Annotated in this window: 43 protein-coding genes, 1 tRNA gene, 1 rRNA gene and 1 pseudogene (1 of these 46 cut by a window edge); 29 read left to right on the top strand and 17 right to left on the bottom strand. The window is 70.6% G+C overall.

From position 1 onward, the window contains the following. From rrf to NW895_RS21550, 3 genes are all read left to right on the top strand, one after another. A 5S ribosomal RNA gene (gene rrf / locus NW895_RS21560) occupies nucleotides 1-90 on the top strand; the annotation flags it as partial. Between the two features lie 115 nt (nucleotides 91-205). Next, nucleotides 206-868, top strand: coding sequence for a DegT/DnrJ/EryC1/StrS family aminotransferase (locus tag NW895_RS21555; RefSeq protein WP_289937405.1), 663 nt, complete (start codon nucleotides 206-208; stop codon nucleotides 866-868). Nucleotides 869-943: 75 nt separating this feature from the next. Then, nucleotides 944-1019 (top strand) — tRNA-Thr (locus NW895_RS21550). A gap of 43 nt (nucleotides 1020-1062) precedes the next feature. Here the strand turns inward: NW895_RS21550 and NW895_RS21545 are convergent. Beyond that, on the bottom strand, nucleotides 1063-3813 hold the full coding sequence (locus NW895_RS21545) for a SpoIIE family protein phosphatase (protein WP_289937388.1): 2751 nt from the start codon (nucleotides 3811-3813) through the stop codon (nucleotides 1063-1065). Nucleotides 3814-4203: 390 nt separating this feature from the next. On the opposite strand from NW895_RS21545, the gene NW895_RS21540 reads away from it, so the two are divergent. The 10 genes from NW895_RS21540 (at nucleotide 4204) to NW895_RS21495 (ending at nucleotide 19422) form a co-directional block, all read left to right on the top strand. After that, complete coding sequence (locus tag NW895_RS21540) at nucleotides 4204-9669, top strand: HAMP domain-containing protein (protein WP_289937387.1); 5466 nt, start codon at nucleotides 4204-4206, stop codon at nucleotides 9667-9669. 310 nt (nucleotides 9670-9979) lie between these two features. Continuing rightward, nucleotides 9980-10660 (top strand): response regulator, encoded by a 681-nt coding sequence (locus tag NW895_RS21535; protein ID WP_289937386.1) that lies wholly within the window; start codon nucleotides 9980-9982, stop codon nucleotides 10658-10660. Nucleotides 10661-10815: 155 nt separating this feature from the next. After that, the gene (locus NW895_RS21530) at nucleotides 10816-13575 is read left to right on the top strand and encodes a DNA translocase FtsK (protein ID WP_289937385.1); all 2760 of its coding nucleotides are present in this window, start codon (nucleotides 10816-10818) and stop codon (nucleotides 13573-13575) included. A 263-nt stretch (nucleotides 13576-13838) separates the two neighbouring features. Continuing rightward, the gene (locus tag NW895_RS21525; protein ID WP_289937384.1) at nucleotides 13839-14690 is read left to right on the top strand and encodes a helix-turn-helix domain-containing protein; all 852 of its coding nucleotides are present in this window, start codon (nucleotides 13839-13841) and stop codon (nucleotides 14688-14690) included. Nucleotides 14691-14854: 164 nt separating this feature from the next. Further along, entirely contained in the window at nucleotides 14855-16327 is a 1473-nt protein-coding gene (rimO, locus tag NW895_RS21520) for a 30S ribosomal protein S12 methylthiotransferase RimO (RefSeq protein ID WP_289937383.1), read from the top strand. Then, nucleotides 16324-17193, top strand: a complete 870-nt coding sequence (gene pgsA / locus NW895_RS21515) for a CDP-diacylglycerol--glycerol-3-phosphate 3-phosphatidyltransferase (RefSeq protein WP_289937382.1) — start codon at nucleotides 16324-16326, stop codon at nucleotides 17191-17193. Before rimO ends, pgsA begins: the two co-directional genes overlap by 4 nt. Further along, nucleotides 17190-17735: a CinA family protein gene (locus tag NW895_RS21510; protein ID WP_289937381.1), complete on the top strand. Its 546-nt coding sequence runs from the start codon at nucleotides 17190-17192 to the stop codon at nucleotides 17733-17735. Before pgsA ends, NW895_RS21510 begins: the two co-directional genes overlap by 4 nt. Before the next feature lie 109 nt (nucleotides 17736-17844). After that, nucleotides 17845-18225 carry a helix-turn-helix transcriptional regulator gene (locus tag NW895_RS21505; RefSeq protein WP_289937380.1) on the top strand — a complete coding sequence of 127 codons (381 nt, stop codon included), beginning with the start codon at nucleotides 17845-17847 and terminating at the stop codon, nucleotides 18223-18225. 214 nt (nucleotides 18226-18439) lie between these two features. Continuing rightward, nucleotides 18440-18910: a DNA starvation/stationary phase protection protein gene (locus NW895_RS21500; protein ID WP_289937404.1), complete on the top strand. Its 471-nt coding sequence runs from the start codon at nucleotides 18440-18442 to the stop codon at nucleotides 18908-18910. Nucleotides 18911-19137: 227 nt separating this feature from the next. Then, on the top strand, nucleotides 19138-19422 hold the full coding sequence (locus NW895_RS21495; protein WP_289937379.1) for a hypothetical protein: 285 nt from the start codon (nucleotides 19138-19140) through the stop codon (nucleotides 19420-19422). A gap of 111 nt (nucleotides 19423-19533) precedes the next feature. Here NW895_RS21495 and NW895_RS21490 read toward each other — a convergent pair whose 3' ends face one another. Continuing rightward, nucleotides 19534-20313, bottom strand: a complete 780-nt coding sequence (locus NW895_RS21490) for an MBL fold metallo-hydrolase (protein ID WP_289937378.1) — start codon at nucleotides 20311-20313, stop codon at nucleotides 19534-19536. Nucleotides 20314-20446: 133 nt separating this feature from the next. Here NW895_RS21490 and NW895_RS21485 point away from each other — a divergent pair, with 133 nt between their 5' ends. From NW895_RS21485 to NW895_RS21475, 3 genes are read left to right on the top strand one after another with little or no spacing between them, the layout of a single operon-like run. Next, complete coding sequence (locus NW895_RS21485; RefSeq protein ID WP_289937377.1) at nucleotides 20447-20878, top strand: helix-turn-helix domain-containing protein; 432 nt, start codon at nucleotides 20447-20449, stop codon at nucleotides 20876-20878. Between the two features lie 59 nt (nucleotides 20879-20937). Then, complete coding sequence (locus NW895_RS21480; protein ID WP_289937376.1) at nucleotides 20938-21150, top strand: hypothetical protein; 213 nt, start codon at nucleotides 20938-20940, stop codon at nucleotides 21148-21150. A 45-nt stretch (nucleotides 21151-21195) separates the two neighbouring features. Next, nucleotides 21196-21930, top strand: coding sequence for an alpha/beta hydrolase (locus tag NW895_RS21475; protein ID WP_289937375.1), 735 nt, complete (start codon nucleotides 21196-21198; stop codon nucleotides 21928-21930). Nucleotides 21931-22035: 105 nt separating this feature from the next. On the opposite strand, the gene NW895_RS21470 is transcribed toward NW895_RS21475, so the two are convergent. From NW895_RS21470 to NW895_RS21460, 3 genes are read right to left on the bottom strand one after another with little or no spacing between them, the layout of a single operon-like run. Beyond that, on the bottom strand, nucleotides 22036-22800 hold the full coding sequence (locus NW895_RS21470; protein WP_289937374.1) for an SDR family NAD(P)-dependent oxidoreductase: 765 nt from the start codon (nucleotides 22798-22800) through the stop codon (nucleotides 22036-22038). Between the two features lie 32 nt (nucleotides 22801-22832). After that, nucleotides 22833-23687, bottom strand: coding sequence for a DNA-formamidopyrimidine glycosylase family protein (locus NW895_RS21465; protein ID WP_289937373.1), 855 nt, complete (start codon nucleotides 23685-23687; stop codon nucleotides 22833-22835). Between the two features lie 53 nt (nucleotides 23688-23740). Next, a complete protein-coding gene (locus tag NW895_RS21460) occupies nucleotides 23741-28747 on the bottom strand; it encodes an ATP-dependent helicase (RefSeq protein WP_289937372.1) in 5007 nt (1668 codons plus the stop codon). A gap of 348 nt (nucleotides 28748-29095) precedes the next feature. Between NW895_RS21460 and NW895_RS21455 the strand changes: the two are divergent. The 3 genes and pseudogenes from NW895_RS21455 to NW895_RS21445 all read left to right on the top strand — a co-directional run bounded on the left by NW895_RS21455 (nucleotide 29096) and on the right by NW895_RS21445 (nucleotide 30998). Beyond that, nucleotides 29096-30058: pseudogene (locus NW895_RS21455) on the top strand (AraC family transcriptional regulator). Next, the gene (locus tag NW895_RS21450; RefSeq protein WP_354670100.1) at nucleotides 29986-30693 is read left to right on the top strand and encodes an AzlC family ABC transporter permease; all 708 of its coding nucleotides are present in this window, start codon (nucleotides 29986-29988) and stop codon (nucleotides 30691-30693) included. The pseudogene NW895_RS21455 and the gene NW895_RS21450 overlap by 73 nt, the downstream one beginning before the upstream one ends. Continuing rightward, nucleotides 30690-30998, top strand: coding sequence for an AzlD domain-containing protein (locus tag NW895_RS21445; protein ID WP_289937369.1), 309 nt, complete (start codon nucleotides 30690-30692; stop codon nucleotides 30996-30998). Before NW895_RS21450 ends, NW895_RS21445 begins: the two co-directional genes overlap by 4 nt. A gap of 9 nt (nucleotides 30999-31007) precedes the next feature. Here NW895_RS21445 and NW895_RS21440 read toward each other — a convergent pair whose 3' ends face one another. Beyond that, complete coding sequence (locus tag NW895_RS21440) at nucleotides 31008-31982, bottom strand: hypothetical protein (RefSeq protein ID WP_289937368.1); 975 nt, start codon at nucleotides 31980-31982, stop codon at nucleotides 31008-31010. 80 nt (nucleotides 31983-32062) lie between these two features. Between NW895_RS21440 and NW895_RS21435 the strand changes: the two genes are divergently transcribed. The 4 genes from NW895_RS21435 (at nucleotide 32063) to recX (ending at nucleotide 35897) form a co-directional block, all read left to right on the top strand. After that, nucleotides 32063-32257, top strand: coding sequence for a DUF3046 domain-containing protein (locus NW895_RS21435; protein WP_289937367.1), 195 nt, complete (start codon nucleotides 32063-32065; stop codon nucleotides 32255-32257). Between the two features lie 59 nt (nucleotides 32258-32316). Further along, nucleotides 32317-33585 (top strand): AI-2E family transporter, encoded by a 1269-nt coding sequence (locus tag NW895_RS21430; protein WP_289937366.1) that lies wholly within the window; start codon nucleotides 32317-32319, stop codon nucleotides 33583-33585. A gap of 236 nt (nucleotides 33586-33821) precedes the next feature. Further along, nucleotides 33822-34946, top strand: a complete 1125-nt coding sequence (gene recA / locus NW895_RS21425) for a recombinase RecA (protein ID WP_354670099.1) — start codon at nucleotides 33822-33824, stop codon at nucleotides 34944-34946. A 3-nt stretch (nucleotides 34947-34949) separates the two neighbouring features. Further along, entirely contained in the window at nucleotides 34950-35897 is a 948-nt protein-coding gene (recX, locus tag NW895_RS21420; RefSeq protein ID WP_289937365.1) for a recombination regulator RecX, read from the top strand. Nucleotides 35898-35969: 72 nt separating this feature from the next. Here the strand turns inward: recX and NW895_RS21415 are convergent, their stop codons facing one another. The 8 genes from NW895_RS21415 to NW895_RS21385 all read right to left on the bottom strand — a co-directional run bounded on the left by NW895_RS21415 (nucleotide 35970) and on the right by NW895_RS21385 (nucleotide 42319). After that, the gene (locus NW895_RS21415) at nucleotides 35970-36401 is read right to left on the bottom strand and encodes a rhodanese-like domain-containing protein (RefSeq protein ID WP_289937364.1); all 432 of its coding nucleotides are present in this window, start codon (nucleotides 36399-36401) and stop codon (nucleotides 35970-35972) included. Next, nucleotides 36398-36931, bottom strand: coding sequence for a cysteine dioxygenase (locus NW895_RS21410; RefSeq protein WP_289937363.1), 534 nt, complete (start codon nucleotides 36929-36931; stop codon nucleotides 36398-36400). The genes NW895_RS21415 and NW895_RS21410 overlap by 4 nt, the downstream gene beginning before the upstream one ends. A 124-nt stretch (nucleotides 36932-37055) precedes the next feature. After that, nucleotides 37056-37127 (bottom strand): putative leader peptide, encoded by a 72-nt coding sequence (locus tag NW895_RS41230; RefSeq protein WP_310851512.1) that lies wholly within the window; start codon nucleotides 37125-37127, stop codon nucleotides 37056-37058. Between the two features lie 97 nt (nucleotides 37128-37224). Beyond that, nucleotides 37225-38826 (bottom strand): FAD-dependent monooxygenase, encoded by a 1602-nt coding sequence (locus NW895_RS21405; protein ID WP_289937403.1) that lies wholly within the window; start codon nucleotides 38824-38826, stop codon nucleotides 37225-37227. Between the two features lie 177 nt (nucleotides 38827-39003). Beyond that, nucleotides 39004-39897, bottom strand: a complete 894-nt coding sequence (locus tag NW895_RS21400; protein ID WP_289937362.1) for an amino acid ABC transporter permease — start codon at nucleotides 39895-39897, stop codon at nucleotides 39004-39006. Further along, nucleotides 39894-40559, bottom strand: coding sequence for an amino acid ABC transporter permease (locus tag NW895_RS21395; protein WP_289937361.1), 666 nt, complete (start codon nucleotides 40557-40559; stop codon nucleotides 39894-39896). The genes NW895_RS21400 and NW895_RS21395 overlap by 4 nt, the downstream gene beginning before the upstream one ends. Nucleotides 40560-40635: 76 nt before the next feature. Beyond that, nucleotides 40636-41481, bottom strand: a complete 846-nt coding sequence (locus NW895_RS21390) for a glutamate ABC transporter substrate-binding protein (RefSeq protein ID WP_289937360.1) — start codon at nucleotides 41479-41481, stop codon at nucleotides 40636-40638. Nucleotides 41482-41542: 61 nt separating this feature from the next. Continuing rightward, a complete protein-coding gene (locus tag NW895_RS21385) occupies nucleotides 41543-42319 on the bottom strand; it encodes an amino acid ABC transporter ATP-binding protein (RefSeq protein WP_289937359.1) in 777 nt (258 codons plus the stop codon). A gap of 288 nt (nucleotides 42320-42607) precedes the next feature. On the opposite strand from NW895_RS21385, the gene NW895_RS21380 reads away from it, so the two are divergent. Then, nucleotides 42608-43294 carry a response regulator transcription factor gene (locus NW895_RS21380; RefSeq protein WP_289937358.1) on the top strand — a complete coding sequence of 229 codons (687 nt, stop codon included), beginning with the start codon at nucleotides 42608-42610 and terminating at the stop codon, nucleotides 43292-43294. Between the two features lie 9 nt (nucleotides 43295-43303). After that, nucleotides 43304-44695 carry a HAMP domain-containing sensor histidine kinase gene (locus NW895_RS21375; RefSeq protein WP_289937357.1) on the top strand — a complete coding sequence of 464 codons (1392 nt, stop codon included), beginning with the start codon at nucleotides 43304-43306 and terminating at the stop codon, nucleotides 44693-44695. An 18-nt stretch (nucleotides 44696-44713) separates the two neighbouring features. Here NW895_RS21375 and NW895_RS21370 read toward each other — a convergent pair whose 3' ends face one another. After that, nucleotides 44714-45709: a TAXI family TRAP transporter solute-binding subunit gene (locus tag NW895_RS21370; protein ID WP_289937356.1), complete on the bottom strand. Its 996-nt coding sequence runs from the start codon at nucleotides 45707-45709 to the stop codon at nucleotides 44714-44716. A gap of 85 nt (nucleotides 45710-45794) precedes the next feature. Between NW895_RS21370 and NW895_RS21365 the strand changes: the two genes are divergently transcribed. Continuing rightward, a complete protein-coding gene (locus NW895_RS21365) occupies nucleotides 45795-46202 on the top strand; it encodes a MazG nucleotide pyrophosphohydrolase domain-containing protein (RefSeq protein WP_289937355.1) in 408 nt (135 codons plus the stop codon). Between the two features lie 267 nt (nucleotides 46203-46469). On the opposite strand, the gene NW895_RS21360 is transcribed toward NW895_RS21365, so the two are convergent. Then, nucleotides 46470-47708: a cation:proton antiporter gene (locus NW895_RS21360; protein ID WP_289937354.1), complete on the bottom strand. Its 1239-nt coding sequence runs from the start codon at nucleotides 47706-47708 to the stop codon at nucleotides 46470-46472. Nucleotides 47709-47712: 4 nt separating this feature from the next. Then, a complete protein-coding gene (locus NW895_RS21355; RefSeq protein ID WP_289937353.1) occupies nucleotides 47713-48198 on the bottom strand; it encodes a TrkA C-terminal domain-containing protein in 486 nt (161 codons plus the stop codon). A 180-nt stretch (nucleotides 48199-48378) separates the two neighbouring features. Between NW895_RS21355 and NW895_RS21350 the strand changes: the two genes are divergently transcribed. The 3 genes from NW895_RS21350 to NW895_RS21340 all read left to right on the top strand — a co-directional run. Then, the gene (locus NW895_RS21350; RefSeq protein WP_289937352.1) at nucleotides 48379-49419 is read left to right on the top strand and encodes a sensor histidine kinase; all 1041 of its coding nucleotides are present in this window, start codon (nucleotides 48379-48381) and stop codon (nucleotides 49417-49419) included. After that, nucleotides 49416-50069, top strand: a complete 654-nt coding sequence (locus NW895_RS21345; RefSeq protein ID WP_289937351.1) for a response regulator transcription factor — start codon at nucleotides 49416-49418, stop codon at nucleotides 50067-50069. Before NW895_RS21350 ends, NW895_RS21345 begins: the two co-directional genes overlap by 4 nt. 260 nt (nucleotides 50070-50329) lie before the next feature. After that, nucleotides 50330-50603 carry the 5' end (the start) of an MFS transporter gene (locus NW895_RS21340; RefSeq protein WP_354670101.1) on the top strand. It continues 470 nt past the right edge of the window, so 274 of the gene's 744 nt are visible here — the first part of the coding sequence; it begins with the start codon at nucleotides 50330-50332; its stop codon lies off the right edge, out of view.

Genomic DNA, 50603 nt, shown 5'->3' with positions numbered 1-50603 from the left:
CCCGGTTACATTCCGAACCCGGAAGCTAAGCCTTACAGCGCCGATGGTACTGCAGGGGGGACCCTGTGGGAGAGTAGGACGCCGCCGAACAATTCTTCAAAAGGGTTGGACCCTGAACTTCGGTTCAGGGTCCAACCCTTTTTTGTTGCATGTCACTTGAAGTTCACGTTGCGCAACCACCATCCCCGACATGGGTACTGCTGCAATGCTCAGGGCCGCCGGTGTCGGAGTCGGTGACGAGGTCATCGTCCCGGCCTTCGGGAACGTGGAAGTCGCCGAGGCCGTGACCCTGGCCGGCGCGCTGCCGGTGTTCGCCGACATAGATCCCGTGACGTACTGCCTGGACGCGTTCGCTGTGGAAGCGGCCGTAACTCCGCGGACGGCGGCCGTCGTTGCCGTACACCGCTTCGGACGCGTCGCTGACATCGGGCGGTTGCGGGAGGCCGGGCAGCGGCATGGGCTGCTCGTGCTGGAGCAGGGGGAGTCCGAGGCGCCGTATGACGAGATCGCGCAACGGAGGCAGCGGGCTGCCTATCTCGACGCCAAGTTGAGGGGTGTGCGGACGCCTGATGGGGGTGACGGGCACACCTATCAGCAGTATGTGGTGCGGGTGCCGGGGAACGGGCGGCCGGACCGGGACGCTTTTGCCCGTGCCGTGCAGGCCAGGGGCGTTGAGTGCCGGGTGCCGGTCAAGACGCCTGTGCATCGGTTGCCCGCGTTCCGGCGGTGTGTCTCCCTTCCGGAGACCGAGCAGGCCGCCGCCGAGACGCTCGCGCTGCCCGTGCACGCCTCCCTGACCAAGCGGGACATGCAGCGGATCGTGTCCGCGTGCAACGCGCTCGGAGGGCTTTTGCAGCCCGCCTTCTGACGTGGTTGGGAGCACGGGTCTGTTCGGGGTATGATCTATTCCGTTGCCGCGGGGGAGACCTCGGAAAAGCAACAGGCCCCTATAGCTCAGTCGGCAGAGCGTCTCCATGGTAAGGAGAAGGTCAACGGTTCGATTCCGTTTGGGGGCTCCAGCAGAAAAGGCCCCACCCTTCCGGGTGGGGCCTTTCGCATGTCCTAGTCCTTGTGGAGGCCCGGCACCCGCATGGCCAGGATCGCCATGTCGTCGGACGGGGCGTCCGACGCGAAGCGTTCCACCGCGCGCATGATGCGGGCGGCGACCGCGCCGGCGGTGAGGCCCGTGCAGGTGGTGAGGACATCGGCGAGGCCGTCGTCGCCCAGCATGCGGCTGCCCTCGCGGCGTTCCGTCACGCCGTCCGTGACGCAGAGGAGGACGTCGCCCGGGTCGAGGGTGACCGTCTGCTCGTACAGCTCCAGGTCGTCGATGACGCCGAGGAGCGGCTGGGGTTCGGCGGCCGGTTCGACCGTGCCGTCCTGGCGGAGCCGGAGCGGCAGGGGGTGGCCGGCGCAGACCACCTTCAGTTCCGCGCTGCCGTCCTCCTGCGGGCGCAGCTCGCCGTACAGGAGGGTGAGGAAGCGGCTGCGGGCGCCCTCGTCGAGGATCGCCGAGTTCAGGCGCTCCAGGACCGCCGGGCCGCTCAGGCCCTCCCGGGCGAGCAGACGGAGCGCGTGCCGGGCGAGGCCCGTGACCGCCGCCGCGTTCGGGCCCGTACCGCAGACGTCGCCGATGGCGAAACCGTAGGCGCCGTCGCGGATGGGGAAGACGTCGTAGAAGTCGCCGCCGACCTCGTTGCCCTCGCCGGCCGCGCGGTAGATGACCTCGACCTCGACACCCTCGATCGTGGGGAGTTCCGGGGGGAGGAGGCTGCGCTGGAGGGACTGGCTGATGGCCGTGCGCTCCGAGTACAGGCGGGCGTTGTCCAGGGCCAGGGCGGCCCTGCGGGACAGGTCCTCGGCCAGTTCCAGGATCTCCTGGCGGAAGTGTTCGTCGGTGGGCTTGCCGAGCGTCAGCATGCCGATGACGCGGTTGCGGGCGACCAGGGGCAGGACGACCGTCTCGCCGCCGACGGCGGAGGCCGTGGCGAGGGTCGGGCCGATGCCCGGCGTGACCTGGTGGGTCGGGCCGCCGCTCAGGCCCAGACTGCGCATCGAGCTGCGCAGGGCCGCCTTGTGGGCCACCTCTGCGGGGGCCGTCCAGACGCGGGCGCCCGGTGTCGGGACCGGGTCGGGCGGGGAGATCTTCGACAGCAGGGACTTGATGCCGTCGATGAGCTCCTCGTCCTCATGGAGGACGTACGACAGATACGGTTCCGAGGCCTGGTCGGCGATCGTGTAGACCGCGCACCAGGTGGCCAGCGTCGGGACCGTCATCTGGGCCATGAGAGCCAGCGTCTGGTCGCGGTCCAGGGTGCCGGCCAGGAGGTCGGAGGCCTCGACGAGGAAGCTCAGCGAGCCGCGGCGCAGGCGCTCCAGCTCGCCCAGGCGGGCCGACTCCACGGCGAGCGCGATGCGGTCGGCGGCGAACTGCAGGCGCAGCGCCTCCTCGTTTGAGTATCTGCCGGGGGCCTCGGCGGCGACGCCGAGGGAGCCGGTGAGGCGGCCCTCGACCTTGAGGGGGACCGTGACGACCGAGCGCATGCCGGTGCTGTTGAGCAGGGGAACGGCGCCGGGGACGGCCGTGAGGTCGTCATGGACGGCGGGCATGCGGGCCGAGCCGTAGCGGCCGGGGCCCGCTTCGACGGGGACGCGGGCGAAGCGCTGGCGGGCCGAGGGCAGGCCCGTGGACGCGCGGACCTCCAACTCCGTCTCGTCGTCGGTCGCGAGAAGGAGGAAGGCGGCGTCGCCGTCGAGCATGTCGCGGGCGCGTTCGACGGTGCGCTGCAGGAGGCCGTCGAGGTCGTCCGGGGCGGGGGAGCCGATGAACACCTCGAAGGGGTCGGTGCTCTGGCCCTCGGCGGAGGCCGTGTCGGAGGCCGGGACGCGCAACGGGGTCTGCAGGACGGCCCGTTCGTGGTTGCGTACGAGAAGACAGACCGTGGAGGGCTCGCCGCCCGTGTCGCGGACGCGGAGATGGGAGGCGTACACGGGGGTGACGCGGCCGTTCGCGCCGCGGATGCCGTAACTGCCCTCCCAGCGGGAGAGTCGGAGTGCCTCCGCGATGCCGGTGCTGGTGCCCGGGGTGTGCGGCCAGGCCGCGAGGTCGGTCAGGGGCTTGCCGGTGACCTGCTCGGCGGCGTAGCCGAAGAGTTCCTCGGCGTCCTCGTTCCAGGCGGTGATGGCGCCGGTGCGGTCGATCTGGACGACGGCGACGCGGACCCGGCCGTCGGCGAGGGGCAGGAGGTCGGCGGGGAGGGACGGGCCGGCGGTGCGGGTGCCGACCGGGCGTTCCGGGAGGTCGAGCTGGAACCAGACGTTCTTGTGCGTGGGCGTGTACTCGACGCCCCAGTGGCCGGCCAGGGCCGCGCACAGCTGGAGGCCACGGCCGCCCTCGCGGTCGGGGCTGCCCATGTTGACGGCCGAGGCCTGGAGGGGGATCTCGCGCTCCGGGTAGCGGTCGGCCACCTCGATCCGTACGCCGTCGTCGCTGCGCAGGCATACGACGTCCGCGGAGGTGCCGGCGTGCACCACGGCGTTGGTCACCAGTTCGCTGGTGAGAACGACGGCGTCGTCGACGATGTCGGCGAAGCCCCAGCCCTGGAGGGTGTCACGGACGAAGGAGCGGGCGCTCGCGACCGATCGCCCGACGGGCTCGAAGCTGGCGGCCGCGCGCGCGGTGATCACAGAAGTCCTCGACCCTTTCTCGACGTGCGGGGCTGCGTGGCCGACCGGATCCAGCCGCTGCTGCGGCAGGTCACCCGTCGGCCGGGGGTCCGGGGGGTGTCCCCCAGGGATCAGTCCGGTGGTCATGCGGCCGCCCCTCCGATGCCCGCTCGTTCTCGTGCCACCGCCCAGGCCGGACGGACCGGCGCGGCTGGACAGCCGCATGCAAGGTTACTTACCTTCGCGGTCCATGCGGATGCCGGTCTGCAGTGTTTACGCCCGGAGGGTGTGCGGACGATGTGCGAAGCTGCCGAACTGTTATGGCCTGGTTCGGCCAGGGTGAAACACTGGGCAAGCTTCTTGTGAAGGTCCAGGCAGGCTGAGTGTCTTGTGCGTATGAGGGGCAGCAGCCCTGGCAGCGGCCTGGTATGCAGGCGGGAACGCGCAGCAGTACAGGAAAATCGCGGCAGTAACCGGTACGCCGAGCGGCGGTACCCGAGCACAGCAGTAACGGTCGACCCCTGCGGGAGGGACACAGTGGAGTCTGGCGCAGCGACGCGTGGCACGAAGACGCGCGCGAAGGGCGGACAGTCCCCGAGTAACCAGGGCAAAACGCGCAACGGGACCACTACTGTGGACACGGCCGCGCTGAACCGGCTGATGGCGGCTCTGGTGTCGATGCGGGACGGCAATTTCCGCAAGCGGCTCACGGTGTCCGGTGATGGCGTGATGTCCGAGATTGCGGCGGTTTTCAATGAGGTCGCCGACCGCAATATGCATCTGACGGGCGAGCTGGCGCGGGTGCGCCGCATGGTGGGGCGTGAGGGAAAGCTCACCGAGCGACTGGAGACCGGGGCCTGCGAGGGGTCGTGGGCTGCCGCGATCGACAACTCGAACGCGCTCGTGGACGACCTCGTACGGCCTGTCTCCGAGGTCAGCCGGGTGCTGTCCGCGGTGGCGGAGGGTGACCTGTCGCCGCGTATGGAGCTGCGGACGCAGGCGCCCGACGGGGCGGGGCATCCGCTGCGGGGTGAGTTCCTGAAGGTCGCGCGGACCGTGAACAACCTGGTCGACCAGTTGTCGACGTTCACGGACGAGGTCACGCGCGTGGCCAGTGAGGTGGGCACCGAGGGCAAGCTGGGCGGACAGGCCCGGGTGCGCGGTATGTCCGGTTCATGGAAGGACCTGACGGACTCCGTCAACACGATGGCGTACCGGCTGACGGCCCAGGTGCGGGACATCGCGCTGGTGACGACGGCGGTGGCCAAGGGCGATCTGTCCCGTAAGGTCACGGTTCATGTCGCCGGTGAGATGCTGGAGCTGAAGAACACCGTCAACACGATGGTGGACCAGCTCTCCGCCTTCTCCTCCGAGGTGACGCGGGTCGCGCGCGAGGTGGGCACCGAGGGTGCGCTGGGCGGGCAGGCCCAGGTGCCGGGGGTGGCCGGCGTGTGGAAGGAGCTCACCGACTCCGTCAACACGATGGCCGGGAACCTCACCGCCCAGGTGCGGGGGATCGCCGAGGTGACGACGGCGGTCGCCAACGGTGACCTGTCGCGGAAGGTGACCGTGCCGGCGCGCGGTGAGGTCGCGCAGCTCGCCGACACCATCAACCAGATGACCGAGACGCTGCGGATCTTCGCGGACGAGGTCACGCGCGTGGCCAACGAGGTCGGCGCCGAGGGACGGCTGGGCGGCCAGGCGAACGTGCCGGGCGCGGCGGGGACGTGGAAGGACCTGACGGACTCCGTCAACACCGTCTTCCGGAACCTGACCACTCAGGTGCGGGACATCGCCGCGGTGACGACGGCGGTGGCGAACGGTGATCTGTCGCAGAAGGTCACCGTGGATGTGGCCGGCGAGATGCTGGAGCTGAAGAACACCGTCAACACGATGGTGGACCAGCTGTCGGCCTTCGGTGCCGAAGTGACTCGTGTGGCCCGGGAGATCGGTGTCGAGGGCGAGCTGGGCGGTCAGGCGCAGGTGCCGGGTGTGGCCGGGACGTGGAAGGACCTGACGGACTCCGTCAACACGGCGTTCCGGAACCTCACCGGACAGGTGCGGAACATCGCCCAGGTGACGACGGCCGTGGCCAACGGCGACCTCTCGCAGAAGGTCACGGTCGACGTCTCCGGCGAGATGCTCAAGATGAAGAACACCGTCAACACGATGGTGGACCAGCTGTCGTCCTTCGCCGACCAGGTGACCCGGATGGCCCGGGACGTGGGCACGGAGGGCCGTCTCGGCGGCCAGGCCCGCGTGGACGGGGTGTCGGGTACCTGGAAGGAGCTCACCGACTCCGTCAACTCGATGGCCGGGAACCTGACCTCGCAGGTGCGGAACATCGCGCAGGTGACGACGGCGGTGGCCCGGGGTGACCTCTCCCAGAAGATCGACGTCGACGCGCGCGGGGAGATCCTGGAGCTGAAGAACACCATCAACACGATGGTCGACCAGCTCTCCGCCTTCGCCGACCAGGTGACCCGGGTGGCCCGCGAGGTGGGTACGGAGGGCCGGCTGGGCGGTCAGGCCCGGGTGGACGGCGTCGCCGGTGTGTGGCGTGACCTGACGGACTCCGTGAACGGCATGGCGGGCAACCTGACCGCACAGGTGCGCAACATCGCGCAGGTCGCCACCGCCGTGGCCCGCGGTGACCTCTCCCAGAAGATCACCGTGGACGCGCGCGGCGAGATCCTGGAGCTGAAGAACACGCTGAACACGATGGTGGACCAGCTGTCGTCGTTCGCCCAGGAGGTCACGCGTGTGGCCCGTGAGGTGGGCACGGAGGGCATCCTGGGCGGCCAGGCCGAGGTGCAGGGTGTCTCCGGCACCTGGAAGGACCTCACCCAGTCCGTGAACGGCATGGCGAACAACCTGACCATCCAGGTGCGCAACATCGCCGAGGTCACGACCGCGGTCGCCCGGGGCGATCTGTCGAAGAAGATCACTGTCGACGCCAAGGGCGAGATCCTTGAGCTCGTCACGACCGTCAACACGATGGTCGACCAGCTGTCGTCGTTCGCCGAGCAGGTGACCCGGGTGGCCCGTGAGGTGGGCACCGAGGGCATCCTGGGCGGCCAGGCGCATGTGCCGGGTGTCACGGGCATCTGGAAGGACCTGAGCGACAACGTCAACCTGATGGCCAAGAACCTCACCACTCAGGTGCGGAACATCTCCCAGGTCTCGGCGGCGGTCGCCAACGGTGACCTGACGCGGCAGGTCACCATCGAGGCGCGCGGTGAGGTCGCGCAGCTCGCCGACACGATCAACACGATGGTGAAGACGCTGAGTTCGTTCGCCGAGCAGGTCACCAAGGTGGCCCGTGAGGTGGGCACGGACGGCATCCTCGGCGGGCAGGCGCACGTACCGGGTGTGGCCGGTACGTGGAAGGACCTCACCGAGTCCGTGAACCAGATGGCGTCCAACCTGACCGGCCAGGTGCGCAACATCGCCATGGTGACCACGGCCATCGCCAAGGGTGACCTGACGAAGAAGATCGACATCGACGCGCGCGGTGAGATCCTGGAGCTGAAGACGACCATCAACACGATGGTGGATCAGCTGTCCTCCTTCGCCGAGGAGGTCACCCGCGTCGCCCGCGAGGTGGGCACGGAGGGCCAGCTCGGCGGCCAGGCACGCGTGCGTGACGTCGACGGCACCTGGCGGGACCTGACCGAGTCCGTGAACGAGATGGCCGGGAACCTGACCCGGCAGGTTCGTGCCATCGCGCGCGTGGCGACCGCCGTGACCCGCGGCGACCTGAACCTGAAGATCGACGTCGACGCCTCCGGCGAGATCCAGGAACTGCAGGACTACATCAACAAGATGATCGCCAACCTGCGCGACACCACGATCGCCAACAAGGAGCAGGACTGGCTCAAGGGCAACCTCGCCCGTATCTCCGCGCTGATGCAGGGCCGCCGCGACCTGGAGGACGTGGCTTCGCTGATCATGAGCGAGCTGACCCCGGTGGTCTCCGCACAGCACGGCGCGTTCTTCGTCGCGATGCCGACGGTGGACGACAAGGACCTGGGCGCCACCAACGACGACGAGTACGAGCTGCGGATGCTCGGCTCGTACGGCTACTCGATGGGCTCCATGCCGACCTCGTTCCGGCCGGGTGAGGCGCTGGTCGGGACGGCCGCCGAGGAGAAGCGCACGATCCTCGTCGAGAACGCGCCGAGCGGCTATCTGAAGATCTCCTCGGGGCTCGGCGAGGCACCGCCCGCCCAGGTGATCGTCCTGCCGGTGCTGTTCGAGGGGCAGGTGCTCGGCGTCATCGAGCTGGCGTCCTTCACGCCGTTCACGCAGATCCAGAAGGACTTCCTCAACCAGATCGCCGAGATGATCGCGACGAGCGTCAACACCATCTCGGTCAACACCAAGACGGAGCAGCTGCTGAAGCAGTCGCAGGAGCTGACCGAGCAACTGAGGGAGCGGTCGGCCGAGTTGGAGCAGCGGCAGAAGGCGCTTCAGGCGTCCAACGCCGAACTGGAGGAGAAGGCCGAGCTGCTGGCCCAGCAGAACCGCGACATCGAGGTGAAGAACACCGAGATCGAGGAGGCGCGGCAGGTCCTGGAGGAGCGCGCCGAGCAGCTCGCGGTCTCGATGCGCTACAAGAGCGAGTTCCTCGCCAACATGTCGCACGAGCTGCGTACGCCGCTGAACTCGCTGCTGATCCTGGCCAAGTTGCTCGCCGACAACGCGGAGGGGAACCTGTCTCCGAAGCAGGTGGAGTTCGCCGAGACCATCCATGGTGCCGGCTCCGACCTGTTGCAGCTCATCAACGACATCCTCGACCTGTCGAAGGTCGAGGCGGGCAAGATGGACGTCTCCCCGACGCGGATCGCGCTCGTCCAGCTCGTCGACTATGTGGAGGCCACGTTCCGGCCGCTGACCGCGGAGAAGGGCCTCGACCTGTCCGTACGGGTGTCGCCGGAGTTGCCCGCCACGCTGCACACCGACGAGCAGCGGCTGCTGCAGGTGCTGCGCAACCTGCTGTCCAACGCGGTGAAGTTCACCGACTCCGGCTCGGTCGAGCTGGTCATCCGGCCCGCGCGTGACGACGTGCCGCAGCAGATCCGGGAGCAGCTGCTGGAGGCCGGTTCGATGACCGATCCGGACGGGGATCTGATCGCGTTCTCCGTGACCGACACCGGCATCGGCATCGCGGCCAGCAAGATGCGGGTCATCTTCGAGGCGTTCAAGCAGGCCGACGGCACCACCAGCCGCAAGTACGGCGGCACCGGCCTCGGGCTGTCCATCTCGCGGGAGATCGCGCAGCTGCTGGGCGGTGAGATCCACGCGCAGAGCGAGCCGGGGCGTGGCTCGACGTTCACGCTCTACCTCCCGCTCTACCCGACCGAACTGCCGCCGCAGGGCTACCAGCAGCCCATGCCCGCCCTGGAGGCCGGCGAGCTGGTGGCGTCGGCGTCCGAGCTGTCCGACGTGGAGGTCGAGACGCCGGCCGAGGTGAAGTCGTATCAGGAGACGCAGAACGGCCCCGCCGCGCTCTTCAGGCGCCGCCGCAGGCACGTCCCGGAGATCGAGCAGCGTCCCGCGCAGCAGGAGCAGTGGTCGGCGCCCGAGCAGGAGGCGGCGCCGCAACCGCACCGTGGCCTTCTGTTCGGCGGCCACAAGGTGCTGATCGTCGACGACGACATCCGCAACGTCTTCGCCCTCACCAGCGTTCTGGAGCAGCACGGTCTGTCCGTGCTGTACGCCGAGAACGGCCGTGAGGGCATCGAGGTGCTGGAGCAGCACGACGACGTGGCGGTCGTCCTGATGGACATCATGATGCCCGAGATGGACGGGTACGCCACGACCACGGCGATCCGCAGGATGCCGCAGTTCGCCGGACTTCCGATCATCGCACTGACCGCCAAGGCGATGAAGGGCGACCGGGAGAAGGCGATCGAGTCGGGCGCCTCCGACTATGTGACGAAGCCGGTCGACCCCGATCATCTGCTGGCGGTGATGGGGCAGTGGATGCGAGGGGAGTGAGGGGAACGTTCAGAGGTCGTGCGGACGCCGTGGGGAGCTTCGGTGTGCACACGGAGTCGCTGACTCGGTGTGCCCGAAGTCGTGTAGAAGTACGGGATTCGGGGAACCTTCTGGTCTCCCGCTGCGTTTCTGCTACGTGCACAGTGACATCACGGTGACAGGGTGTGGCGACAGGCGGGGTGCGGCTACGATGACCGGCACAAGGACGGGCGGCGCAAGGGAGTCGTCGGCCCCTGGGGCGGCACCCGCCGGTGCTTCCCCAAGTCCTGCGGACCGGGGAGGCCCCAAGCCGGGGCGAGGAGGGCGGGCCATGGTGCAGAAGGCCAAGATCCTCCTGGTCGATGACCGGCCGGAGAATCTGCTGGCGCTGGAGGCGATCCTCTCTGCGCTCGATCAGACGCTGGTGCGGGCATCGTCCGGGGAGGAAGCGCTCAAAGCACTGCTCACGGACGACTTCGCGGTCATTCTGCTGGATGTCCAGATGCCGGGCATGGACGGCTTCGAGACCGCGGCACACATCAAGCGGCGGGAACGGACCCGGGACATCCCGATCATCTTCCTCACCGCGATCAACCACGGCCCGCATCACACCTTCCGTGGGTATGCGGCGGGCGCGGTGGACTACATCTCCAAGCCGTTCGACCCGTGGGTGCTGCGCGCGAAGGTCTCCGTCTTCGTCGAGCTGTACATGAAGAACTGCCAGCTGAGGGAGCAGGCGGCGCTGCTGCGGCTCCAGTTGGAGGGCGGTGGCAAGGCCGCGGGCGGCGAGGCGAAGGAGTCCGCGGGGCTGCTCGCCGAGCTCTCGGCGCGGCTGGCGGCGGTCGAGGAGCAGGCCGAGGCGCTCTCCAAGCAGCTCAACGACGAGTCGACGGACGCGGCGGCGGTGGCCACGGCGGCCCATCTGGAGCGCAAGCTCACGGGCCTGCGGCGGGCGCTGGACGCGCTGGAACCGGGAACCGGCGGGTCGGCTTCGGTGCCGTCCCAGAACTGACCGCGGGGCGGGGCACCTTGACGGGATGCCCGGTGTCCCACTGCGGGGGCGTCACATGAGCTCGCGTCAGCTCAGCGCCTCCCCACAGGCGACACGAACGGGTGAAGCCCTGGGCACACGTGTCCCCTGCCGTCTCCACCGGTAATCTCACACCTATGGCCTCACGTCCCTCCGCAGCCAAGAAGCAGCCCGCGAAGAAGGCTGCCGCCGCGAAGGCACCGGCGAAGAAGGCCGCTGCGAAAAAGGCGCCCGCGAAGAAGGCCGCTGCCAAGAAGGCGCCCGCCAGGAAGGCCGCGGCGAAGAAGGTCGCGCCCAAACCGGCGCCCAGCCCCACCGGAGGCATCTACCGGCTCGTACGCGCCCTGTGGCTCGGCCTGGCGCATGCCGTCGGTGCGGTGTTCCGCGGCATAGGGCAGGGCGCGAAGAACCTCGACCCGGCGCACCGGAAGGACGGCATCGCGCTGTTGCTGCTCGCCATCGCCCTGATCGTCGCCGCCGGCACCTGGGCCGACCTGAAGGGCCCGGTCGGCGATCTGGTCGAGATCCTGGTGACCGGGGCCTTCGGCCGGCTCGACCTGCTCGTGCCGATCCTGCTCGCCGCCATCGCCCTGCGCTTCATGCGGCACCCGGAGAAACCCGAGGCCAACGGCCGAATCGTCATCGGCCTGTCCGCGCTCGTCATCGGTGTGCTCGGCCAGGTCCACATCGCCTGCGGCGCACCCGCCCGCAGCGACGGCATGCAGGCCATACGGGACGCCGGCGGCCTCATCGGCTGGGCCGCGGCGACCCCGCTGACGTACACCATGACCGATGTGCTGGCCGTGCCGCTGCTGGTGCTGCTCACGGTGTTCGGGCTGCTGGTCGTCACGGCCACCCCGGTCAACGCCATTCCGCAGCGGCTGCGGCAGCTGGGGGTGCGGCTCGGCATCGTCCACGAGCACGAGGCGGAGATCCTCACCGAGGACGAGGCGCGATACGACGAGCAGTGGCGTGAGGCGCTTCCCGCGCGCTCCCGTCGGCGCCGAAACACCCCCGAGGCACCCGACGCGTACGACCCCGACAGCGCGGAGCAGGAGGCCCTCTCCCGGCGCCGCGGCCGTCCCCGGCGGTCGGCCGTGCCGCAGCCCGACTCCGACCGGCCCATGGACGCCGTGGACGTCGCCGCGGCCGCCGCTGCCGCGCTCGACGGTGCCGTCCTGCACGGGATGCCGCCGTCGCCGCTGGTCGCCGACCTCACCCAGGGCGTGCGGACCGGGGACCGCGAGCCGACAACGCCGACCCCGACGCCCGTTCCGGCCGCGCGCCCCAAGCAGGAGAAGCTCCCGAAGGAGAAGCCCCCGCAGGAGAAGTCCAAGGCGGAGGTCCCCGACCTCACCAAGACCCCGCCCCCCACCCCACGCGACATGCCCGCGCGGGCCGAGCAGCTCCAGCTGTCCGGCGACATCACGTACTCCCTGCCGTCACTGGACCTCCTCACGCGCGGGGGCCCCGGCAAGGCGCGCAGCGCCGCCAACGACGCCATCGTCGAGTCGCTCACCACCGTCTTCACCGAGTTCAAGGTCGACGCGCGCGTCACCGGCTTCACGCGCGGGCCGACGGTCACGCGCTACGAGGTCGAGCTCGGCCCGGCCGTGAAGGTCGAGCGGATCACCGCGCTGACGAAGAACATCGCGTACGCCGTCGCCAGCCCGGACGTGCGGATCATCAGCCCGATCCCCGGCAAGTCCGCGGTCGGCATCGAGATCCCGAACACCGACCGGGAGATGGTCAACCTCGGCGACGTACTGCGTCTGGCGGAGTCCGCGGAGGACGACGACCCGATGCTGGTCGCCTTCGGCAAGGACGTCGAGGGCGGCTACGTCATGCACTCGCTGGCGAAGATGCCGCACATGCTGGTCGCCGGCGCCACCGGCTCCGGCAAGTCGTCCTGCATCAACTGCCTGATCACCTCGGTCATGATGCGGGCGACCCCCGAGGACGTCCGGATGATCCTGGTCGACCCCAAGCGGGTGGAGCTGACCGCCTACGAGGGCATCCCGCACCTGATCACGCCGATCATCACCAACCCCAAGCGGGCCGCCGAAGCGCTGCAGTGGGTCGTGCGGGAGATGGACCTCCGGTACGACGACCTCGCGGCGTACGGCTACCGGCACATCGACGACTTCAACCGGGCCGTGCGTGAGGGCAAGGTCAAGGCACCCGAGGGCAGCGAGCGGGAACTCCAGCCGTACCCGTACCTGCTGGTCATCGTCGACGAGCTCGCCGACCTGATGATGGTCGCGCCGCGCGACGTCGAGGACGCCATCGTGCGCATCACGCAGCTTGCGCGGGCGGCCGGGATCCACCTGGTGCTCGCCACGCAGCGGCCGTCCGTCGACGTCGTCACCGGTCTGATCAAGGCGAACGTGCCGTCGCGGCTCGCCTTCGCCACCTCCTCGCTCGCCGACTCGCGGGTCATCCTCGACCAGCCGGGGGCCGAGAAGCTGATCGGCAAGGGCGACGGGCTGTTCCTGCCGATGGGTGCGAACAAGCCCACCCGTATGCAGGGCGCGTTCGTGACCGAGGAGGAGATCTCGGCCGTCGTACGGCACTGCAAGGACCAGATGGCGCCGGTCTTCCGGGACGACGTCGTGGTGGGCACCAAGCAGAAGAAGGAGATCGACGAGGACATCGGCGACGACCTCGACCTGCTGTGCCAGGCGGCCGAGCTGGTGGTCTCCACGCAGTTCGGGTCGACGTCCATGCTCCAGCGCAAGCTGCGCGTCGGCTTCGCCAAGGCCGGGCGGCTGATGGACCTCATGGAGTCGCGGAACATCGTCGGCCCTAGCGAGGGGTCCAAGGCTCGTGACGTTCTTGTGAAGCCTGACGAGCTGGATGGCGTGCTGGCGATGATCCGTGGGGAGTCTGAAGGGTAGGGAAACGGGAGGCAGTGGTCGTTTCGCGGGGACGCGGTACGACATCCGGGTGGTCGATCGTGACCCACCCGTAAGGATCACTGAGCAACCGTTTCCCTTCGGCGTACGTCAAGTTGAGGGAAGGGGAAATCACCTCCCCGCCATCGGGTTGTCGGGCCATTCCGATGGCGTACAAAGTCCTACCGCCCGGTTGCCCCACCCTTTTGCACCCCCCCTAGACTGAACGTCCAGCACAGGCGGCTACACGCTCGAAAGGCGCCCCCGTGTCCATCGGCAACTCCCCTGAAGACGAGCGTCCGTTCGAAGACGATCGCGTCGAAGAAGACCGCGAGGAAGTCCGCCCCTCCATCGGTCGTGCCCTGCGGCAAGCGCGCATCACCGCCGGGCTGACCGTCGACGACATCAGTACCGCCACCCGGGTCCGCATGAACATCGTGCACGCCATCGAGGCGGACGACTTCGCCGCCTGTGGTGGTGACGTCTACGCCCGCGGGCACATCCGGACCCTGGCCAAGGCCGTCCATCTCGATCCCGCCCCGCTGCTCGCCCAGTACGACGCCGACCGGGGAGGGCGCCCGGCGCCGACCCCGGCCGCACCGCTGTTCGAGGCGGAACGCATTCGTCCCGAACGGCGTGGGCCCAACTGGACCGCGGCCATGGTCGCCGCGATCGTCGCCGTGGTCGGTTTCGTGGCGTTCACCGCCTTCGAGGGCGACAGTGGCAGCGGCACCGAACAGATCGCCGACGGGGCGGCGCCCACGCCCAGCAAGTCGTCCTCACCCACGCCCAAGAGCAAGAAGCCCACCGACCCCAAGCCGGACCCGACGGACAGCGCCATCGCGGCCGCCCCCCAGGACAAGGTGACGGTCAAGGTGAGCGCCGCCGACGGCCGCAGCTGGATCTCCGCCAAGGACCACAACGGCCGGCTGCTCTTCGACGGGCTGCTCAAGCAGGGGCAGTCCAAGACCTTCCAGGACAGCTCCGAGATCAACCTCGTACTCGGCGACGCCGGCGCGATCGACCTCTATGTGAACGGCAAGAAGATCGAGGACGACTTCCGGCCGGGCGCGGTGGAGCGCCTGACGTACACGAAGGGCGACCCCGAGGCCGGCTAGGGCCTGTTGCGAAAGTGCCGCCTGCCGCGCGACGCCCGGCACGCACTCTCGCAACAGGCCCTAGGCGGGCCGAGCGGTTTCGAAGGGGAGTCCGAACGGGGTTGGCCAAGATCGGCCAACCCCGTCGACGTGGGCTGTCAGCGGGACGAAGTACTCTTGAGCCCATGCCTGAACGCCGTACCGTCGCACTCGTCACCCTTGGCTGCGCCCGTAACGAGGTGGACTCGGAGGAGCTCGCAGGCCGTTTGGAGGCGGACGGCTGGCAGCTCGTGGAGGACGCCTCGGACGCCGACGTCGCGGTCGTGAACACCTGTGGCTTCGTCGAGGCCGCCAAGAAGGACTCCGTCGACGCCCTCCTGGAGGCCAACGACCTCAAGGGACACGGCAGAACGCAGGCCGTGGTGGCGGTGGGCTGCATGGCCGAGCGGTACGGCAAGGAACTCGCCGAGGCCCTCCCCGAGGCCGACGGCGTGCTCGGCTTCGACGACTACACGAACATCTCGGACCGGCTGCAGACCATCCTGAACGGCGGCATCCACGCCCCGCACACCCCGCGCGACCGGCGCAAGCTGCTCCCCATCAGCCCTGCCGACCGCCAGTCGGTCTCCGACGTCGCCCTCCCCGGCCACGGCGCCCCGGCCGACCTGCCGGACGGCGTGGCTCCGGCCTCGGGCCCCCGTGCGCCCCTGCGCCGCCGTCTGGACGGCTCCCCGGTCGCCTCGGTGAAGCTCGCCTCCGGCTGCGACCGGCGCTGCTCCTTCTGCGCCATCCCCTCCTTCCGCGGCTCCTTCATCTCCCGCCGCCCGAGCGACGTCCTGAACGAGACGCGGTGGCTGGCCGAGCAGGGCGTCAAGGAGATCATGCTGGTCTCCGAGAACAACACCTCCTACGGCAAGGACCTCGGCGACATCCGCCTGCTGGAGTCGCTGCTGCCCGAGCTGGCCGAGGTCGACGGCATCGAGCGGGTGCGCGTCAGCTACCTCCAGCCGGCCGAGATGCGGCCCGGCCTCATCGACGTGCTGACCTCGACCCCGAAGGTCGCGCCCTACTTCGACCTGTCCTTCCAGCACTCCGCGCCCGACGTGCTGCGCGCGATGCGCCGCTTCGGCGACACCGACCGCTTCCTGGAACTGCTCGACACCATCCGCGGCAAGGCCCCCGAGGCCGGCGTGCGCTCCAACTTCATCGTCGGTTTCCCCGGCGAGAGCGAGGCCGACCTCGCCGAGCTGGAGCGGTTCCTGAACCACGCGCGGCTGGACGCCATCGGCGTCTTCGGCTACTCCGACGAGGAGGGCACGGAAGCCGCGACGTACGACAACAAGCTCGACGAGGAGGTCGTCGCCGAGCGGCTGGCACGTGTCTCGCGGCTGGCCGAGGAACTCGTCTCGCAGCGGGCCGAGGAGCGCGTGGGCGAGACCGTGCACGTGCTCGTGGAGTCCGTGGACGACGAGGAGGGCGTCCACGGCCGCGCGGCGCACCAGGCGCCGGAGACGGATGGCCAGGTGCTGCTCACGAGCGGCACGGGTTTGCACGTGGGCCGTATGGTCGAGGCGAAGGTGGTCGGTACGGAAGGTGTCGACCTGGTTGCCGAGCCGCTGCAGGGCTCGTTCGCGTGTAGTGAGGAGGCGGGCAGATGACCGGAGTTCCGGCGTCCGCGGCGGGAGGCCCCTCCGGTGCGCGGAGGGCTGCCTCGGGTGCGGCATCGGCCGCCGTGCCGGGAGCCGCGGGGCCTGCGGCCCCGGATGGGGCTGCCGCTCCGGGTGTCTCGGAGGCTTCGGGTGCGGCCGACGGCCGGGCTTCCGGGGCCGACGGTGTGTCGGATGCCGTGTCCGATGGTGCTCAGGATGCCGGATCGGGTGCGGCGGAGGGCGTGAAGCCGGCGCGGGGCGGGAAGCTGGCGGCCGCGGCCGTCAACCAGGCCAGCGTGTGGAACGTCGCCAACCTCCTGACCATGCTCCGGTTGATCCTCGTGCCGGCGTTCGTCGCGCTGATGCTGGCCGATGGCGGGTACGACCCGGCGTGGCGCTCGCTGGCGTGGGCGGCCTTCGCCGTCGCCATGATCACCGACCTCTTCGACGGTCATCTGGCACGCACGTACAACCTCGTCACCGACTTCGGGAAGATCGCCGATCCCATCGCCGACAAGGCGATCATGGGGGCGGCGCTGATCTGCCTGTCGGCACTGGGCGATCTGCCGTGGTGGGTGACGGCCGTCATCCTCGGCCGGGAACTCGGGATCACCCTGCTGCGTTTCCTGGTCATTCGGTACGGCGTCATCCCCGCGAGCCGGGGCGGCAAGCTCAAGACCCTCACGCAGGGCGTGGCCGTGGGGATGTATGTGCTGGTGCTGACGGGGCCCCTGGCAACCCTGAGGTTCTGGGTGATGGCGGTGGCGGTCGTGCTGACCGTCGTGACCGGGTTGGACTATGTGAGACAGGCCATTGTGCTGCGCAGGCGGGGAATCGCCGAGCGAAGGGCGGCGTTGGAGGAGACGGAAGCGTGAATTCCACGGCCGCCGACGTGGTGCGACTACTGACGGTGAGGGGAGAGACCCTCGCGGTCGCCGAGTCGCTGACGGGTGGCCTGGTTGCGGCGCAGATCACATCGGTCCCCGGGGCCTCCAAGGTCTTCCGGGGTTCGGTCACCGCTTACGCCACCGAGGTGAAGCAGCAGCTGCTCGGTGTCGACGCCACTGTGCTGGCGGCGTGCGGGGCGGTGGATCCGCAGGTCGCGGCTCAGATGGCGGCCGGGGTGCGGAAGGTGCTCGGCGCGGACTGGGGCATCGCGACGACGGGTGTCGCAGGCCCGGAACCGCAGGACGGCAAGCCCGTCGGGACGGTTTTCGTGGCTGTGGACGGCCCCTTCGAAGCGGGTTCCGGTTCCGCCGCTGGCGGAAAAGTGGAGGCGCTGCGGTTGAACGGCGACCGCGCGGAAATTCGTAGAGAGAGTGTACGGAGCGTACTCGCACTGCTCCTGCAGGAGCTTGCGGGCGAACAGACCGGGAATGAGCGGGCACAGGATACGGAACGGAACGGGGGGTTTTGATGTTTGCAGCCCTGAGTGAACACGACATCGCTCCCCGCACGGCCGCGGCGCGAGGCGGTACGGTGGGGCGTGAAGGATGCGGCTACGCGGTCCGAGGAGGGAGCCACCGATGATTCTGCTCCGTCGCCTGCTGGGTGACGTGCTGCGTCGGCAGCGCCAGCGCCAGGGCCGTACTCTGCGCGAAGTCTCCTCGTCCGCCCGAGTTTCACTCGGCTATCTCTCCGAGGTGGAGCGGGGGCAGAAGGAGGCTTCCTCCGAACTGCTCGCCGCCATCTGCGACGCGCTGGACGTACGGATGTCCGAGCTCATGCGGGAAGTGAGCGACGAGCTCGCCCTCGCCGAGCTGGCCCAGTCTGCTGCGGCCACCCCCAGCGAGCCTGTGCCCACGCCGGTTCGCCCGATGCTGGGTTCGGTATCGGTCACCGGTGTGCCACCGGAACGGGTGACCATCAAGGCGCCCTCGGAAGCGGTGGACGTCGTCGCCGCGTGAGCGGTGATCGCGTGTGCGTCTGACGCCGACGAGGCGCCGAGAAGGTGTGTGAGGCCCCGGCCGGGGCTTCTCCGGGCGACCGGAGGGGCAGGGTCGGGGTTTTCGCATGTCCGGGTTGGGTGGGCTGCCCCTGTTTCAAGTGCATTTGCCGGGTTCGGGTGCTGCGGTCATGGTGGAGGGACATGACCGCGGGGGCGAGCCGACGGAGGTGCGGATGTATGTCGTGAAGAGCCCGCTGTCCGACATCAACCTGAAGACCGTGTCCGAGGCGCTGCAGGGTGCCCTCGTCGACCTGGTGGACCTCGCCCTTGTGGCGAAACAGATCCATTGGAACGTGGTGGGGCCGCGCTTCCGTTCCGTGCATCTTCAGCTCGACGAGGTCGTGGGCCTCGCGCGCACGCACGCCGACACCGTGGCGGAGCGGGCCGCGTCGCTGGGTTCCCCGCCCGACGGACGCGCCGCGACGGTGGCCGTCGGCAGCGGGATCGGGGTGACGCCCGAGGGATGGGTCGACGACTCGGTCGCGGTCGGGACGCTCGTGGAGGCGCTGGGGGCGGTGATCGTACGGATGCGGCAGCGGATCGCGGCGACCGGGGAGGCGGATCCGGTGACACAGGACGTCCTCATCGGGATCACGGGGGATCTGGAGAAACAGCACTGGATGTTCCAGGCCGAGAACGGGTGATCAGCGGGTGGGAGGGGCCCCGCGCGGAAGGACGGGTGCCCTTTTGGTGTCGGTGAGGTCCCCGTGCCGATTGTGCCGATCCGGGTGCCCGGGTGGGTGACGTGGCCGGTGGTGGTGCGGCTGGTGACAGTCGGCGCTGAGCGGTGCGCGGTGCGCCTGTGTGCCCTCGGTGCGCCCTTTCTGGGGGTGCGAGCGGCCGATTAGCGTCGGGCTGGAGGTGGCGGGCCATGTCAGGGCGAATAGTGCGCTGGGGGGCCGTTCTGGCGCTTGGAGCGCTGTGGTGGTGGGCCGTGCTGCGGCTTGCGCTGGTGCCCGGCGCGGGTGCCGTGGAGGGGGCGGTTGTGGCAGGGGGGTGGGGGCTGAGTGTGTTGCCGGTGCACTGTGTGCCGAAGACAGGGGCGGCGGGGGACGTCGGTGCGGGGCGGTTCCGGCGGGTGTGGGAGACCGTGGTGGACGCCACGGCAACGGCGCGTTCCCGGGGTGGGGCGGCATCACCGCGTCGGCGGGGGTGAGGGTATTGCCGCGTCGGCGGGGTTTCGCTCTTGAACGCCGATCGAGAACACCCGGATGACCTGCGACGACGCCCTTACGTAGCTCAGCCGAATCCGGCCGACCCGACATTCCTAGGCTTGGGAGGCGGTGAAGCGGGCCAGCTCCCATGGGTCGTGTGCGCTGAAGACGGTGATCTCATCCGCGTGGTCGCGTCGGAGGGAACGCAGCCGGTCGCGGGTCGCGTGGTGAGCTGCGACGTCGGTCTGTGCTCCCTGTTGGACCGGCTCGAGAACAGGATGAGAGAGGGGCGGCGTGTGATCGAGCTCGCCGTGATACATGTACGCGTCGCCCGCATGCAGCAGCCACCGTCCGTGGCCGTCGCGCACGGCGACACCCGAGTGTCCCGCCGAGTGGCCGGGCAGCGGCACCAGCAGCAGGTCGCAAGCCAGCCCCTGCGGCCGCGTCGCGCCGGGGAAGCCGAACCACTCCGTGCGGTCCGCCATGGGGGCGGGTGTGAGCAGCGGGTTGTGCGCCCGGTGTGCCGGCATGAAGCGGTCGAGGCTGTGCCGGTGGTGCGCTGCCGTGGGGTCGGTGACGGCCCGGTACTCGTCGGGGTGGACGTGCACCTGCGCGTGAGGGAAGTCCGGCAGTCCTCCCGTGTGATCGCGGTGCAGGTGGGTGAGCACGATGTGCCGCACGTCCTGGGGCGCGTATCCGAGGCGGACGACTTGGCGGAGCGCGCTCTCCTCGGGGGTCAGCGCGGGCTGGGCGTAGGCGACCCAGTCCGCACCCAGCGACCGGTCAGGGTGCTGCAAGTCGGCGGTGCCGAGACCGGTGTCCACCAGGATCAGCCCGTCCGAGTCCGTCTCGATGAGCAGGCAATGGCAGACAACGGCCCGTTCGCGGTTCACGGCGCCGGCCCGAAGTTGTTCGTCGAGTGGTGGAATCTTCCGTAGAGAACCGCAGTTGAGGTGGTGGATACGCACATGGCCCCCTGGAGGCAAGCTGGCGGGCAGTACGTGACGGACGTTAGGAGGGCCCTCAGTGACTCACCAAACCGTTGGACACGCACCGGAGGTTGATCAGGACGGTCCGCTGGCGGACTGTCCGGAGAGCGCCCTTGTTCCGCCGGGGCGCGAACCGCGATGCCCTGTTGACATCACCCTCGCCGCGCTGGCCGGCCGGTGGACGCCGCTGGTGGTCCGCGAGTTCCTACGCCGCGGTCAGGCCACCTACTCCGAACTGTCCGCCGCCCTGCCCGCTCTCTCGGACAAGGTCCTCTCGGACCGGCTGGCCCAGTTGACCAGTGCGGGCGTCATCGAGCGTCACCGCACCCCGGGCTGGCCTCCCCGCGTCCGCTACCTTCTGACCAGCCAGGGCCGGGCGCTGGAACCGGTGGTGCGCAGCATGTGGGAGTGGGGCACGGCGCGACGGGACGCCCTTGGCTGGTCGCCGGACCCGTCGGACACGGCCTGAACTCGCCGGCTCGCCGGTTCTTGCCCGCTGTGGCCAGGCGCCCTTCCACGATCCGGCCCATGGATCCTGAGCTGCTGGAACGGATCACCGCGCGGCGCGCGGAACTGGACGAACTCGAAGAACAACCGACCAAGCAGCCTCCGCAGAAACTCGTTGGCGGAACCACGGCGGCCGCTGCTACGTTTCCGGCGGCCGTGCAAGAGAGCGAGGAGGTGGTACCCGTGAACGTATCGACAAGGGTGCTCCCCTCCGGGGTCGCGGTCGGGCGATAGGTCGTCCGGGAGCGCCGTTCCATGGCACTCCCGAAAGGCACGACCATGCAGTTCACTTCTGAACATCGTCTCGACGACGCTGTCCTCGAGCGTGAATTCACCCTCGGCGAGATCCCCGGCATCCTTTGGACGCCCGCATCCGTGTCCGCGCCGGCGCCGCTGATCCTGCTCAGCCCCCCTCCCCTCGGGCTGCGCAAGGCGTACCCCCGCCTGCTGGCCCGGGCCCGGCACTCCGCGGCGGACGGCTTCGCCACCGCCACCATCGAGCTCCCCGGAAGCGGTGACCGGCCCCGTTGTCCCGCCGCCGAGCAGGCCCTCGCCGACCTGCGCCGGGCGATGCAGGCCGGCGAGCCGGTCACCGACGAGATCATCGACGCCCTCATCCTCCCCCTGGTCGAAGAGGCGGTCCCTGAATGGCAGGTCGCCCTGGACGCCCTCCTGTCCTTGCCCGAGATCGGCGGCCCGGTCGGGTACTCGGGGGGAGTGATCTCCATCGGAACCCGGCTGGCGGTGGTCGAGCCACGCATCTCGGCCGCCGTTCTGTTCGCCGGGAGCTTCGTCCCTCGCGCCATGTTCGAGGAGGCCCGCCAGGTCACCATTCCGCTGCACGTCCTGCTGCAGTGGGACGACGAAGGAAACGACCGGCAGGCGGCCCTGGACCTGTTCGACGCGTTCGGCTCCAAGGAGAAGACACTGCACGCCAACATGGGCGGGCACACCGGCGTCCCGCAGTTCGCGGGGGACGCCGCGGCCCAGTTCTTCAGCCGGCACCTGAAGTGACGCCGGGCCGTCAGGCCACCAGCAGACGGTAGCCGTGTCGGCCAGGATGCCGCTGCCCTGCTCTGACGGGTCGCCGAGGCGTGCGTGTGTCGACGCGTCGCCGGGCTACCACGGCATCGCCACGCCCCCGTTCGGGCGCAGAATCTGGCCGGTCGTGAAGGATGCCGCGTCCGAGGCCAGGTGCAGGACGGTGTGGGCGACGTCCTCCGGTTCGCCGACCCGGCCCAGCGGGGCCATCCGGGCCATGAGCGCCTCGGTGCGCGCCTGAGCCTCGCCCGCGTGGCGGTCGGTCATGGGGGTGCGGATCCAGCCCGGGGCGACCGCGTTGACGCGGATGCCGTGCCGGCCGACCTCGGTCGCCAGCGTCTTCGTCAGCTGGACCACCGCCGCCTTGGCCACGCCATAGCAGAGCAGGCCGGGGCCGCCGGTGTCGACGGCGCCGGATGCCATGGTGACGATGCTGCCCCGGGTGCCCCGGGCGATCATCAGCCGGGCCGCCTCCTGGCAGGCGTACAGGACTCCCTTGAAGTTGACGTTCAGCACTCGGTCCAGGTCCTCGTCCCGGGTCTCCAGGACGGGGCTGCTGTGCATGATGCCGGCGATCGCGGCCATCACGTCCAGGTGCTCGCAGGAGCCGATGGCCTGGCGGAGCTGTTCCCGGTCGGTGACGTCGAGGCGGTGGGTGTGTGCCGTGCCTCCCTGGGCCTTGATCAGGGTCGCCGTCTCGTGCAGGCCCTGTGTGTCGACGTCGGCGCAGTGCACGGTGGCGCCCGCCTCCGCGAGCAGGACCGCTGAGGCGCGGCCGATGCCGCCGGCGGCGCCGGTGACGAACGCGGTGCGGCCGGTGAGGTCGTACGCCGGGAGAGGCATACAAGGACCGTACGAAGGTTTCTGACGCTCCGTCAATTGGTGGTGCGGGGCCGGTGGTGCAGGGCGCCGCCCGGTGCTCGGGGAGTGCCCGGTGCCGGGGCGGGGCCCTGCTGGCAGGCCGGGCACCAGTAGGTGGGGCGTTCGCGGGAGCCGTCGCCCTGGTCGCCCGCGCGGACGGAGGTGCGGCAGCGCAGGCAGGGGCGGGGTGCGCGGCCGTACACGAACAGGTCCTGGCCCCGGCGGCCCGTCGTGGTGCGGATCGGGCGGTCGCGGTTGGTCTCCAGGAGCTTCTTGGCGAGCGCGGGCAGCTTCGCGGCGCGTTCCGCGGGCAGCTCGCCGACGGGGAGCCAGGGGGTGACACCCAGCAGGAAGCAGAGCTCGCTCTTGTAGACATTGCCTATGCCGGCGAGGTTGCGCTGGTCGAGCAGGGCCTCACCGAGGGGGCGGGCGGGGTCCGAGAGGAGGTTGGCGAGGGCCCGGTCGGGGTCCCAGTCCGGGCCCAGCAGGTCGGGGCCGAGGTGGCCGACGGCGCGGTGTTCGTCCGTGGTGCGGAGGAGTTCGAGGACGGGGAGGCGGTAGCCGACGGCCGTGTGCTCGCTGTTGCCGAGGATCGCGCGGATCTGGTGGGCGGGGCCCCCGGTCCAGCGCCGGCCGTGCGCGTACACCTTCCAGGTGCCGTCCATCCGTAGATGCGAGTGCAGGGTCAGGCCGCCCTCGATACGGGTGAGGAGGTGCTTGCCCCGCGGGGTGACCTCCAGGACGGTACGGCCGGTGAGGTCCGCCGTGGCGTACTTGGGCACCCGGAGATCGCTGCGGGTCAGCACCTTGCCCGCGAGGGCGCCGTGCAGCCGCCTCGCGGTCTGCCAGACAGTGTCTCCTTCGGGCATGGGTCAAGGGTGGCACGGGGTGGGACCGAGTGTGTTCGGGCTCCTGTGCGGTTTCACGCTCGCAGCCGCAGCCCGCGTGGGGTCGCGACGAAACCCGCGCCCTCCAGGAGGGCGCCGATCGGCGAGGTCAGAGCCGCGGCGCCGTTCACTCGCTCCACCGTGACCGTACCGAGGGAACCTGCGCGAGCGGCCGTGGCGAGAGCCTCCGCTGCGGCCTGCAGCCGGGGGTCGTCGGCGGGCTCGCGATCGGGGTCGGAGGGCCACGCCAGCAGTGTCTTGCCGCCACGCTCCATGTAGAGCGCCAGCTCACCGTCGACGAGCACCACCAGGGAGCCCGCCTTGCGGCCCGGCTTGTGCCCTGCGCCGGTCGGGGGCTCGGGCCAGGCGAGCGCGGCACCGTAGGCGTTGGCGGGGTCGGCCGCGGCCAGGACCACGGCCCGGGTGGCGGGGGAGGGGCGGGAACGGCGGCCGGGGAAGCCTGGGTCGTACGCGCCGTAGGAGGTGCCGGGCTCATCTGGGCCGTATGAGCCGTAAGAGCCATATGAGCCGTACGAGCTGCCGGGGCCGCCTCGTGGGCCGCCGCTGCCCGGTGAGTCGAAGTCGTGGGGTGAGATGTAGTCGCCCGGGGAGGTGGGGAGGTCCGGCGGTGCGGAGTCCGGATCGGAGCCGGACCAGTCGAGGTCGTCTGATGCGCCGAAGGTGTCGGTGGACCCGAACGAAGCCGGGGCTCGCGAGTCGCCCGGTGGGAAGCCGTTCGAGCCGCGGTGCTGGGGGGTGTCGACGACGGTGCCGTAGTCGGGGCCGGGCAGGCCGTCGCCGCGTTCGCGGGCGTTGGACACAGCGCGCAGGCGGTCCACTGCGCCGTCCATGGCGAACTGGGCGGCGCCGAGGCCCTCGACCACGTAGCCACGCCGGGCCTGTCCGCTTTCCTCGAAGGCGGACAGAACGCGGTACGTCGCCGAGAAGCCGCCCTCGACACCCTCGGCGGAGACGGCGCCCCGGGTCACCACGCCGTGCCGGTCGAGGAGGGTGCGGGCCAGGGCGTGGGCGCGCACCGTGGGGTCGGGCTCGTGGGCCGGGAGCAGGGACCAGCGGCCTGCGACGGTCGGCGGGCCCGAGCGGGAGGCGGTGCGGGCCGCGGTCGTCAGGGAGCCGTAACGCCCGCGCGGGATGGAGCGCTTGGCGCGGTGGGCCGTGGAGCCCGCGGTGCGTCCAGAGCCCAGCAGGGAGCGCAGGGGGGCGAGCGTGTCGTTGGTGAGCCGTCCGGACCATGCCAGGTCCCAGAGGGCGTCGGCCAGTTGGGGATCGGTGGCGTCAGGGTGGGTGGTGGCGCGGACCTGGTCGGCGATCTGACGAAAGAACAGGCCGTAGCCGCCGGAGAGGGTGTCGAGGACGGACTGGTGGAGGGCGGTCGGCTCCAGGGGGTGCGGGGGCGGCAGAAGCAGGGGTGCCGCGTCGGCCAGGTACAGGGAGACCCAGCCGTCCTTGCCGGGCAGGGAGCCTGCTCCGGCCCACACCACTTCTCCGGCGGACGTGAGCTCGTCGAGCATCGCGGGGGTGTAGTTCGCCACCCGGGACGGCAGGACCAGCTTCTCAAGGGCGGAGGCGGGCACGGACGCGCCCTGCAACTGCTCGATGGCGCGCACCAGTCCGTCTATGCCGCGCAGGGCGTGGCCCTTGCCGATGTGCTGCCACTGCGGGAGGAACTGGGCGAGCGCGGCCGGCGGCACCGGCTCCAGTTCGTGCCGCAGGGCGGCGAGGGAGCGGCGGCGGAGTCGGCGCAGGACCGCCGCATCGCACCACTCCTGGCCGATTCCGGCGGGGTGGAACTCTCCCTGGACGACCCTGCCTGCTGCCGCGAGCCGCTGGAGTGCGCCGTCGGTGACCGCCACTCCCAGACCGAACCGGGCCGCTGCCGTGGTCGACGTGAACGGGCCGTGGGTGCGGGCATAGCGCGCGAGGAGGTCGCCCAGTGGGTCCTTCACCGGCTCCGTGAAGGCCTCCGGGACGCCGACCGGCAGCGCCGTGCCGAGCGCGTCGCGCAGGCGGCCCGCGTCCTCGACCGCAGCCCAGTGGTCGGCACCGGCGATACGGACCCGGATCGCGCGGCGGGCGCCGGCCAGCTCCTGGGCCCACTGCGGCTCGGCGCCCCGCTCGGCCAGTTCCGCGTCCGTGAGCGGGCCGAGCAGCCGTAGCAGGTCGGCGACGCCTTCCGCGTCCTTCACGCGGCGGTCCTCGGTGAGCCACTGGAGTTCCTGCTCCAGCTCGGCCAGCACCTCGGCGTCGAGCAGCTCGCGCAGCTCCGCCTGGCCGAGCAGCTCGGCCAGCAGCCGGGAGTCCAGCGACAGGGCGGCGGCGCGGCGCTCGGCGAGCGGCGAGTCTCCCTCGTACAGGAACTGGGCGACGTACCCGAAGAGGAGGGAGCGCGCGAAGGGGGACGGCTCGGGGGTGGTGACCTCGACCAGGCGCACCTTGCGGGATTCCAGGTCGCCCATCAGCTCGACGAGGCCGGGGACGTCGAAGACGTCCTGGAGGCACTCCCGGACCGCCTCCAGGACGATCGGGAACGAGCCGAACTCGCCGGCCACCTGGAGCAGCTGGGACGCACGCTGGCGCTGCTGCCACAGCGGGGTGCGCTTGCCGGGGTTGCGGCGCGGCAGCAGTAGCGCGCGGGCGGCGCACTCGCGGAAGCGGGACGCGAACAGGGCGGAGCCGCCGACCTGGTCGGTGACGATCTGGTCGACCTCGCCCTTGTCGAAGACGACATCCGCCGCGCCGACGGGGGCCTGGTCCGCGTCGTACTCGGTGCCGGCCTTCGCCGGTTCCTGGTCGAGCAGGTCCAGGCCCATCAGGTCGGCGTCCGGCAGGCGCAGCACGATGCCGTCGTCGGCGTGCATGACCTGGGCGTCCATGCCGTACCGCTCGGACAGGCGGGCGCCGAGGGCGAGGGCCCAGGGGGCGTGGACCTGGGCGCCGAAGGGGGAGTGGACCACGACGCGCCAGTCGCCGAGCTCGTCGCGGAAGCGCTCCACGACGATCGTGCGGTCGTCGGGGACGTGGCCGCAGGCCTCGCGCTGCTCGTCCAGGTAGGACAGGACGTTGTCCGCGGCCCAGGCGTCGAGGCCGGCCGCGAGCAGGCGCAGGCGGGCGTCGTCCTTGGGCAGGGAGCCGACCTCACGCAGGAACGCGCCCACCGCGCGGCCCAGTTCCAGGGGACGGCCGAGCTGGTCGCCCTTCCAGAAGGGGAGGCGGCCCGGGACACCAGGGGCCGGGGAGACCAGGACCCGGTCGCGCGTGATGTCCTCGATGCGCCAGGAGCTGGTGCCGAGCGTGAAGACGTCCCCCACGCGCGACTCGTACACCATCTCCTCGTCGAGTTCGCCGACCCGGCCGCCGCCCTTCTTGGGGTCGGCGCCGGCGAGGAAGACGCCGAAGAGACCACGGTCGGGGATCGTGCCCCCGGAGGTGACGGCGAGGCGCTGGGCTCCTGGGCGGCCGGTGATCGTCCCGGCGACGCGGTCCCAGACCACGCGGGGGCGCAGCTCCGCGAAGGCGTCGGACGGGTAGCGGCCGGCGAGCATGTCGAGGACTGTGGTGAAGGCCGATTCGGGGAGGGATGCGAAGGGGGCCGCTCGGCGGACCATGGCCAGCAGGTCGTCGAACTGCCATGTGTCCATGGCCGTCATGGCGACGAGTTGCTGGGCCAGGACGTCCAGGGGGTTGGCGGGGACCTTCAGGGACTCGATGGCGCCGGTGCGCATGCGTTCGGTGACGACCGCTGCCTGGACGAGGTCGCCGCGGTACTTCGGGAAGACGACGCCCATGGAGACCGCGCCCACCTGGTGGCCCGCGCGGCCGACGCGTTGCAGGCCCGACGCGACGGAGGGCGGGGACTCGACCTGGACCACGAGGTCCACCGCGCCCATGTCGATGCCGAGTTCGAGGCTGGAGGTGGCGACGACGGCGGGCAGGCGGCCTGCCTTGAGGTCCTCCTCGACAAGGGCGCGCTGTTCTTTCGAGACCGAGCCGTGGTGCGCGCGGGCGATGACGGCCGGGGCGCCCTGAGCCGCGCCGGAGCCGCCCATCAGTTCGGCTGGGGCGTGGTGCTCGTCCAGGGTTTCGCCGGTGGCCCGTTCGTACGCGATCTCGTTGAGCCGGTTGCACAGGCGCTCCGCGAGGCGGCGGGAGTTGGCGAACACGATCGTGGAGCGGTGGGACTGGACCAGGTCGGCGATCCGCTCCTCGACGTGCGGCCAGATCGAGGGGCGTTCCGCGCCCTCGGAGCCGTCGGAGACCGGGGAGCCGCCCAGCTCGCCGAGATCCTCCACCGGGACGACGACCGAGAGGTCGAACTCCTTGTCCGACTTCGGCTGGACGATCTCCACCTTGCGGCGGGGGGAGAGAAAGCGGGCGACCTCGTCGACCGGGCGGACCGTCGCCGAGAGACCGATGCGGCGGGCCGGCTTCGGCAGGAGTTCGTCCAGGCGCTCCAGGGAGAGGGCGAGGTGGGCGCCGCGCTTGGTGCCCGCCACGGCGTGCACCTCGTCGAGGATCACCGTTTCGATGCCGGTCAGCGCGTCGCGGGTGGCCGACGTCAGCATCAGGAACAGGGACTCAGGGGTGGTGATCAGGATGTCCGGCGGGCGGGTGGACAGGGCGCGGCGCTCGGCGGCCGGGGTGTCGCCGGAACGGATGCCGACCTTGACCTCGGGCTCGGGGAGGCCCAGGCGGACGGATTCATGGCGGATGCCGGTCAGAGGGCTGCGGAGGTTGCGCTCGACGTCTACGGCCAGGGCCTTGAGGGGGGAGACGTACAGAACGCGGCAGCGCTTCTTGGGGTCGGCGGGTGGGGGTGTCGAGGCCAGCTGGTCGAGGGCGGCGAGGAAGGCGGCCAGGGTCTTGCCGGAGCCGGTGGGGGCGACCACCAGTACGTCCGAGCCCTCCGCGATGGCCTGCCACGCGCCCGCCTGGGCGGCGGTGGGCGCGGAGAAGGCGCCCGTGAACCAGCCGCGGGTCGCGGGGGAGAAGCCGTTGAGGGCTCGGTGCGTGTTGCTGACCATGCATCCATCGTGCACCCCGGCACTGACAATGGGGCTGAGCTGCGGGGATGTGGAGGCGTGCGGGTGTGTGGGGGTGTGGTCCATGTCTGCGGAGGCCTGTGCCGGTGCGTGGGGGTGCGGAGTGGCTGCGGCGGCCTGTGCCGGTGCGTGGGGGTGCGGAGTGGCTGCGGCGGCCTGTGCGGGTTCGGAGGCGCGCAACGCGGTTGCTTTCTGCTGGTGCGGTGGCTGGTGTGGACGCCGGCCGCTGCGGGCGGGCACCCCCCGACACGGCCCCCTCTCCCGTGGGTGACCGCGGGTGCGTGGGGGTGCGCCGAGCCCCGTGTTCCGTCGTCGCCGAGAATGGGGGCTATGGCGGGGTCAGGCGAGCGGGCGCGGCACTGGCAGTACGGCGAGTTGCCGGGGGTCGATCTGCTGCGGGCCCGGTACGTGCGGAAGAGGTTCGTGCGGCATACGCACGAGAACTTCGTGATCGCCGCCATCGCCGACGGCGTGGAGGTCTTTCATCATCGGGGGGCCGATCAGTACGCGGGGGCCGGGGCGCTCGCGCTGGTCAATCCTGATACGCCGCATACCGGGCGGGCCGGTGTTCCCGAGGGGTGGCGGTACGGGGCCGTCTATCCGTCGCCCGAGGTGGTGGCCCAGATCGCGGCCGAGACGACCTCGTTGCGGGGGACGCCGGGATTCGTCCGGCCCGTGCTCGATGATCCGTACGCCGCCGGTCTGGTGCATCAGGTACTGCGGGCCACGGACGAGGGGAACGCGCTGGCCGCCGACACCTTGCTGCGGGTTGCCGTGACCCGGTTGCTCCGGCTGAACGGCGGACCGCTGCCGCAGCGAGAGGTGCGGACGGCGGGGGCGCGGGTCGCGGCACGCGCGCGTGCCGTGCTGGAGGAGCGGATGGCCGAGCCGCCGACCCTGGAGAAGCTGGCCGGTGATCTCGGGACCAGTCCGTTCGCGCTGCTGCGGGCGTTCCGGGCCGTCTACGGGATGCCTCCCCATGCCTGGTTGACGGATGCCCGGGTGCGGCGGGCGCGGCGGCTGCTGGACGCCGGGACGACGCCGGCGGAGGCTGCCGTGGCTGTGGGATTCACCGACCAGCCGCATCTGAACCGGCATTTCACACGGATCGTCGGGGTGCCTCCGGGGGCGTATCAGCGTGAGCGCAAGAACGTACAAGACGCTCGGCCGGGGCTGCTTCTACCGTCCGAGGCGTGACAGAACAGACAGCTCTTGCAGATATGTCCGCTGGTGAAGGAGGAAGGCCGGACCGTGTCGTCGTGCGGGACGCCCTCGGGGTCGGTGTCGCCGTAGGACTGTCCGGGTTCGCGTTCGGGGTGACCTCGGCGGGTGGCGGGCTCACCCTGATGCAGACGTGCGCGCTGAGTCTCCTGGTGTTCACGGGGGCGTCGCAGTTCGCGCTCGTGGGGGCGCTCGCGGCAGGCGGCAATCCGTTCACGGCTGCCGCGGGGGCCTTCTTCCTGGGGGTGCGGAACGCCTTCTACGGGCTGCGCCTGTCGCAGGTGCTGGCCCTGCCGCGCGTGGTGCGGCCGTTCGCCGCTCAGTGGGTGATCGACGAGACGGCCGCTGTCGCGCTCGCGCAGCCGACGCGGCGCAGTGCGCGGATCGGGTTCGTCGTCACGGGGCTCAGTCTGTACGTGCTGTGGAACCTCACCACGCTGCTCGGCGCGCTGGGAGCGGGGGCCATCGGGGACACGGGAGCGTGGGGGCTGGACGCGGCGGGCCCCGCGGTCTTTCTGGCGCTGCTCGCGCCGATGCTGAAGACCACCACCGAGCGGGCCGTCGCCGCCCTCGCCGTTGTCCTGGGGCTGGGCCTGCTGCCCGTCCTGCCCGCCGGGGTGCCGGTTCTGGTGGCGGCGCTCGCCGCACCGGTCGTGCTGTGGGCGCAGGGCCGTCGCGAGGCCGATGTGCGGGAGGGAGAGCGGTGAGTGTCTGGCTTGCGATCGGTGTGACCGCCCTCGGCTGCTACGCCGTCAAGCTGGCCGGGCTCCTCGTGCCCTCGGGAGCCCTGGAGAGGCCTCTGGTGAAGCGGTTGGCCGCCTTGTTGCCCGTCGCCCTCCTTGCCGCGCTCACGGCCCAGCAGACCTTCGCCGACGGGCACGCGCTCGTGCTGGACGCGCGGGCCGCGGGGCTCGCCGCGGCCGGCGTGGCGCTGGTGCTGCGCGCCCCGTTCCTGCTCGTGGTCGCGGCGGCCGTGGTGGTGACCGCGGGGGTGCGGGCCCTGGGTGGGTGATGATCCTGGTCAGTCGAGGGAGCGGCCGTATGCCCTGAGAGTGCGCAGCGCGTCGATCGTCACCAGGGGGCGTGCCTCCAGGGCGGGGGCCGGTGCCCACCGGCGCTGGGGGTACCACTCACGCGTCGAGCAGTGGGGGAGAACGGGCCAGCCGCCGTCCTGCTGCTGTTCGGCGGCGAGGAAGTCCAGGGAGCGTGTCATCTCCTCGTCCGTGAACCACGCGCGCGCGAGGGAGCGCGGTGTCCTCGCGTAGTCGTGGGGGAAGTGATGCTCGCCGGGGGCGTAGCCGGGGGAGACCGGGTATGCCTCCAGCCGGTCCGGGTCCAGGGCCGCGAGGCGGTGCTCCCGCACCAGGCGGCCCAGACGGTCGGCGACCGCCTCCGCGCGCGGGCGGTCGGGGGCGGAGTCCAGGAAGGCCACGGCGGCCTCGATCTCGTACGGGTGGGACTTCTCCAGGGACTCGACCGCCTGCCAGCAGAAGTCCGTGGCCCGGAACAGCCACGCGTGCCACACCTCGTTGCGGTGCAGCAGGCCCACCACCGGGCCGGTCGCGAGGAGGTCGCTGGGCGGGTCGTCCAGGATCCGGACGAAGGGGGCGGCCGGGAAGCCGCGCCGGCTGGGATGGATCGCCGGCAGGGCTCCGTCCGCCGTGGAGACGGAGGTCAGATAGCGGCACATGCGTTCCACGCGCTGTCCGCCGCAGCGGCCGATGGAGTCCAGGACCCGCAGGGCGTGCGCGGTGTGCAGCGGCTGGCTGACCGGGCCGCGCAGACCGGGTTCCAGCGCGTGGCCGTACCCTCCGTCCTCGTTGCGGTAGGCGTCCAGCGCCGTCTCCACCGCGTCTGCGCCGCCGCTGCGGAAGTGGTGCGCGAAGAGGCGCTGTTCCAGTACGCGCGCGGTGAGCCAGACGAAGTGCTCGGCGCGTGCGAGCGGGGTGTGCGCCGGGGGCGTCGAGGGGAGTGAGGGAGCTCCTGTTTCGGGCATGCGTCAGACCGTAGGGCGGAAAGCGGTCTCGGCAAGCGCTCCCGGCTCAGGCCCACCCCCAGGGGCGGGATACTGGGGTCATGCGGTTGACGGTCTTCTGGCAGCGGATGGCGGAGCACTTCGGTCCGGGCTACTCCGACACCTTCGCGCGCGATCACGTGATGTCGGAACTCGGGGAACGCACGGTGCACGAAGCCCTGGATGCCGGCTGGGAGGCCAAGGACGTGTGGCGCGTGGTGTGCACGGTGATGAATGTGCCGCAGGAAAAGCGCTGACAGGTCACGAGATCCCAGGCCGGCGGCCGGTTGTCGGCGGCGTGGGTGAGACTGGGTCCGTGGCACCCACTGACGAGACCGGGCAGGCAGCCCAGAACCCCTCCCCGTTCGACACGACGCCGCCCACCCGGCCCCCGGCCGGGGGCGCCGCCGTGCCGGGCGCACGCATGCCGCGCTGGCTGCCGCGCGCCATGGTGCTCGCGTTCACGCTCTATGGCGTGTTCCAGCTGGGAAGCTGGGCCTTCCACCAGCTGATCGGCCTGTTGATCAACATCCTCATCGCGTTCTTCCTGGCCCTCGCCGTCGAACCCGCGGTGAGCTGGATGGCCGCGCGCGGCATGCGCAGAGGGTTCGCCACCGGCATCGTCTTCCTCGCCGTGCTGATCGTGTCCGCGGGCTTCGTCACGCTGCTCAGCTCCATGCTCGCGGGCCAGATCATCAAGATGGTCGAGGGATTCCCGGACTATCTCGACTCCGTCATCAACTGGATCAACACCCACTTCCACACCGAGCTGAAACGTGTCGACGTCCAGGAGGGCCTGCTCCGCTCCGACTGGCTGCGCAACTACGTGCAGAACAGCGCCACCGGCGTCCTCGACGTGTCCGCCCAGGTCCTCGGCGGCCTTTTCCAGTTGCTGACGATCGCGCTGTTCTCGTTCTACTTCGCCGCCGACGGTCCCCGACTGCGCCGTGCGATCTGCTCCGTCCTGCCGCCCGCCCGGCAGGCCGAGGTGCTGCGCGCGTGGGAGATCGCCGTGAACAAGACCGGCGGCTATCTGTACTCGCGCGGTCTGATGGCGCTGATCTCGGGCATAGCGCACTACATATTGCTGCAGTTCCTGGGAGTGCCCTACGCGCCCGTGCTCGCCGTGTGGGTGGGCCTGGTGTCGCAGTTCATCCCCACCATCGGCACCTATCTCGCGGGTGCCCTGCCCATGCTGATCGCGTTCACGGTCGCCCCCTGGTACGCGCTGTGGGTGCTGATCTTCGTCGTGATCTACCAGCAGTTCGAGAACTACATGCTGCAGCCCAAACTGACCTCGAAGACCGTCGACATCCACCCCGCGGTCGCCTTCGGCTCGGTCATCGCGGGAACCGCCCTCCTCGGCGCGGTCGGCGCACTGGTCGCCATTCCTGCGGTCGCCACGCTGCAGGCGTTCCTGGGGGCGTACGTCAAGCGGTACGACGTCACGGACGACCCCCGCGTCCACGGGCACCGGGGGCGGGGAGCGGGGCCCGGCCTGCTCTCGCGTGCACGGAGGCTGTGGGTCCGGCGGCCGGGTGGGGCACCGGCCGACGTGGGGGAACCCGGGGAGGGCCCCTCCTGAGGGGCGTCAAGGCGGCGCAGGGTGTGAAGGTGCCGTGTGGTGCGCTTGACACGAAAATCGAACATCCATTCTTATGGAGGCGCCGGTGCGGCTCAACAGCGGGCGCTTCGAGATGGTTTGACCGGAGAAGTGCCCGAGTTATCCACAGGCCGGACGTGCGTCGGGGCGCATTGTCAGTGGCAGGCGTTAGCGTCTTTGACGTGAAGCGATCGACTCAAGCAAACCGGGTGGAACCCATGGCAGGAACCGACCGCGAGAAGGCGCTCGACGCCGCGCTCGCACAGATTGAACGGCAATTCGGCAAGGGCGCGGTCATGCGCATGGGCGAGCGGTCGAAGGAGCCCATCGAGGTCATCCCGACCGGGTCGACCGCTCTCGACGTGGCCCTCGGCGTGGGCGGTCTGCCCCGCGGCCGAGTCGTGGAGATCTACGGCCCGGAGTCCTCCGGCAAGACGACCCTGACCCTGCACGCGGTGGCCAACGCGCAGAAGGCCGGCGGCCAGGTCGCCTTCGTGGACGCGGAGCACGCCCTCGACCCCGAGTACGCGAAAAAACTGGGCGTCGACATCGACAACCTGATCCTGTCCCAGCCGGACAACGGCGAGCAGGCCCTGGAGATCGTGGACATGCTGGTCCGCTCCGGCGCCCTCGACCTCATCGTCATCGACTCCGTCGCCGCGCTCGTCCCGCGCGCGGAGATCGAGGGCGAGATGGGCGACAGCCATGTGGGTCTGCAGGCCCGTCTGATGAGCCAGGCCCTGCGGAAGATCACCAGCGCGCTCAACCAGTCCAAGACCACCGCGATCTTCATCAACCAGCTCCGCGAGAAGATCGGCGTGATGTTCGGCTCCCCGGAGACCACGACCGGTGGCCGGGCGCTGAAGTTCTACGCCTCGGTGCGCATCGACATCCGACGCATCGAGACCCTGAAGGACGGTACGGAGGCGGTCGGCAACCGCACCCGCTGCAAGGTCGTCAAGAACAAGGTCGCGCCGCCCTTCAAGCAGGCCGAGTTCGACATCCTCTACGGCCAGGGCATCAGCCGCGAGGGCGGCCTGATCGACATGGGCGTGGAGCACGGCTTCGTCCGCAAGGCCGGCGCCTGGTACACGTACGAGGGCGACCAGCTCGGCCAGGGCAAGGAGAACGCGCGCAACTTCCTGAAGGACAACCCCGACCTGGCCAACGAGATCGAGAAGAAGATCAAGGAGAAGCTGGGCGTCGGCGTCCGGCCCGAGGAGCCGACCGCCGAGCCGGGCGTGGACGCCGCCGGCTCCGCCGCCCCGACCGGCGCCGCACCGGCGGTGCCCGCTCCTGCGGCCAAGGCCACCAAGTCCAAGGCCGCGGCAGCCAAGAGCTGACCCGTGACACGACGAACCGACTGGGCCGAGTACGCCTACCTGGACGCCGCTCGGCATGAGTGGGACCAGGCAGACGACGGGGGCTCTGCCGAGACGGGGGGCGACGGCTACCACGGGGGATCCGCCGGGACGGGCGACGGCGCGTACGGGGGAAACGCGTCCCAGGGCGTGGGCCGGGCACACGGCCGCGCGGCACCGGACGGCACGGAAGGGCCGTACGGGTCGCACGGTGACGAGCCGGGCGGCGGAGAGTTGCCGGACGGTGTCGGGTGGCCGGACAGTGGGGCCGCGCGCGGCACCGGTTCACCCGGCGGCTCGCGTCGGGGCGGCAGTACAGGGCCCCGTGGTGCGGGCGGCTCGCGTGGGCGGCGCCGGCGCGGCCGTGGTGAGCCGTCCGGTGAGGACGGGGGTGCCTTCTCCTCGTCGAGGGCCGAGAAGGGGGAGCCTCCAGGGGACCCGGTCGAGCAGGCACGGGCGATCTGCCTGCGCCTGCTCACCGGGACCCCGCGGACGCGGAAGCAGCTCGCGGACGCTCTGCGCAAACGGGAGATCCCGGACGACGCGGCCGAGCAGGTGCTGTCGCGGTTCGAGGAGGTCGGCCTGATCGACGACAGTGCCTTCGCGGACGCCTGGGTGGAGTCCCGGCACCACGGCCGTGGACTGGCCCGGCGTGCGCTCGTCCAGGAACTGCGGACCAAGGGTGTCGACTCGACGCTGATCGACGCGGCCGTCTCCCAGCTCGACTCCGAGCAGGAAGAGGCGACCGCGCGCGAACTTGTCGCCCGCAAGCTGAGGGCGACGCGCGGTCTCGACCGCGACAAACGACTGCGCCGCCTCGCCGGCATGCTCGCCCGCAAGGGCTACCCCGAGGGCATGGCCCTGCGAGTCGTCCGACAGGCGCTGGAGGAGGAGGGCGAGGACACGGAGTTCCTCGGGGACGAAGGGTTCTGAGACCGGGGGCTGTGCAGCAAGACCAGCAGCCTTCGGGCTTCCCGCCGAGCCCTCCGGGTCACCGTGCCCCGCCTACGAGGTCACCGGCAAGCCAGCCGCCCGCCACGCCTGGAACCCGCCGACCAGGTCGGTCGCGCGGCGTAGGCCCAGCTGGTGCAGGGAATGAGCCGCGAGGCTGGAGGCGTAGCCCTCGTTGCAGATCACGACGATGCGCAGGTCGTGGTCCGTGGCCTCGGGGACGCGGTGGCTGCTCAGGGGGTCCAGCCGCCACTCCAGTTCGTTGCGCTCGATCACCAGGGCGCCGGGGATCAGCCCGTCCTGATCCCGCAGCGCGGCGTACCGGATGTCCACGAGCAGTGCCTCGCCGGCTTCTGCGGCCTCGTACGCCTCCCGCGGTTCGACCCGGGTGTAGCCCGCGCGCACCCGCTCCAGCAGTTCGTCGATCCCGACGGGCCGCTCATCCACGCCGCCCCCTGCCGACTGCCGTTCCCTCGCCCCGCTCACTGCCAGTCCTCCGGGCGCTCGACCTGCTCCAGGCGCAGCACCTGGCCGGTGCGGCTGTAGCGGCGGATCTGCGGCAGGGGCGGGTAGTAGGCGTGGACGGAGATCGCATGCCGGTCGGGGGACTCGTTGAGCACCTCGTGGACGTGGTGCCGGCCGAAGGCGCGGCCCTGCCCGGCGGACAGCCGGCGCTCCCGGTCCACGCCGTCGGTGAGTTCCAGGGTCTTCCAGCCGTCGGTGGGCAGCCGCGCGGCGAGCGAGTTCTCCTTGAGCTCACCCTGCGCGGTCACAAAGGCGCCGACCGAGTCGGCGTGGTCGTGCCAGCCGGTGCCCGTGCCGGGCGGCCAGCCGATCAGCCAGGCCTCGCTGCCGCCGGGCCCCTCCAGCCGCACCCAGGTGCGGCCCTCCGGGTCGAGCGGGAGCGAGGCGACCAACTCGGCGTCGGCGGCGGTACGCCGTACGAAGTCGAGCAGATCGGCCTGAGTGGGCCCGGACACGGCGGTGGATACGGCGGTGGATACGGCGGAGGACATGCCGGGGGAGCCGGCTTGGGGTACAGCGCGGGAGACAGACAAGGGACACCGTCCTGAAGAGCGTTCGCGGAGGGGCGCGCAGCAGCGCTCGAAGCGGCGCGCGCCAAAGAGAAGAGATGCGAATTCAGCAGGACGGGCGACACACGCAGCCCGCATAGCGGAGGAGGTCCATATGGACCCTCCGCCACAGGCGCACGTAGCTGTCGGTCACGATCCGGAGTACACCATGCCGGAGCGGGCCGGTCAACTCACGGTCACCATGCGGACGCACAGTGACAGCGAGGGCGGCCGGGTCAGCGGGCCCCCGTGCCCGCCTCGGCCGCCGCCTTCGCCGGGCCGCCCAGAGCCGCCTCCGCCGCCGCGTAGAGGTCGGCCGGGCGCACCCCGCCCAGTGCCGTGACCAGGTGGCCGTCGGGCCGGATCAGCAGCACCGTGTGGGCGGCCGCTCCCGGGTAGCTCTCGGCGACGAGCAGCTCGGCGTGGCGCGGCAGCGCGGTCACCGCCGCCGCCAGCCGGGGCATGATGCCGGCGCTCACCCAGTGCTTGCGCTCCCACACACCCGTGCCCGGAGCGACCAGCACCACCAGCAGCGCACCGCGACCCAGCCGGTCCCGCAGCCGTACGAAGGAGCCGTCCTCCGCCGTGACCCGCACATCGGTGACCGGCGCGCCGGGCGGCGTGTCGACGGGGACCTCTCCTTCGAGGCGTGGAGGCGCGAGCGGCGAGTCGGCGTACGTCCCCGGCGCACCCAGCGGCCCGCGCCCCAGGTGACCGTCGGTCAGCAGCGCGTCGCTGCCACGGGCGGAGCCGGGGACGTAGGACCGCAGGCCCCCGCCGCCGCGCAGCAGCGGCAGCACCTGGTCGGCGGCGCGCAGCCGGGCGGCGACGGCCGTGCGCCGCTCCGTCTGGTAGCTGTCGAGCAGCGCCTCGTGCGGCCCGTGATGCCAGGCCAGCGCCAGCTTCCACGCGAGGTTGTCGGCGTCCCTGAGCCCCTCGTCGAGCCCCTGTGTGCCCAGCGTGCCCAGCAGGTGGGCCGCGTCGCCGGCGAGGAAGACGCGGCCGGCGCGCCAGCGTCGGGCGAGGCGGTGGTGGATGGTGTGGACGCCGGTGTCCAGGAGCTCGTACGGCGGTGTCGTCCCGCCGCTCCAGCCGGTGAGGGTCTCCCGGACCCGGGTCACCAGCATCTCGGGCGTGACCAGGTCCTTGCCCGGCGGCAGCAGCCAGTCCACCCGCCACACACCGTCCGGGAGAGGACGGGCGGTGATCTCACCGGCGGACGGGCCGGACATGCGCCACGGCGGCGTCCGGTGGAGCAATGCCTGGTCAGGCCACGGAAGCTCGGTGCGCAGCGCGGCGACGGCGTGCCGCTCCACCGCCGTACGGCCGGGGAAGCGGATGTCCTGGAGCTTGCGCACGGTGGAGCGCGGACCGTCGCAGCCGACCAGGAAACTGCCCCGCCACCACGTGCCCTTGGGACCACGCGTGTGGGCCGTGACGCCCGAGGTCTCCTGCTCGATGGTGTCCAGGCGGCTGTTCACGGCGACTTTCACCAGGGGTTCGCGGGCGAGGGCCGCGCGCAGTGCTCCGGTCAGCACATGCTGGGCGATGTGCAGCGGGGCGGGCTCGGAGTCGTCGAACGTGATCTCGCGCATCACCTGCCTGCGCCGCATCGACCGCCATCCGGCCCAGTGGAATCCGGCGTCCGCGAGCGGCACGCCCGTCAGCCGCTCCATGAGGGCGGTGGTGTCCTCCTGCAGGACGACCGTCCGCGCGGGACGTGGCTCGTCCTTGCCCGGCCCCTCGTCGAGGAGGACACAGGGCACCTCCTGGCGCGCCAGCGCCAGGGCGAGCGTGAGCCCGACGGGCCCCGCACCGACGATGATCACCGGGTCCACGGCGCGGCGCCCCCTGCCCGCAGTGTTGTCCTGAGTGACGTAGGTGAACACGAAGTTGGAGCAGGGTGCACGATCACAGAACGTATGCAACCCATTGCCGGTGCTTGCGTCAAGTGACCAGGGGCAGTGGCGATCATGCCACTGCCCCCGAGTGTGTCACGTGGGTTGACCGCCGCGTCAGAGGGCGCGGCCCCCGCCGGCACCAGTCGCGCCGGTCGCCAGGTCGTCCACACCCACGACCGCACCCGTCGTCTTCTTGCCCCGCCGCAGCCGGCCCTCGAGCCAGCTCGCGAACGACGTGAGGGCGAAGTTGAGCACGATGAAGACGACCGCCACGACCGTGAAGCTGGCGATGACGTTCGCGCCGTAGTAGCCGCTCATCGTGTTTGCCGAGGCGAGCAGCTCGGGGAAGGTGAGGACCGCGCCACCGAGGGCGGTGTCCTTCACGATGACGACCAGCTGGCTGACGATGGCCGGCAGCATCGCGGTGACCGCCTGCGGCAGCAGGATGAGCCGCATCTCCTGGTTCTTGCGCAGGCCGATCGCCATGGCCGCCTCGGACTGGCCCTTGGGCAGGGCCAGGATGCCCGCGCGGACGATCTCGGCGAGAACCGAGGCGTTGTACAGCACCAGACCCGTGACGACCGCGTACAGCGGACGGTCGTCCGAGGGCACATCGGTGTACTGGGCGAACAGGGCGAGCCCGAAGATCATCAGGATCAGCACGGGAATGGCGCGGAAGAACTCCACCACGATCGCGGCCGGCACCCGGATCCAGGCGTGCTCCGACAGCCGGGCGATACCGAAGACGGCGCCGAGCGGCAGCGCGATGACCACGGAGAGCACCGCGGCCTTCAGCGTGTTCTGCAGGCCCGGCCAGATGTACGTCGACCAGGCTTCGGTGCCGCTGAAGAAGGGTTCCCACAGTGGCCACTCGAGCTGGCCCTTTTCGTCAAGGGTGCTGAACACCCACCACAGCAGCGCCGCCATGGCGGCCAGGAACACGACCGTCATCAGAACATTGCGCCGCTTGGCGCGGGGGCCCTGGGCGTCGTAGAGAACGGAACTCATCGCTTCACCGCCACCTTCTTGCCCACCCAGCCGAGGATCAGACCGGTCGGCAGCGTCAGGCACACGAAACCGAAGGCGAAGATCGCGGAGATCAGGAGCAGCTGCGCCTCGTTCTCGATCATCTCCTTCATCAACACGGCCGCCTCGGCGACACCGATCGCGGCGGCCACCGTGGTGTTCTTCGTCAACGCGATCAGCACGTTCGTCAGCGGACCGACAGCCGAGCGGAAGGCCTGCGGCAGCACCACCAGCCGCAGCACCTGAGAGAAGCTGAGGCCGATCGCACGGGCCGCCTCCGCCTGCCCGACCGGCACCGTGTTGATGCCGGACCGCAGCGCCTCGCACACGAAGGCCGAGGTGTAGACGACCAGGCCGAGCACCGCCAGCCGGAAGTTGATCGTCTCGGTGTCGTCCGCACCCATGTTGACGCCGAGGGTCTGGTACAGGCCCAGAGAGGTGAACAGGATGATCACGGTGAGCGGGATGTTCCGCACGATGTTCACGTAGGCGGTCCCGAAACCGCGCATCAACGGCACCGGGCCGACGCGCATGGCGGCCAGCAGGGTGCCCCAGATCAGAGAGCCGACGGCCGAGAGCAGGGCGAGCTGCACCGTCGTCCAGAAGGCTCCCCACAGGTCGTAACCTTCAAGAAAGTCGAACACGATTTCCCGCGCTTCCGCGTGTAGGGGTGCCCGTGTGCGCCGCCCCTGAGGACGGCGCACCTGTCAGGGCGTTGCCTCAGCTCTTGATGTCGCCGATCTTCGGCGCGGGCTCGTTCTTGTAGTTGGCCGGGCCGAAGTTCTTGTCCACGGCCTTCTGCCAGGAGCCGTCGGAGACCATCTGCTCCAGGGCGGTGTTGATCTTGGCCTTGAGGTCGCTGCCCTTCTTGATGCCGATGCCGTAGTTCTCGTTGGTCATCTTGAAGCCGCCGAGCTTGAACTTGCCCTTGAACTGGGACTGGGCGGCGTAACCGGCGAGGATCGAGTCGTCCGTGGTCAGCGCGTCGATGGCCCCGCTCTGCAGACCGGTCAGGCACGCCGAGTACGTCGGGTACTGCTGCAGGTCGGCCTTGGGCGCCAGCTTGTCCTTGACGTTCTGCGCCGAGGTGGAGCCGGTGACCGAACACAGCTTCTTGTTGTTGAGGTCCGCCGGCGACTTGATGGAGTTGTCGTCGGCGCGGACCAGCACGTCCTGGTGGGCCAGCAGGTACGGGCCGGCGAAGTCGACCTTCTCCTGGCGCTCCGGGGTGATCGAGTAGGTGGCGGCGATGAAGTCGACGTCACCGCGCTGCAGCATGGTCTCGCGGTCGGCGCTCTTCGCCTCCTTCCACTCGATCTGGTCCGCCTTGTAGCCGAGCTTCTTCGCGACGTACGTGGCGACGTCCACGTCGAAGCCGGCGTAGCCCTGCGGCGTCTTCTGGCCGAGGCCGGGCTGGTCGAACTTGATGCCGACGGTGATCGTCTTGCCGCCGCCGGAGCCCGAGCCGGAACCGGTGTCGCTCTTGCTCTCGCCGCCGCACGCGGTGGCGGTGAGGGCGAGCGCGAACACGGTGGCCGAGGCGGCGGTGACCTTGCGGAGCTTCATGGTGAACATCCTTCGGGTGGTGAAAAGACGAGGGCCGACGATGAGAGATCGGTGCGGACGATCAGTGGTGCAGGATCTTCGACAGGAAGTCCTTGGCGCGGTCGCTGCGCGGGTTGCTGAAGAACTGGTCCGGCGCAGCCTGTTCGACGATCCGGCCGTCCGCCATGAAGACCACGCGGTTTGCAGCCGAACGGGCGAAGCCCATCTCGTGGGTGACGACGATCATCGTCATGCCGTCGCGGGCGAGCTGCTGCATGACCTCCAGTACCTCGTTGATCATCTCCGGGTCGAGGGCCGATGTCGGTTCGTCGAAGAGCATGACCTTCGGTTCCATGGCCAGCGCCCGCGCGATGGCGACACGCTGCTGCTGGCCGCCGGAGAGCTGCGCCGGGTACTTCTCGGCCTGCGCACCCACGCCGACCCGGTCGAGCAGAGCCCGGGCCCGCTCCTCGGCCGCCTTCTTGTCCTTCCTGCGGACCTTGACCTGGCCGAGCGTCACGTTCTCCAGCACGGTCTTGTGCGCGAAGAGGTTGAAGGACTGGAAGACCATTCCGACGTCGGCGCGCAGTCGGGCCAGCTCCTTGCCCTCATGGGGCAGAGGCCGTCCGTCGATCGCGATCGAGCCGGAGTCGATCGTCTCCAGGCGGTTGATGGTGCGGCACAGTGTGGACTTTCCGGACCCGGAGGGCCCGATGACCACGACGACCTCGCCGCGGGCGATCGTCAGATCGATGTCCTGGAGTACGTGCAACGCGCCGAAGTGCTTGTTGACGCTCTTCAGGACGACCAGTTCTCCGGTCGCGGCCACATCTTCCTTGGCCACCGATACTTCGGTCATCGCTCTCAGGCTCCGTCCTCCTCGGTTTCGGAGGACAGTAGTAACCCCGTTCCACCTGCGTCATTACATCTGAGGGGAATCTGAGCATCACGATCCGATAGCAATCGGACACGTGTCGTAGCACTTGTGAGCAGGGCTCATATCGGCCGGGTAACGGAAGTCGCGCGCAACCGGAACCCTCTTGACGCCGTCCTCTTCCATCAGCGTGACTGCACAAGGTGCACGCGCGCGTGCACGCGTTTTTGTACTCATCCTGATCGTACGACCGATGAACCGAAGGGGGCCCGGATGAGGCTGCTGCTCGTCGAGGACGACAACCGCGTCGCCGCCGCCCTGTCGGCGGTGCTGGCGCGGCACGGTTTCGACGTCACGCACGCGCGCAGCGGCGAAGAGGCCCTCCAGGCGCTCGTCCCCGAGGGCAACGGCTTCGGTGTCGTCCTCCTCGACCTGGGCCTGCCCGACCAGGACGGCTACGAGGTCTGCAGCAAGATCCGCAAGCGGACCAGCACCCCGGTGATCATGGTCACCGCCCGCTCCGACGTCCGCTCCCGCATCCACGGCCTCAACCTCGGCGCCGACGACTACGTGGTCAAGCCGTACGACACCGGGGAACTGCTCGCCCGTATCCACGCCGTCAGCAGACGCACCGCCCATGAGGACGCCGCGGCGGGCGGCGAAGGCGTGCTGCGCCTGGGCGCGGTCCTCATAGAGCTTCCGACGCGCCAGGTCAGCGTGGACGGTTCGGTGGTCCAACTGACCCGCAAGGAGTTCGATCTCCTCGCCTTGCTGGCCCAGCGTCCCGGAGTGGTCTTCCGCCGGGAGCAGATCATCAGCGAGGTGTGGCGCACGAGCTGGGAGGGGACCGGGCGCACCCTTGAGGTGCACGTCGCGTCGTTGCGCGCCAAGCTGCGCATGCCGGCGCTGATCGAGACCGTGCGCGGCGTCGGCTACCGGCTCGTCGCCCCGGCCGCGTAGCGGGCCAGGGTGCGCACTCGTCTCCTCCCGCTGCTCATCGTCCTGATGGCGGCCGTCCTGCTCGCGCTCGGACTGCCGCTCGCCATCAGCCTGGCGGCGGCCCAGCAGCAGAAGGTGATCGTCGACCGGATCGACGACACGGCCTACTTCGCGGCCATCGCCCAGTTCGTCACGGACGAGCCCACCAGCTCCCCGGACGAGCTCCGCACCCTGAGCCGTGAACTCACCAGCTACTCCGAGGTCTACGACATCCGGGTCGGTGTCTTCCACACCAACGGCACGTCCATGGCCAAGGCGCCGGCGACCTGGCAGCTGCCCAAGAAAGGGGCGGTGCGCGACGCCTTCAAGGAGGCGCTGCTCAGCCGGCGCAGCCACGACCCGAAGCAGGTGTGGCCCTGGCAGAGCACACGCCTCGTCGTCGCCTCACCGGTCATCCGGGACGGTGATGTCGTCGCGGTCGTCGTCACCGACTCGCCCACCGGGGAGATGCGTTCGCGGATCCTGCGGGGCTGGCTGATCATCGGCGCGGGCGAGATCGCCGCGATGCTGCTGGCCGTCGGCGCCGCCCTGCGGCTGACCGGCTGGGTGCTCAGACCCGTACGCGTCCTGGACGCCACCACGCACGACATCGCCACCGGGCGCCTGAAATCAAGGGTCGCCGTCGCGAGCGGACCGCCGGAACTGAGACGGCTGGCCCGGTCGTTCAACGAGATGGCGGACAACGTCGAGGACGTGCTGGAGCAGCAGCGCGCCTTCGTCGCCGACGCCTCGCACCAGCTGCGCAACCCGCTCGCGGCGCTGCTGCTGCGCATCGAGCTGCTCGCCTTCGAACTGCCCGAGGGCAACGAGGAGATCGCCTCGGTGCAGGCCGAGGGCAAGCGCCTGGCGCAGGTCCTGGACGACCTGCTCGACCTGGCCCTGGCCGAGCACACCGAGGCCGACCTCCGGCTCACCGACATCGGCGCGCTGGCCGCCGAGCGCGTCGCGGCCTGGGCGCCGACCGCCGAGGCCAAGGGCGTACGACTGGTGGGGAACTGCCCGCCCACCACCGCCTGGGCCGACCCGGTCACGCTCTCCAGCGCGCTCGACGCCGTGATCGACAACGCGGTGAAGTTCACGCCCGAGGGAGAGAGCGTCGAGGTGACCGTCGCCTCCAACGGCAGCACGTCGACCGTAGTGGTCACCGACAACGGCCCGGGCCTGACCGACGAGGAACTCGCCCGCGTCGGCGACCGTTTCTGGCGCAGTGGACGGCACCAGAACATCAAGGGCTCCGGTCTGGGCCTGTCCATCTCGCGGGCACTGCTGGCGGCGGGCGGCGGCTCCATCTCGTACGGCCACCATGAGCCGCACGGGCTGCGGGTGACGGTGACGGTGCCCAGGTCGGCGCCGACGTCGTAACCCCCGGCTCGTGGTGGCCTACGGTTTCACCGAGCGGTAGTAGCGACGCGCGCCCTCGTGCAGTTCCAGCGGGTCGGTGTAGATGGCGGTGCGTACGTCGACCAGCTGCGCGGAGTGGACGTGGTGACCTATCTCGTCGCGGCTCTTGAGCACGGTCCGGGTCAGCCATTCCGTGAGCCTGGGATCCATGTCCTTGCGGGTGATCAGCAGGTTCGACACGGCCATCGTCGGCACCGTGGCCCCGTTCTGGACGGCCGGGTAGGCCGACTCCGGCATGTTGGTCGCCCGGTAGAAGTGGGCGGAGTCCTCCTGGTCCTGCACCTTGGCGACCAGGGCGGCGCTGATCGGCACGAAGCGGAAGGCGGGGGCCTTGGCGATCTCCCTGAGCCCGGGCGTCGGTACTCCGCTCGACCAGAAGAACGCGTCGAGCTCCTTGCCCAGCAGCTTGGGACCGGTGTCGATACCGTCCGACCGGGCGATGATGTCCTTCTCCGGGTCGAGGTTCGCGGCCTTGAGCACCCGGTCGGCGATCAGCCGCACCCCCGAGTCGGGCTTCCCTATGGCCACCCGCTTGCCCTTCAGGTCCGCGACGGAGCGGATGTCCGAGTCCGGCGGCACGACCAGCTGTACATAGTCGTCGTACAGGCGTGCGACACCGCGCAGCTGGTCGGTGACGGGCCTGCCGTCGACGGTGACCGACTCCACCGCGTCGGCCGCGGCGATGGTGAAGTCGGCCTCGCCGGTCGCCACGCGCCTGACGTTCTCCTGCGACCCGGCGCTGTCCTCCAGCCGCACCTTGAGCTCCGGCATGTCCTTGGCCAGCTCCTTGCTGAGCCGCCTGCCGTACTCCTGGTACACCCCCGCGCGCGTGCCCGTGCTGAACGTGATCGTCCCGCCGGGCGGTTCCTCGCCCAGTGGCAGCAGCCACCACAGCAGCAACCCGAGGACGACGAACCCGGCGGCCGCACCCTGCAGCGCCCGGCGCCTGCTGATGCGGGGGAACACCTTGGACATGGGCGCGATCCTGCCAGGGGCCGTGCGGTGCTGACCAGGGGCGGGGTGCGGGTCGGCTGTCAGAGGCGGTCGCTACAGTCGGCGCATGAGCTCCTCGCCCGCCGACCTGGTCCGTGCATTCCACCTCGCTTTCGGGCTGGACGCCCGCACCACCCCCACGGAGGTCCCGCCGCAGCTGGCGGCCCATCGCGGAGAGCTGCTCGCCGAGGAGGCCGCGGAGGTCGCCGAGGTCTCCGTCACCGGCCCGCTCGACCGGCTGGCGCACGAGCTCGCCGACGTGGTCTACGTCGCCTACGGCACGGCTCTCGTGCACGGCATCGACCTCGACGCGGTGATCGCCGAGATCCACCGCTCCAACATGACCAAGCTGGGCCCCGACGGCCAGGTCGCCCGCCGCGCCGACGGCAAGGTCCTCAAGGGCGACCACTACGAGGCACCGGATGTGTCGGCGGTGCTGCGGCGTCAGGGGTGGGTGCCGGGCGGGGGCGCCTGACGCCGGACGCCGGGGCAGGATGCCGGGGGTGGGGACGCCTGGCACCGGCTGTCGGGGGGGGGCTGCCCGGCACCGGCCGGCGAGGCGGGATGCCGGGCCTGCCGGACGCCGCTATCGCTGCGGTGGCCGGCGTCCGTGACCCGGCTCGGGGTCGTCGGCAACGCCGTGAACCCGTTCAGCCGCGTCCTTCGTCCGTTGCCGTGCACCCCTGTCGCGCTGGACGGCGCCGCGATGGCGTACGGAGCCCACGGGACCCAGGGGTCCCGCTCAGCCCCGCCCCTCGGTCCCCACCGACGCCTCCGCCTCCGTCCGCGGCCGTGTACCCCCGTCGGCCTCCCGGCGGAGTGCGGAGCGACGGGTCCAGCGGGCGGCCAGGGGCTCGGTGTAACGGGCGGTGAGGGGGCCGACGACGACCAGGATCAGGACGTACGCCGTGGCCAGCGGGCCCAGGGACGGTTCGATACCGGCCGCGACCGCCAGCCCGGCGATGACGATGGAGAACTCGCCGCGCGCCACCAGCGCACCGCCCGCCCGCCAGCGTCCCCTGACGGAGATCCCCGCCCGGCGAGCCGCCCAGTACCCGGTGGCGATCTTCGTGACGGCGGTGACCACGGCCAGCGCGAGCGCGGGCAGCAGCACGGGCGGGATACTGGCCGGGTCGGTGTGCAGCCCGAAGAAGACGAAGAAGACGGCGGCGAACAGGTCCCGCAGCGGACTCAGCAGCGTGTGCGCGCCCTCCGCGACCTCCCCGGACAGCGCGATGCCCACCAGGAACGCCCCCACCGCGGCCGACACCTGCAGCTGCTGCGCGATGCCCGCGACCAGGATCGTCAGCCCCAGGACCACGAGCAGCAGCTTCTCCGGGTCGTCGTTCGACACGAACCGCGAGATCACCCGGCCGTACCGCACCGCCAAGAACAGCACCAGCCCGGCCGCCCCCAGAGCGATCGCCAGTGTCACGCTCCCGGCAAGCAGACCGGCCCCGGCCACCAGCGCCGTGACGATCGGCAGGTACACCGCCATCGCCAGGTCCTCCAGCACCAGGACGCTCAAGATCACCGGCGTCTCCCGGTTGCCGACCCGGCCGAGATCCCCGAGCACCTTCGCGATGACGCCGGACGACGAGATCCATGTGACCCCGGCCAGGACCACGGCGGCCACCGGCCCCCAGCCCAGCAGCAGCGCCGCCACGGCACCCGGCACGGCGTTGAGCGCGCAGTCGACCAGACCCGACGGGTAGTGCGCCTTGAGGTTGGTGACCAGATCGCCGGCCGTGTACTCCAGCCCCAGCATCAACAGCAGCAGGATGACGCCGATCTCCGCGCCCGTGGCGATGAACTCCTCACTCGCACCGAGCGGCAGCAGTCCGCCCTCGCCGAAGGCCAGACCGGCGAGCAGGTACAGCGGGATGGGGGAGAGCCGGAACCGGGCGGCGAAACGGCCGAGCAGGCCGAGGCCGAGGATGATGGAGCCGAACTCGATCAGCAGGACCGCGGACGAGTGCACCGGCTCACTCCTGCCCGAGTATCGCCGCGGCGGCGTCCACACCCTCGCGGGTGCCGACCACGATGAGGATGTCACCGCCCGCCAGCCGGAAGTCCGGCGCCGGAGACGGGATCGCCTCCGCCCGGCGCAGCACCGCCACGATCGACGCCCCCGTCTCGGTCCGCATCCGGGTGTCGCCCAGCACCCGCCCGTTCCAGCGCGAGCTCGCGCCCACCTCGATCCGCTCGGCGACCAGTCCCAGATCGGAGGCGTACAGCAGGCTCGCGCTGTGGTGGGACGGCTTCAGCGCGTCGATCAGCGCGCCCGCCTCGGAGCCGCTCAACCGGAGGGAGTGGGCGCAGGAATCGAGGTCGTCGGGCCGGTACACGTTCACCGTGCGCGTGCCGTCCCGGTGCGCCACCACCGACAGATGGCGGTGTTCCCGGGTCTCCAGGTCGTACTGGACCCCGATTCCCGGCAGCGGCGTCGCCCTCAGGCGTGGAGCGGACACGTTTCTTCCCCTTGCAGTCGTGTTCGTCGGGTTGCTCGTCCGGTTGCTCGTCGACCTGCTCGTCCGGTTGCTCGTCGTGTTCGTCGCGAGCTTGCGGTCGACCGGTGCGATGGGTGATCACGTGCGGTGGTGATCACCTCGACACCTCCGCATGCTGCCATCCGCCCGTACCGTGACGACATGGGTGTCGTCACGGATATACGGAGCCGGTCGGGGGCGGCGATGCTGTTCCCGGCGGAGTCGGGCGCGAGCGCGGGAAGGGGCGGCAACAGAACCGTGTCGCTGTTCTGGCGGATCTTCTCGCTCAACGCCACGGGCCTGGTCGCCGCCACCGCACTGCTGCTGGGCCCGGTCACCGTGTCGACCCCCGTCCTGCCGGGCGAGGCGCTGCTCCTCCTCGCCGGCCTCATGGCGCTGCTGGCCGGTAACGCCGTGGTCCTGCGGACCGGCCTCGCCCCGCGGCGGCGGCTGGCCCGCGCCATGGCCGCCGCCGACCTGCTGCGTCCCGGGGCCCGCGCGGTGGTCGCCGGCCCGGCGGAGGCGGCCGAGCTGATCACGACGTACAACACGATGCTCGACCGGCTGGAACGCGAGCGCGCCACCGGGGCCGCCCGTGCGCTCGGCGCCCAGGAACGCGAGCGCCACCGTGTCGCCCGTGAACTCCACGACGAGGTGGGCCAGACCCTCACCGCCGTCCTCCTCCAGCTCAAACGCGTGGCCGACCGGGCTCCCGAGGACCTCCGTGAGGAGGTCGGCCAGGCCCAGGAGGCCACCCGGACCGGTCTGGACGAGATCCGTCGCATGGCCCGCCGACTGCGCCCCGGCGTCCTGGAGGAATTCGGCCTCGCCAGCGCGCTGCGCTCGCTCGCGACCGAGTTCACCACCCATGGGCTGACGGTGCGCCACCACGTCCCGTCGGACCTGCCCCCGCTGAGCGCGGAGTCGGAACTCGTGATCTACCGGGTGGCCCAGGAAGGCCTGACCAACACCGCCCGGCATGCCGCGGCCGACCGCGCCGAACTCCGCCTCAGGCCGCTCCCCGACGGCGTCGAACTCCTCGTACGCGACAACGGCACCGGCCTCGGCGACGCCCCGGAGGGCGCCGGCATCAGCGGCATGCGCGAACGGGCCCTGCTGATAGGGGCGGCCCTCTCCCTAGAAACGGGCCCGGCGAAGGGGACCGACGTACGCCTGCTCGTCCCCGCGGGGGGCCGCCGATGACCGCCCCGATCCGCGTTCTGCTCGCCGACGACCACACCCTCGTACGACGGGGAGTACGGCTCATCCTGGACGGCGAACCCGACCTGACGGTCGTCGCCGAGGCCGCGGACGGCGCCGAGGCGGTCGCGCGGGCCCGGGACACCGAGGTGGACCTGGCCGTCCTGGACGTCGCCATGCCCCGCATGACCGGCCTGCAGGCGGCCCGCGAGCTCTCCCGCCGCCTGCCCGGCCTGCGCATCCTGATCCTGACCATGTACGACAACGAGCAGTACTTCTTCGAGGCCCTCAGGGCCGGAGCCTGCGGCTACGTCCTGAAATCCGTCGCCGACCGCGACCTGGTCGAGGCATGCCGCGCGGCCGTACGCGACGAACCCTTCATCTACCCGGGCGCCGAACGCGCCCTGGTCCGCTCCTACCTGGAGCGCCTGCACCGCGGTGACGGCCTGCCCGAGCGGGCCATCACCGAGCGCGAGGAGGAGATCCTCAAGCTCGTCGCCGAGGGCCACACCTCCAAGGAGATCGGCGAACTCCTCTTCATCAGCGCCAAGACGGTGGAACGGCACCGCGCCAACCTGCTCCAGAAACTCGGCATGCGCGACCGCCTGGAACTCACCCGCTACGCGATCCGCGCGGGCCTGATCGAGCCATGAGCCTCGCGACGTCGAGAAGGCGCCCGCAGTTCCTGTGACGGTCTTCGGCAGCTCCCTGATCGAGCGCCGCTGTCGGAAAACCTGCGAAGACACCGCCTCGATGTCGGTTTTCCGGGCTCTGCGGGCTGTGGCTGGATCCTGGGCGGAACTGGCTGAAAAGTGATCGCCGTGCCGGCGCCGCGCCGCACCGAAACGGAGGATCTGTGAACGTCGGAACAACGGCGACCGGACCACGGCAGAGTCCGAAAGCCACGCTCGTCATGGCCTGCGTCGGGGTGTTCGTCGCCTATCTGCCGGTCACCAGCGTCTCGGTGAGTCTGCCCGCCATCCAACAGGCCCTGCACGCGTCGACCTCTCAGCTGTCGTGGATCTCCGACGCGTTCGTCCTGCCCATGGCGGCCCTCATCCTGACCGCCGGTGTGTTCGGAGACGTGCACGGCCGTAAAAAGGTCTTCCAGGCGGGCCTGTCGTTCGCCGCCGTCGGGGCCGCCGTCGCCCTGTGCGCGCAGTCGGTCCAGGTGCTGTGGGCCGGGC

It is taken from the genome of Streptomyces sp. S.PNR 29, assembly GCF_030386795.1.
In the GTDB taxonomy this organism is placed as follows: domain Bacteria; phylum Actinomycetota; class Actinomycetes; order Streptomycetales; family Streptomycetaceae; genus Streptomyces.
The sequence above is the reverse complement of the archived record's forward strand: the minus strand, read 5'-3'. Positions and strand labels throughout refer to the sequence as shown.

Coding starts and splice junctions, on each gene's coding strand:
- NW895_RS21555 (WP_289937405.1), top strand. CDS start 206: ATGCTCAGGGCCGCCGGTGTCGGAGTCGGTGACGAGGTCATCGTCCCG.
- NW895_RS21545 (WP_289937388.1), bottom strand. CDS start 3,813: ATGACCACCGGACTGATCCCTGGGGGACACCCCCCGGACCCCCGGCCG.
- NW895_RS21535 (WP_289937386.1), top strand. CDS start 9,980: ATGGTGCAGAAGGCCAAGATCCTCCTGGTCGATGACCGGCCGGAGAAT.
- NW895_RS21530 (WP_289937385.1), top strand. CDS start 10,816: ATGGCCTCACGTCCCTCCGCAGCCAAGAAGCAGCCCGCGAAGAAGGCT.
- rimO (WP_289937383.1), top strand. CDS start 14,855: ATGCCTGAACGCCGTACCGTCGCACTCGTCACCCTTGGCTGCGCCCGT.
- pgsA (WP_289937382.1), top strand. CDS start 16,324: ATGACCGGAGTTCCGGCGTCCGCGGCGGGAGGCCCCTCCGGTGCGCGG.
- NW895_RS21505 (WP_289937380.1), top strand. CDS start 17,845: ATGATTCTGCTCCGTCGCCTGCTGGGTGACGTGCTGCGTCGGCAGCGC.
- NW895_RS21500 (WP_289937404.1), top strand. CDS start 18,440: ATGTATGTCGTGAAGAGCCCGCTGTCCGACATCAACCTGAAGACCGTG.
- NW895_RS21495 (WP_289937379.1), top strand. CDS start 19,138: ATGTCAGGGCGAATAGTGCGCTGGGGGGCCGTTCTGGCGCTTGGAGCG.
- NW895_RS21480 (WP_289937376.1), top strand. CDS start 20,938: ATGGATCCTGAGCTGCTGGAACGGATCACCGCGCGGCGCGCGGAACTG.
- NW895_RS21475 (WP_289937375.1), top strand. CDS start 21,196: ATGCAGTTCACTTCTGAACATCGTCTCGACGACGCTGTCCTCGAGCGT.
- NW895_RS21470 (WP_289937374.1), bottom strand. CDS start 22,800: ATGCCTCTCCCGGCGTACGACCTCACCGGCCGCACCGCGTTCGTCACC.
- NW895_RS21465 (WP_289937373.1), bottom strand. CDS start 23,687: ATGCCCGAAGGAGACACTGTCTGGCAGACCGCGAGGCGGCTGCACGGC.
- NW895_RS21460 (WP_289937372.1), bottom strand. CDS start 28,747: ATGGTCAGCAACACGCACCGAGCCCTCAACGGCTTCTCCCCCGCGACC.
- NW895_RS21450 (WP_354670100.1), top strand. CDS start 29,986: ATGTCCGCTGGTGAAGGAGGAAGGCCGGACCGTGTCGTCGTGCGGGAC.
- NW895_RS21440 (WP_289937368.1), bottom strand. CDS start 31,982: ATGCCCGAAACAGGAGCTCCCTCACTCCCCTCGACGCCCCCGGCGCAC.
- NW895_RS21435 (WP_289937367.1), top strand. CDS start 32,063: ATGCGGTTGACGGTCTTCTGGCAGCGGATGGCGGAGCACTTCGGTCCG.
- recA (WP_354670099.1), top strand. CDS start 33,822: ATGGCAGGAACCGACCGCGAGAAGGCGCTCGACGCCGCGCTCGCACAG.
- NW895_RS21410 (WP_289937363.1), bottom strand. CDS start 36,931: ATGTCCTCCGCCGTATCCACCGCCGTATCCACCGCCGTGTCCGGGCCC.
- NW895_RS21400 (WP_289937362.1), bottom strand. CDS start 39,897: ATGAGTTCCGTTCTCTACGACGCCCAGGGCCCCCGCGCCAAGCGGCGC.
- NW895_RS21390 (WP_289937360.1), bottom strand. CDS start 41,481: ATGAAGCTCCGCAAGGTCACCGCCGCCTCGGCCACCGTGTTCGCGCTC.
- NW895_RS21385 (WP_289937359.1), bottom strand. CDS start 42,319: ATGACCGAAGTATCGGTGGCCAAGGAAGATGTGGCCGCGACCGGAGAA.
- NW895_RS21380 (WP_289937358.1), top strand. CDS start 42,608: ATGAGGCTGCTGCTCGTCGAGGACGACAACCGCGTCGCCGCCGCCCTG.
- NW895_RS21370 (WP_289937356.1), bottom strand. CDS start 45,709: ATGTCCAAGGTGTTCCCCCGCATCAGCAGGCGCCGGGCGCTGCAGGGT.
- NW895_RS21365 (WP_289937355.1), top strand. CDS start 45,795: ATGAGCTCCTCGCCCGCCGACCTGGTCCGTGCATTCCACCTCGCTTTC.
- NW895_RS21350 (WP_289937352.1), top strand. CDS start 48,379: ATGGGTGTCGTCACGGATATACGGAGCCGGTCGGGGGCGGCGATGCTG.
- NW895_RS21345 (WP_289937351.1), top strand. CDS start 49,416: ATGACCGCCCCGATCCGCGTTCTGCTCGCCGACGACCACACCCTCGTA.